At 51.6% G+C, this 57671-nt stretch carries 49 protein-coding genes, 1 pseudogene and 1 riboswitch (2 of these 51 running past the window's edge); of the genes and pseudogenes, 15 read left to right on the forward strand and 35 right to left on the reverse strand.

What is annotated here, in order from left to right; translation table 11 throughout:
• Positions 1 to 692: the 3' portion of a glycosyltransferase gene (locus tag BMW93_RS25600; protein ID WP_090383304.1), read on the forward strand. It extends 460 nt beyond the left edge of the window; the window shows 692 of its 1152 coding nt (coding positions 461-1152); the start codon falls outside the window, past its left edge; the stop codon is at positions 690 to 692.
• 120 nt (positions 693 to 812) lie between these two features.
• On the opposite strand, the gene BMW93_RS25605 is transcribed toward BMW93_RS25600, so the two are convergent.
• Both BMW93_RS25605 and BMW93_RS25610 read right to left on the reverse strand, forming a co-directional pair.
• The gene (locus BMW93_RS25605; RefSeq protein WP_090383090.1) at positions 813 to 2894 is read right to left on the reverse strand and encodes a choice-of-anchor A family protein; all 2082 of its coding nucleotides are present in this window, start codon (positions 2892 to 2894) and stop codon (positions 813 to 815) included.
• Between the two features lie 414 nt (positions 2895 to 3308).
• Entirely contained in the window at positions 3309 to 4130 is an 822-nt protein-coding gene (locus BMW93_RS25610) for a helix-turn-helix domain-containing protein (protein ID WP_090383092.1), read from the reverse strand.
• A gap of 129 nt (positions 4131 to 4259) precedes the next feature.
• Here BMW93_RS25610 and BMW93_RS25615 point away from each other — a divergent pair, with 129 nt between their 5' ends.
• From BMW93_RS25615 to BMW93_RS25640, 6 genes are read left to right on the forward strand one after another with little or no spacing between them, the layout of a single operon-like run.
• Positions 4260 to 5159, forward strand: coding sequence for a MerR family transcriptional regulator (locus BMW93_RS25615; RefSeq protein ID WP_090383095.1), 900 nt, complete (start codon positions 4260 to 4262; stop codon positions 5157 to 5159).
• Positions 5137 to 6645 carry an NAD(P)/FAD-dependent oxidoreductase gene (locus BMW93_RS25620; protein ID WP_090383097.1) on the forward strand — a complete coding sequence of 503 codons (1509 nt, stop codon included), beginning with the start codon at positions 5137 to 5139 and terminating at the stop codon, positions 6643 to 6645. Before BMW93_RS25615 ends, BMW93_RS25620 begins: the two co-directional genes overlap by 23 nt.
• The gene (locus BMW93_RS25625; RefSeq protein ID WP_090383099.1) at positions 6642 to 7478 is read left to right on the forward strand and encodes a phytoene/squalene synthase family protein; all 837 of its coding nucleotides are present in this window, start codon (positions 6642 to 6644) and stop codon (positions 7476 to 7478) included. Before BMW93_RS25620 ends, BMW93_RS25625 begins: the two co-directional genes overlap by 4 nt.
• A 59-nt stretch (positions 7479 to 7537) precedes the next feature.
• Positions 7538 to 8053, forward strand: a complete 516-nt coding sequence (idi, locus tag BMW93_RS25630) for an isopentenyl-diphosphate Delta-isomerase (protein ID WP_090383102.1) — start codon at positions 7538 to 7540, stop codon at positions 8051 to 8053.
• A gap of 26 nt (positions 8054 to 8079) precedes the next feature.
• Positions 8080 to 8553, forward strand: a complete 474-nt coding sequence (locus BMW93_RS25635) for a sterol desaturase family protein (RefSeq protein WP_090383104.1) — start codon at positions 8080 to 8082, stop codon at positions 8551 to 8553.
• Positions 8550 to 9269 (forward strand): lycopene cyclase domain-containing protein, encoded by a 720-nt coding sequence (locus tag BMW93_RS25640; RefSeq protein WP_090383106.1) that lies wholly within the window; start codon positions 8550 to 8552, stop codon positions 9267 to 9269. Before BMW93_RS25635 ends, BMW93_RS25640 begins: the two co-directional genes overlap by 4 nt.
• On the opposite strand, the gene BMW93_RS25645 is transcribed toward BMW93_RS25640, so the two are convergent.
• From BMW93_RS25645 to BMW93_RS25670, 6 genes are read right to left on the reverse strand one after another with little or no spacing between them, the layout of a single operon-like run.
• On the reverse strand, positions 9247 to 10386 hold the full coding sequence (locus BMW93_RS25645) for an NAD(P)/FAD-dependent oxidoreductase (RefSeq protein WP_090383109.1): 1140 nt from the start codon (positions 10384 to 10386) through the stop codon (positions 9247 to 9249). The two genes, BMW93_RS25640 and BMW93_RS25645, sit on opposite strands and share 23 nt — an antisense overlap.
• Entirely contained in the window at positions 10370 to 11065 is a 696-nt protein-coding gene (locus tag BMW93_RS25650) for a methyltransferase domain-containing protein (RefSeq protein WP_090383111.1), read from the reverse strand. The genes BMW93_RS25645 and BMW93_RS25650 overlap by 17 nt, the downstream gene beginning before the upstream one ends.
• Positions 11052 to 13016: a UbiA family prenyltransferase gene (locus BMW93_RS25655; RefSeq protein ID WP_090383113.1), complete on the reverse strand. Its 1965-nt coding sequence runs from the start codon at positions 13014 to 13016 to the stop codon at positions 11052 to 11054. The genes BMW93_RS25650 and BMW93_RS25655 overlap by 14 nt, the downstream gene beginning before the upstream one ends.
• Before the next feature lie 56 nt (positions 13017 to 13072).
• Entirely contained in the window at positions 13073 to 13873 is an 801-nt protein-coding gene (locus BMW93_RS25660; RefSeq protein WP_090383116.1) for a serine O-acetyltransferase, read from the reverse strand.
• A gap of 5 nt (positions 13874 to 13878) precedes the next feature.
• Positions 13879 to 15831 carry a family 2A encapsulin nanocompartment cargo protein cysteine desulfurase gene (locus BMW93_RS25665; protein ID WP_090383118.1) on the reverse strand — a complete coding sequence of 651 codons (1953 nt, stop codon included), beginning with the start codon at positions 15829 to 15831 and terminating at the stop codon, positions 13879 to 13881.
• A complete protein-coding gene (locus tag BMW93_RS25670) occupies positions 15815 to 16735 on the reverse strand; it encodes a family 2A encapsulin nanocompartment shell protein (protein WP_090383120.1) in 921 nt (306 codons plus the stop codon). The genes BMW93_RS25665 and BMW93_RS25670 overlap by 17 nt, the downstream gene beginning before the upstream one ends.
• Before the next feature lie 401 nt (positions 16736 to 17136).
• Here BMW93_RS25670 and BMW93_RS36345 point away from each other — a divergent pair.
• A pseudogene (locus BMW93_RS36345) lies at positions 17137 to 17350 on the forward strand (transposase); the annotation flags it as partial.
• Between the two features lie 240 nt (positions 17351 to 17590).
• Here the strand turns inward: BMW93_RS36345 and BMW93_RS25680 are convergent.
• The 3 genes from BMW93_RS25680 to BMW93_RS25690 all read right to left on the reverse strand — a co-directional run bounded on the left by BMW93_RS25680 (position 17591) and on the right by BMW93_RS25690 (position 19819).
• Positions 17591 to 18001 carry a hypothetical protein gene (locus BMW93_RS25680; RefSeq protein ID WP_143061725.1) on the reverse strand — a complete coding sequence of 137 codons (411 nt, stop codon included), beginning with the start codon at positions 17999 to 18001 and terminating at the stop codon, positions 17591 to 17593.
• A gap of 151 nt (positions 18002 to 18152) precedes the next feature.
• Positions 18153 to 18605 carry a hypothetical protein gene (locus BMW93_RS25685; protein ID WP_090383129.1) on the reverse strand — a complete coding sequence of 151 codons (453 nt, stop codon included), beginning with the start codon at positions 18603 to 18605 and terminating at the stop codon, positions 18153 to 18155.
• Between the two features lie 104 nt (positions 18606 to 18709).
• Positions 18710 to 19819: a glycoside hydrolase family 26 protein gene (locus tag BMW93_RS25690; RefSeq protein ID WP_409013117.1), complete on the reverse strand. Its 1110-nt coding sequence runs from the start codon at positions 19817 to 19819 to the stop codon at positions 18710 to 18712.
• Between the two features lie 214 nt (positions 19820 to 20033).
• On the opposite strand from BMW93_RS25690, the gene BMW93_RS25695 reads away from it, so the two are divergent.
• The 4 genes from BMW93_RS25695 (at position 20034) to BMW93_RS25710 (ending at position 22984) form a co-directional block, all read left to right on the forward strand.
• Positions 20034 to 20510: an Lrp/AsnC family transcriptional regulator gene (locus BMW93_RS25695; protein WP_090383134.1), complete on the forward strand. Its 477-nt coding sequence runs from the start codon at positions 20034 to 20036 to the stop codon at positions 20508 to 20510.
• 7 nt (positions 20511 to 20517) lie between these two features.
• Positions 20518 to 21465, forward strand: a complete 948-nt coding sequence (locus BMW93_RS25700; protein WP_090383136.1) for an EamA family transporter — start codon at positions 20518 to 20520, stop codon at positions 21463 to 21465.
• 1 nt (position 21466) lies between these two features.
• On the forward strand, positions 21467 to 22330 hold the full coding sequence (locus BMW93_RS25705; protein ID WP_090383139.1) for a chromate resistance protein ChrB domain-containing protein: 864 nt from the start codon (positions 21467 to 21469) through the stop codon (positions 22328 to 22330).
• A 78-nt stretch (positions 22331 to 22408) separates the two neighbouring features.
• A complete protein-coding gene (locus BMW93_RS25710; RefSeq protein ID WP_090383306.1) occupies positions 22409 to 22984 on the forward strand; it encodes a hypothetical protein in 576 nt (191 codons plus the stop codon).
• A gap of 6 nt (positions 22985 to 22990) precedes the next feature.
• Here BMW93_RS25710 and BMW93_RS25715 read toward each other — a convergent pair whose 3' ends face one another.
• The 4 genes from BMW93_RS25715 to BMW93_RS25730 form a co-directional block, all read right to left on the reverse strand.
• Complete coding sequence (locus BMW93_RS25715; RefSeq protein WP_090383141.1) at positions 22991 to 23245, reverse strand: hypothetical protein; 255 nt, start codon at positions 23243 to 23245, stop codon at positions 22991 to 22993.
• Positions 23246 to 23450: 205 nt separating this feature from the next.
• The gene (locus BMW93_RS25720) at positions 23451 to 24893 is read right to left on the reverse strand and encodes a SusD/RagB family nutrient-binding outer membrane lipoprotein (protein ID WP_218147737.1); all 1443 of its coding nucleotides are present in this window, start codon (positions 24891 to 24893) and stop codon (positions 23451 to 23453) included.
• A 14-nt stretch (positions 24894 to 24907) separates the two neighbouring features.
• Entirely contained in the window at positions 24908 to 28102 is a 3195-nt protein-coding gene (locus BMW93_RS25725) for a SusC/RagA family TonB-linked outer membrane protein (protein ID WP_090383143.1), read from the reverse strand.
• A gap of 131 nt (positions 28103 to 28233) precedes the next feature.
• The gene (locus tag BMW93_RS25730; protein WP_090383145.1) at positions 28234 to 29412 is read right to left on the reverse strand and encodes a cysteine desulfurase family protein; all 1179 of its coding nucleotides are present in this window, start codon (positions 29410 to 29412) and stop codon (positions 28234 to 28236) included.
• A gap of 114 nt (positions 29413 to 29526) precedes the next feature.
• Positions 29527 to 29620, reverse strand: a riboswitch (SAM riboswitch).
• A 133-nt stretch (positions 29621 to 29753) separates the two neighbouring features.
• Here BMW93_RS25730 and BMW93_RS36350 point away from each other — a divergent pair.
• The 3 genes from BMW93_RS36350 (at position 29754) to BMW93_RS25740 (ending at position 30762) form a co-directional block, all read left to right on the forward strand.
• On the forward strand, positions 29754 to 29873 hold the full coding sequence (locus tag BMW93_RS36350; protein ID WP_409013118.1) for a hypothetical protein: 120 nt from the start codon (positions 29754 to 29756) through the stop codon (positions 29871 to 29873).
• Between the two features lie 128 nt (positions 29874 to 30001).
• Positions 30002 to 30421, forward strand: a complete 420-nt coding sequence (locus BMW93_RS25735; protein WP_143061726.1) for a DNA-binding protein — start codon at positions 30002 to 30004, stop codon at positions 30419 to 30421.
• Complete coding sequence (locus tag BMW93_RS25740; RefSeq protein ID WP_090383150.1) at positions 30400 to 30762, forward strand: hypothetical protein; 363 nt, start codon at positions 30400 to 30402, stop codon at positions 30760 to 30762. The genes BMW93_RS25735 and BMW93_RS25740 overlap by 22 nt, the downstream gene beginning before the upstream one ends.
• Before the next feature lie 73 nt (positions 30763 to 30835).
• On the opposite strand, the gene BMW93_RS25745 is transcribed toward BMW93_RS25740, so the two are convergent.
• The 20 genes from BMW93_RS25745 to BMW93_RS25840 form a co-directional block, all read right to left on the reverse strand.
• On the reverse strand, positions 30836 to 32209 hold the full coding sequence (locus BMW93_RS25745) for a sulfatase (RefSeq protein ID WP_090383153.1): 1374 nt from the start codon (positions 32207 to 32209) through the stop codon (positions 30836 to 30838).
• Position 32210: 1 nt separating this feature from the next.
• Positions 32211 to 33677 (reverse strand): sulfatase, encoded by a 1467-nt coding sequence (locus BMW93_RS25750; RefSeq protein WP_229240807.1) that lies wholly within the window; start codon positions 33675 to 33677, stop codon positions 32211 to 32213.
• The gene (locus tag BMW93_RS25755; RefSeq protein ID WP_229240810.1) at positions 33674 to 35104 is read right to left on the reverse strand and encodes a sulfatase; all 1431 of its coding nucleotides are present in this window, start codon (positions 35102 to 35104) and stop codon (positions 33674 to 33676) included. The genes BMW93_RS25750 and BMW93_RS25755 overlap by 4 nt, the downstream gene beginning before the upstream one ends.
• Positions 35105 to 35119: 15 nt before the next feature.
• Positions 35120 to 36511 (reverse strand): sulfatase, encoded by a 1392-nt coding sequence (locus tag BMW93_RS25760; RefSeq protein ID WP_090383155.1) that lies wholly within the window; start codon positions 36509 to 36511, stop codon positions 35120 to 35122.
• A gap of 18 nt (positions 36512 to 36529) precedes the next feature.
• Positions 36530 to 37894, reverse strand: a complete 1365-nt coding sequence (locus tag BMW93_RS25765) for a sulfatase-like hydrolase/transferase (protein WP_090383158.1) — start codon at positions 37892 to 37894, stop codon at positions 36530 to 36532.
• A gap of 53 nt (positions 37895 to 37947) precedes the next feature.
• Positions 37948 to 39576: an arylsulfatase gene (locus BMW93_RS25770; protein WP_090383316.1), complete on the reverse strand. Its 1629-nt coding sequence runs from the start codon at positions 39574 to 39576 to the stop codon at positions 37948 to 37950.
• A 25-nt stretch (positions 39577 to 39601) separates the two neighbouring features.
• Complete coding sequence (locus BMW93_RS25775) at positions 39602 to 41941, reverse strand: arylsulfatase (protein WP_090383160.1); 2340 nt, start codon at positions 41939 to 41941, stop codon at positions 39602 to 39604.
• A 25-nt stretch (positions 41942 to 41966) separates the two neighbouring features.
• Positions 41967 to 43433 carry a sulfatase gene (locus BMW93_RS25780; protein ID WP_090383319.1) on the reverse strand — a complete coding sequence of 489 codons (1467 nt, stop codon included), beginning with the start codon at positions 43431 to 43433 and terminating at the stop codon, positions 41967 to 41969.
• 44 nt (positions 43434 to 43477) lie between these two features.
• Complete coding sequence (locus BMW93_RS25785; protein ID WP_090383162.1) at positions 43478 to 44905, reverse strand: RagB/SusD family nutrient uptake outer membrane protein; 1428 nt, start codon at positions 44903 to 44905, stop codon at positions 43478 to 43480.
• A 263-nt stretch (positions 44906 to 45168) separates the two neighbouring features.
• The gene (locus tag BMW93_RS25790; protein ID WP_090383164.1) at positions 45169 to 48198 is read right to left on the reverse strand and encodes a TonB-dependent receptor; all 3030 of its coding nucleotides are present in this window, start codon (positions 48196 to 48198) and stop codon (positions 45169 to 45171) included.
• 322 nt (positions 48199 to 48520) lie between these two features.
• Entirely contained in the window at positions 48521 to 49201 is a 681-nt protein-coding gene (locus BMW93_RS25795) for a hypothetical protein (RefSeq protein WP_090383167.1), read from the reverse strand.
• Between the two features lie 58 nt (positions 49202 to 49259).
• Entirely contained in the window at positions 49260 to 50639 is a 1380-nt protein-coding gene (locus tag BMW93_RS25800) for a sulfatase (protein ID WP_090383170.1), read from the reverse strand.
• Between the two features lie 18 nt (positions 50640 to 50657).
• Positions 50658 to 52979, reverse strand: a complete 2322-nt coding sequence (locus BMW93_RS25805; RefSeq protein ID WP_218147738.1) for an arylsulfatase — start codon at positions 52977 to 52979, stop codon at positions 50658 to 50660.
• 69 nt (positions 52980 to 53048) lie between these two features.
• Positions 53049 to 53981: a hypothetical protein gene (locus BMW93_RS25810; protein ID WP_090383172.1), complete on the reverse strand. Its 933-nt coding sequence runs from the start codon at positions 53979 to 53981 to the stop codon at positions 53049 to 53051.
• A 353-nt stretch (positions 53982 to 54334) separates the two neighbouring features.
• Positions 54335 to 54733, reverse strand: a complete 399-nt coding sequence (locus BMW93_RS25815) for a type II toxin-antitoxin system VapC family toxin (protein WP_090383175.1) — start codon at positions 54731 to 54733, stop codon at positions 54335 to 54337.
• The gene (locus BMW93_RS25820; RefSeq protein WP_090383177.1) at positions 54730 to 54972 is read right to left on the reverse strand and encodes a type II toxin-antitoxin system Phd/YefM family antitoxin; all 243 of its coding nucleotides are present in this window, start codon (positions 54970 to 54972) and stop codon (positions 54730 to 54732) included. The genes BMW93_RS25815 and BMW93_RS25820 overlap by 4 nt, the downstream gene beginning before the upstream one ends.
• A 68-nt stretch (positions 54973 to 55040) precedes the next feature.
• The gene (locus BMW93_RS25825) at positions 55041 to 55832 is read right to left on the reverse strand and encodes a hypothetical protein (RefSeq protein ID WP_090383180.1); all 792 of its coding nucleotides are present in this window, start codon (positions 55830 to 55832) and stop codon (positions 55041 to 55043) included.
• Between the two features lie 131 nt (positions 55833 to 55963).
• Positions 55964 to 56872 (reverse strand): ThuA domain-containing protein, encoded by a 909-nt coding sequence (locus BMW93_RS25830; RefSeq protein ID WP_090383182.1) that lies wholly within the window; start codon positions 56870 to 56872, stop codon positions 55964 to 55966.
• A gap of 76 nt (positions 56873 to 56948) precedes the next feature.
• Positions 56949 to 57611, reverse strand: coding sequence for a response regulator transcription factor (locus tag BMW93_RS25835; RefSeq protein ID WP_090383184.1), 663 nt, complete (start codon positions 57609 to 57611; stop codon positions 56949 to 56951).
• A 28-nt stretch (positions 57612 to 57639) separates the two neighbouring features.
• Positions 57640 to 57671 carry the end of an ATP-binding protein gene (locus tag BMW93_RS25840; protein WP_090383187.1) on the reverse strand. Its footprint extends 1396 nt past the window's final position, so 32 of the gene's 1428 nt are visible here — the last part of the coding sequence; the start codon falls outside the window, past its right edge; it ends in the stop codon at positions 57640 to 57642.

Consider the following 57671-nt stretch of genomic DNA (forward strand, 5'->3'; position numbering starts at 1 on the left):
TCGCATCGTGCTACATGTATACGCACGCGAAACTCATCAGTTCCCCGGTCACATTTACCGACGAAACCAGCCTCACCGACCATTTACAAACCGTCGAATTCGCGAGCCTGATCGGCAGCGGGGCGGCTTCGATGTCGGCAGGTTACCCGTCTATGTGCAACGGTGCAAATCTGGCTTATGAAAAAGAGGCTTTCCTGGAAGTGAATGGCTACGACGGGGTCCGGCATATTGCTTCGGGCGACGACGAATTCCTCATGCACAAGATCGCTGCGCGGTATCCGGGCTCGGTACATTTCCTCCGCCACCGGGAGGCGATCATCCGCACCGCGCCGCACCGGAACTGGGCCAGCTTTTACAGGCAGCGCAAGCGTTGGGCCAGCAAATGGAAGCACTATCAAAGCAAAACACCCCTGGTACTGGCCGTTTACATATTTGCGAGCAACTTTTCGGTACTGCTTGCGGCGGGATTTGCATTGACGGGAGCCATTTCCGCACCTGTATTTTGGGGAATGCTCGCGTTAAAATGCGTTCCCGAATGGTTTTTCCTGGGTTCCGTGCTCCGTTTTTTACAAAAAAGAAGTTCGCTCGCGTTCATCCCGGTCACCCAACTGTTCTACCCGCTATACGTTTGCTTCTTCGGATTGGCCGCGCAGAATGGTCAGTACGAATGGAAAGGTCGGAAACTTTCGTGAAACAGACTGGGCGCGGCCAGGCGCGGCCGGCTAGGCGTCCCCGGCTGGCATATAAAAAAGCTGCCAGCAAAATGCCGGCAGCTTTAAGTTTCACATAACGCTATATAAGATCAATTCATTCTACTTTTTAAGCACTTTCGAAGAATACTTTCCTTCCGCATTTACCACGTTCACAATATACATTCCCTGCGCCAAAGCCTGAACATTAACTTTGATTTCTGTTTGACCGGTTACCGGCATTGCCTGGTAAACCTGCTTTCCTCCTAGTGTGAAAATTTCGATTTTTTTAACCGGCGAAAAACTTCTGACATTCATTTCGTCCTGGGTCGGGTTCGGGAAAAAATCCACGGCCAACCGGGCGTCGCAGGTTCCGGCTTGTACGTTACGGACCGCGCTGTATTCGAATGTCTCGTCGGTATCTACCTGTTTCAGACGATAATAATAGCTCTTTACAGGTACAGATTCTGATGAAAAAGGTGTGTCGTTGAAACTATATGTGGCCTTGGTGGCGTCGTAATCGATCCTGGCAACCACATTGTAAGTCTTGGCGTCTGACGAGCGCTCGACTTCAAAATGGGAGAAATTTTTGGCTTCGGTTACCTTCCATTTCAGTTCCGCATTGCAATTTACATTTTGTGCGTTAAAATATGCTAATGTTACCGGTAAAGCTATTGAAGGGGGCGGTGTTGTGTAGCAAGTTGAGGTCGATGCCGGGAAGGTAATGTTCACCACCGTCGACGGGTTTACGGTCACCCGGATCGTCGCACCGTCCTCACGCAGAGAGCCGTAACGGTCGCTCAGATCTTCCACCCATTTGTTATTTTCCTGCTTGTATCCCGGCCATGCAATGCCATTTCCATTGATATCCACAGCAGCGCCGGGGAACAGCAGGCTACCTGTCAGCGGCAGACCGCTGTCTTCCTGGATCACTTTTCCTTCCGAATTGATCCATTCGATTTTTGCAGTCTGGCCGGCCGCATTGTAATTAGGCGTCACCGTGTAATCGAGCCAGGGCGCATTTTTCACGCATTTCGAAGAAGCGGTCGCGTCGATTTTCGGATCAACCGGCTCGGTGACCGACGGCAGGAATGGCCAAAAGTGAACCTCGTCGCTTTTGTGTACAAAACTTTTGGCAATGATCTGCCCGTTGATATTTCCGTTGTTTTCCTTCACTACGTCGGCCTGCGGGGCAAAAATGGTACCGCTGATCTGTGCATTGCCGCCCAATGTAATGCCCTTGGTTGCATCCGGGAAATTGTAGATCACATAACTTCCCTGGGAGTCGGATAAGCCGCCGAAACCGGGGAAATTAATTTTGTTGGCCCCTGTCTGCCCGCAGAATGTGGGGAAATCCACGATGTTGATAATCAGACCAAACGCGGTGTTAGGCGATGTTTGTCCTAATTGAGGCCCTTGCGGAATGCCTTCGATATTGGAGTTTCCGATTTTGTTCCAAACGGCCGCGGAGACAGTCAGAACGTTGATTTTATTGGGATTGACAATGATTTTCGGGTTATTACCGATCGCGTTGGGGTCAAGGTAGGGTCCTATCTTGGCCGACTCCACGATATTCCCGTTCTGGTCGCGGATAGGCAGATTATCCGCCATATCTCTCAACTGATTAGACCGTTTAATAAATGTTGTAAAGGCACCGTCGATGTCGATCTGGTTAGCACCGGTCCCAAATACATTTTCACATACGGGGTTAACCGATTCGCTCACGCTGGGTGACCAGGTATTGATATTCGCATTGAGCGTGATATTCGGCGTATCCCAGTAATTGGCGCCTTTCCCGGTAATGCGAATCGTGGATGCAGCATTGTTATTATCCCTGTACCAAACTTCCAGTTTCGTGCCTGAGGCATCGGAAGGGCTGCAATTACCGATTTTTACATAATTATCGCCATTCACCGTCAAGCTTCCGCTATTGAGCTTCACCGCCCCGCGAACCGCCAGACCGATCGACGCATTATTGACAAAAAATGCACCGTGTTGCTTGTTAAAACTGATCTGGTATTGATTGGTCGTTACATTCCCACCGACTGCAACAGGGCCTTCGGTTTCGTTGGATTGGAGGGTTGCGTCACCTTTGACGAATATATTGAACCGCTGGGCAGCAGCCGTAGGGCTCTGGGCGAATGCGTGATCTACGTTTATCGAGAGAAGCGCTAAGAGACTTAGAAGGAGAGGTTTGGCGGACATGTTGTTGAGTCGTTTTATTTTCTTGCTGAACGAAATTAGACCGCCTCTTTCGATCCGTAATTCTTTTTGTGACCAGTTCGGGGGAGTTTGGGGTGACTTCTACGTTTTTGGGGGTGACAACTTTTCGAAAAATTGCACTAATCGAAGATAGTATACATATAAATACAAAGTAGTATTAGCTCAAATGAGATGTATTTCTCTTGAATAGTTAAACATTTATTCTACACAAATACCTTAAAAATGCTTAGTATTTCTAGAATTCCGTATCCAAGCGATCGTAAAATGTTCGATTACCGCGCTTTAACCCCATTTTAATAACTATAACATTTCCAAGACACCTTTCCGGCGCCATAACGCAAAAAGCCGGGCACCAGCCCGGCTTGTCCAATTATTTGTAGGGATCTACGACCGCCCTTACTTATAGCTCGACCGCTTCTTCAATTCCTTTAATTCGTTTTGCATTTCCTGCAACATCCGCATGAGTTGCTGCATGTCGGTCTGCGGCTCGGGGAGCGCCTTACTGTGGAAGCTGTAATATTCCCACAGCTCGATTACCTCGCCTACCGGGACCGTATAGGCAAAATACTGCTTGTTGAACGACTGCAACAGCATGGTACCAGCTTCCTGGTTGATCGTCACCTGCTTGAATACAAAATCCTGGTCACCTTTCAGAATAACAATACAAGGCGTTTCCGGCTTGACGGTCGTCCAGTCCTGAACGTACCTGGTAATAATATCCGCGCCTTCGGGCACCGGCAGCATCGAGTCGCCCACGGTGGGGAACATCCGGAACGTCCCGTTCTTCGGCACGGTAGGCAGGTTGAAACGCGGTAACGTGGCGAGAAACTCCGGATCGGCGTACCCGGAACGGTACCCCGCGCGCGCCTGCACGGGTACGTATTCGATATTCTCCTTGTCTTCCTTATCAACCGTAATGGCCAGCACGCGGATCTGATTGCCTTTCATGAACAGCTCGCTTCCCTCTTCCAGGTCTTTCAGTTTCTGGTCGGAGAGCTTGTTCAGCTCCATTTTCAGAAGACTATCAATGCTCATCCGGAAATACTCGGAGAAATTGATCAGGTCATCGACCGTCGGATTGGCCGTGCGGCCGCTTTCGATCGCATTGAGCTTCACCCTGCTGATCCCGAGCTTTTCCGCCAGCGCTTCCTGGCTCAATTTCTGACGCAAACGGAGGAACTTGACATTAACCGACCAGAATATATCCTGCGCACCCATGAGTTGATATTTTTAAAATCAGACATAAGATATTATCAATACCAAAAGTAGCAGCAATTTTTATTTTTCCTACAAAAAAGTAAACAATTTATTTTGTTTAACTATTTTTGAAAAACATTAAACAAAAAAATGTCCATCTATTCGATCCGGGACCTCGAACGCATTACCAGCACCAGGGCGCACACGATCCGCATCTGGGAGCAGCGCTACGGCCTGCTCGAACCGGAACGTACGGGCACCAATATCCGCTTTTACAACGACGACCACGTCAAGAAACTCCTCAACGTGTGCACGTTACTGAACCGGGGTATGAAAATCTCGCATATCAGCCAGCTCAGTAATGCCCAAATTCGCGAGGAGATCGATCGCATTATCGCCGGGTCGTTGCAAGCCGATGAGCAGGTAGAGGCGTGGATCAACGAGGCGGTAAGCGCCATCGCCGCTTACGACGCTCCGAGGTTTCATAAACTGTTCGCCGATGCCCTCGACCGGCTGGGGATGGTCGCTACTTATGAGAAGATACTTTACCCGCTGCTCGTGCGGACGGGCCTGATGTGGACGAAAGACGCATTGCTACCCGCCCAGGAGCATTTTCTATCGAACCTGATCCGTCAAAAGCTATTCACCGCCATTGACGCATTACCCCTACCGGAAACCAGTGCCCAGAAATGGCTGCTGTTCCTGCACGAAGGCGAGGAACATGAAATCGGGCTGCTTTTTGCGCATTACCTGCTCACACGTGCGGGCCAGCGCGCGGTGTACCTGGGCGCACGCGTACCTTACGCCGATCTGCAAGCCGCAGTCAGCAACATTGCGCCCACGCACATTTACACCTTTTTTGTAAGTAACCAGCCCGATAACCTGGCACCGGAGCTGCTCGGCCAGCTCGCGCAGGATTTTCCTGAATGCCGGATCTGCTTTTCAGGCGGCACCGACGGCCCGGAAAACGAACCGCGCATGATCCATATCGGGTCCATTGACGAACTGCTTGACACCATTGGAACTGATGCCACACACACCAACCCGTAACGGAAAGAGCAAAAAAATCGGTGTGATCGGCGCCGGTTTTGCGGGCATGGCTGCCGGTGCTATCCTTGCGAAGGAGGGCCACGAGGTTACCGTTTTGGAAAAAAATGACACCATAGGCGGCCGGGCGCGCACTTTTTCGGAAAAGGGCTTCACCTTCGATATGGGGCCCAGCTGGTACTGGATGCCCGATGTGTACGAGCGCTTTTTCGAACGGTTCAGTCGGAGCGTTGCCGATTTGTACCTGCTCAAACAGCTCGACCCGGGCTTTGCAGTAGTGTTTGCAGACAACGAAACAGTTGACATCCCGGCCGATTTCGACGAGCTGTGCCAAATTTTTGAACAGATAGAAACCGGCGCCGCGGACAAACTACGCCGTTTCATTGCCGACGGGGAATTCAAATATCGCGTTGGAATGGATGAGATGGTTTACAAACCCGGCCACTCCATTACCGAGTTCATCAGCTTGCGGCTTTTTGGCCAGGCACTGCAATTACAGCTTTTCAGTTCGTTCAGCAAGCACGCGCGGCGGTTTTTCAAAGACCCGAGGCTACTTGCATTGATCGAATTTCCCGTGCTGTTCCTGGGTGCGATGCCCAGGGATACACCCGCATTGTACAGCCTGATGAACTACTCGGGGCTAAAACAAGGCACATTTTACCCGATGGGCGGATTCGGGAAAGTGGCCGATACGTTTCAGGATATTGCGCGGCAGGCGGGGGTGGAGTTTCATACCTCCGAGACGGTCGAGAAGCTGGAAACTACGAATGGGCGCGTGCGGCACATTCATACTACGAGCCACTCGTTGCAGGCGGATGTCGTTATCGGCAGCGCCGATTACCGGCATATCGAGCATGCATTGCTGGACGCAAAGGACCGGCATTATCGGGAAAGCTATTGGGAAGAGCGAACATTTGCCCCCTCCTGCCTGCTGTTTTACCTGGGCATCGACAAGCGCATTTCCAGGTTACGGCATCATAACCTGTTTTTCGATCAGGATTTCGCATTGCATGCCGAAGAGATTTATAAGGAAAAGAAATGGCCCACGGCGCCGCTGTTTTATGTCTGCTGCCCGTCGGTCACCGACCCGTCGGTAGCGCCCGAAGGTCACGAAAACCTCTTTATGCTTATGCCCATAGCCACCGGCCTGCCCGACCCCGAGCCGATCCGCGAACATTATTACCAGCTACTAATGGATCGCCTCGAAAAATTCGCCGGCGAAACGATCCGCGACCGGGTGGTTTTCAAGAAAAGTTACTGTGTTTCCGATTTCAAGAGCGATTACAATGCCTACCAGGGCAATGCGTATGGATTGGCCAATACACTTCGCCAGACGGCGATTTTTAAACCCAAACTCAAAAGTCCGAAAGTAAGTAACCTGTTTTTCGCCGGCCAGCTCACCGTTCCGGGGCCCGGCGTGCCCCCCGCGATCATTTCCGGCACCATTGCCGCTCATGAAGTTCTCAAATACCTAAACAGTTCGTTATGAAGAGCCTTTTCGATGAATTATCGGCGTCGTGCAGCAAGAAAACCACGCAGTTGTACAGCACCTCGTTTTCACTGGGTATTTATTTCCTGAAACCCGCATTGCACCGGGCTATTTACGGGATTTACGGGTTTGTACGCCTCGCCGACGAGATCGTGGACAGCTTCCATGGATACGACCAGGAAGTGATGATGGCGCGCATCCGCAAGGAAACGCAGGAGGCCATCCGCGAGCGCATCAGCATTAACCCGATTTTGAACAGCTTCCAGCACGTGGTGCACGCCTACCAGATCGAATGGGAGCTTATCGACACGTTTTTGAAGAGCATGGAAATGGATTTACTCCAAAAAGAACACACGCAGGACTCCTATCAGGAATATGTGCTGGGATCGGCTGAGGTGGTGGGCCTGATGTGCCTGCGTGTTTTTTCGGAAAACGATACCGCATTATACGAGTCGTTGAAGCCCTATGCCATGAAACTCGGGGCGGCATTTCAGAAAGTAAACTTCCTGCGTGACTTAAAAGCCGATTACCAGACGCTAGGGCGCACTTATTTTCCGGGTGTGAACTTCAACCACTTTTCCTACGCCGACAAGGCACAGATCCAGGAGGAGATCGAAGCCGATTTCGAGGAGGCGCTCACGGGTATCCGCCGCCTGCCCGCGAGCTCGCGCAGAGGCGTTTACCTCGCTTATTATTATTACAAAAAGCTGTTTCTGAGGATCAAGGAAACGCCGCCGGAAAAAGTGATGAATGCAAGGATACGGATTCCGGATATCGACAAGTTCGGACTGATGTTTCGGTCGCTACTGAGGCACCAGTTTGATCTTTTATGACGTTTTTGTGTTGTAAAGGGAGGATATCCCACAATACAAAACCTGAAACCCACCATCCTATGAATGACCAAGTTGTGCTGGTAACGGAAAACGACGAAGCCATTGGCCTGATGCCCAAGCTGGAAGCCCACGAAAAAGGCGTATTGCACCGTGCATTCTCGGTATTTATTTTTAATTCGAAAAACGAAATGCTGCTGCAAAGGCGGGCGTTCGGAAAATACCACTCGGAAGGGCTGTGGTCGAACACCTGTTGCAGCCACCCCCTACCGGGCGAGCCCGTGCACGAGGGCGCCGCGCGTCGCCTGCGGGAGGAAATGGGCATAGAAGCCGATCTGAAATTCCTTTATTCTTTCCAATACCGCGCCGAGCTGGAAAACGGCCTGACAGAGAATGAGCTGGACCACGTTTTTTACGGCGTTTCGGATGCCGTCCCAGCCATCGACCCGGCGGAAGCGAGCGATTACAAATACCTGACCGTACCCGAAATAGAAGCTGATATCGAGCAAAATCCGCAGGCCTACACCGAATGGTTCAAGATATGCATGCCGGTGATCGGCCCCAGGATCAGTAGTTGAGTTAATTAAACCTTAAAACCAGCCTTATGCCACACTGGACAATCAACGTTCTCATCACCCTCGTCGCATTTGTGGCGATGGAATGTGTGGCCTGGCTGGCACATAAATACCTGATGCACGGGCTATTGTGGTCGCTGCACCACGATCACCACCAGCGCGACGACGGAGATTTCTTTGAAAAAAACGACTACTTCTTCATCATCTTCGCCACACCCGGCATTACCTGCCTCTGGCTGGGCCTCGACGCGGGTTTTAACTATCTGTTCTGGGTGGGGCTGGGTATCACCATTTACGGGTTTGCCTACTTTGTGGTGCACGATGTATTTATTCACCAGCGGTTCCGGGTTTTCAGGAATACCGACTCCAACTATTTAAAGGCGATTCGCCGGGCGCACAAAATGCACCACAAGCACCTCGGCAAGCACGGCGGTGAATGCTTCGGGATGCTCTGGGTACCGCTGAAATATTTCCGCGAGGCCCAAAAAGCTACCGCGAAATGAAACTGCTCTACCTACTGGTCGACCTGGGCGCGATTTCCGTGCCGCTGGTGGCCTCATTTCACCCCAAAATCCGGCTCGACAAGCATTGGAAGGCATTATGGTCGGCGATATTGATTTCGGCGGTGCCGTTTATCATCTGGGACAGCTATTTTACCAAAATAGGCGTGTGGGGTTTTGCACCGGAGTACCTTACCGGCGCGGGGCTATTCGGGCTGCCTATCGAGGAAATACTGTTCTTCATCTGCATTCCCTATGCCTGCATGTTCACCTATTTCTGTTTCCGGCTTTGGAAAGGGCAAATGCATTTAAAAGCGGAGCAGATCGTCACGTGGATTTTCATCGGCCTTTGCCTTGTGCTCGGACTGGCTGGCGCGGGGCGTTACTATACCTCGTCGGCCATGAGCTGGCTGGCTATTTTCCTTATCTATTTAAAATGGCAGGTCAAACCGACATGGCTGGGGTTGTTCTACTACTCGCACCAGTTCCTGCTCATTCCATTCTTCATCGTGAATGGCATTCTCACTGGTACCGGTCCTGAAAAGCCGGTCGTCTGGTATAATAATGCGGAAAATCTCGGTGTGCGCATCCTTACCATTCCGATCGAGGATGTTTTTTATGGAATGCTGTTGTTACTGTTGAATGCGTTTCTCTTTGAATATTTCCTGCAAAAAGCGGAGAAAAAGAAAGCAATCGCTAAAACACCTCGCCGTGCGTAAGCGATACCAACTTTGAAGTAAGCCAGGGTGATTTATCCAGAAGTTTTAATGCCAAATCGGTGGTACGGCTCTTGCCAAACAGCTTTTGCAAATGGTAACCCGCCCTGATCCGCGTCCCGAATGCCGCATTCCAGTCGCGACGATAGTTCTGCGAAGCCTGAATAGGCGTTTGTTTCCCGTTAAAAAGAAGGAATAGCTGCTCCGCAAGCAATTTGGAAGCGCGCATGCCCATACTCATGCCATTACCACAAAGCGGTGTAATGGAGCCCGCCGCATCGCCAAGCAGGAAAATGCCGTTTGAGTCGGTCTGCTTTTTTTTGAATTGTACATTACTGATCACTAACGGCTGGGCATTTACAAATTCGGAATGTGTAAAGTAGTTTTTCAAAAGCGGATTTTGATACAATACCCTTTCTTCCATTTGCTTCACATCCTTTCCGTTTTCCAAAAGATTCCGTGCGGTAGTGAGGTAGCAAAGGCAATACCAACCGCGATCCACTTTGGAAATACCACAATAGCCGTCGCTGAAATTGTGTAATTCTATCCGGTGGGCAGGAAAATCGGTTTTGATATGGTATTTAACGCCAATATAATTCTGGTTATCAGCATTAAATGCATTGGTTTCTGGAAGTTGAATAAATTGCGGTGTGTATTTCCCGTAGCTTCCACACACGACTTTGGAAGTAAAATTTCCGGCCGAAGTTCTGATTTGAAAACCGTCGCCGGCATTCCCTTGCACATCCGTCACGCGGCATTCCTGCATGATGCGTACGCCCTTGCGCGAGGCTATTTCAAAAAGACAATGATCCAAACTATATCGACTGATCCCAAAACCACCCATTCCGAGCGGATGGTTCAGCATAAACCCGTGATCGGAACTAATGCCTAAGCTATTGATTTCTGGCAATGCAAGGTCAGCAAGCGGCAACCCCAAACTTTCCAGAAAAGGCCAGCTTTCCATCGAAATGTACTCCCCGCAAACCTTGTGAAAAGGGTATTTGCTTTTTTCAAAAACGACAACTGAAATATCCCTGCCGGCCAATTGAACAGCCAGACAAAGCCCTGCCAGCCCGCCGCCGATGATCGCGCATTCGAAATGTTCAGTCCGCGTTTCCATAAACAATCACTTCATGACGGAATGCCCATTTGTTGCGCACCGTAAATTGAGTGGCGCCCGATTGCTGCAATATCCCCAGCCATTCTTTTTTCTTAAAACCCCTTAAAACAGAAAGCGGCGCGTCGTTTTTGACAAGGTATGATTTTGAAAAAAGCTGCGTCAACCATTTGATCGAATAATGCGCCATCGGGTTTCTTTCCAGATCGTTGATCACCAAGATCGCACGGTTGCTCAATGCAAATTGCACGAGTTCTATGAGATCGTCATTCGTAAGGTGGTGACAGAACAGGCAGGCGTGGATGACATCGACTTGTGGTAAATGTCGGTAGGTGTTACGGTAATCGTCGCAAATGAGCGTTACACCACTGTTTTGGAGGTTTTTACCGGCATAGGCAATGCAGTCGGGTTTTAGGTCTATGCCGTAAAGGTCGAGCGCGAAGCCTGCCTTCCGGTTCCATTGGGCGATGCGTTTCAGTGTGTCGCCACCGCCGCAGCCAATATCGACGAGCGTAGAGCGCCTGCCTTTTTGCAGCACGCGTTTTAATGCATTAAATGAAATGTCATAACCGCCGAGCCAGTGGTTGATAAAATCCAGCTCCCGGAGATTTTGAAAAAGGTCGGCGGATGGAATGTCTTCCGCATCCAGCAATTCCTTTTGCAAGCTCCTATGCCTCAACATAACGCAGCTGCATGGTTTCAATGCTCAGTCCCGGACCGAACGCGGCGGCAAACAGGCGATTACCCAAATGCTCAGGCTTTGCTTTTTCCAACACTTCCTTCAAGACAAATAGCACGGTTGGCGACGACATATTTCCGTAGTTTTTGAGGACATTATAGGTAGGCCCGAGCAGACATTTGTCTAACTCCAACGCCCCCGCAAAATCGTCCACAATACGCTTACCCCCCGGATGGACTGCCCAATGCCGGTAATCTTCCGGTTTGAGCCCCACCGCTCTCAGCATCGGCCCTATATTCTCGCGGATCAGATCGGGTACATAGGAAGACAAATTCATGATAAAACCCGTCTCTGAAAGCTGCCACGCCATATCGGAATAGCCGTTATGCAGTACCATCGAATTGAAACCGTCGATTTTTACAGGATGCAAATAGCAGTCGTCAGGCTGCGAGGTCACCAGCAATGCAGCCGCGCCATCGCCGAAGATCATATTGGAAAGCAGGTAATCGTCATTGTACCGCTTTTGAAAATGGATGGTACAAAGCTCGGTACACACCACCAGCACTTTTGCATTCGCGTTGCTTTTACAAATGGCATCGGCATTCTTCAACGCCAGGATAGCAGCATTGCAACCCATGAAATTGACGCTGCTGCGCTGGATGGCAGGATTCAATTTCAGCTCGCGCATGAGCTCCACATCCAGCCCGGGTGCAAATAGCCCGGTGCACGTGACAGTTATCAAATGGGTGATACGCTTTCTGATATCCTCAAAACCTGGAATTTGTTCAATAGCTTTTCTCGACAGCGCGGTCGCATGCTTTTGATAAAGTTGCATTCGCTCGGAAAGTGTCGGCTCGGGCATTAATGTGGCATTCCGGTTGAAAAACTCGAATTCGTCGGGACTTTTATCGAAGTCGGAGATGACGGAATAGCGTTTTTCGATGCCTGTTTTGCCGGCGACGATCTTGATTTTCCGGCGTGTATTCAGGTCGTCGGTCGATCGCAGGTAGAAATCCGCGAGCGTTTCCTGTGCATAACCATATTCGGGAACGGCTGTTTCAATAGAGGATAGATAACTCAATGGAATTCTGTTGATAATAATTAAAACGATGAAACAACTATTCATGCAAATCGCCGCTACCCAGTTCATTCGCATGGTATTGCGAAAGTTGGCCTGCCGCCGGTCTTTCCAAACCAGGGTAAACCAGATCCCGAACCAGATCACAATGGGGATGAAGAACACCTGGACAATGTAAAAAATCATTCCAAGCTCCCTGGTCGTAAAATACAAATAATAAAACACATTGCAGAGCGCAAACATGGCCGCCGTAAAGGCAAAAGTGCCGATATAACCCAGTTTGTAGCTCAATGTGACTACGCCGTCGCGCAGGTCCTGCTCGTGCTGGTACACCTGCGTAAGCGGATATGCGCCCGCGATCTGGAAAGAGCACCCCAACAGCACGAAGATATTGGCCGTATCGAGCCGCAACGCGGTACCCGAAATGCCGGCGATCGACATGTAGTAGGTAAATGCCCCCTGAAAAATCACCACGGTCAGAAAGCCGATGAACGGATACTTTTTCAGCCTGATCTGCCGCGAACTATACGCCCTCGATGCCCCGATGTACAACACGAGACAGAATGCGAACAACGTATTTACGAAAACGAGCGCCAGAACGGTTGCGGCGACATCCAAAAAAATAGTGAGGTAAAAGAGGTCTTTGGTGGGAAGTGGCGGCTTTTCCAGTCCGCCAATGCTATCTTCATCGCGATCGACGTAGCTGTTGTAGCCATTACTGGCAGGGTATACAAGGAAATGGATGATCAGAAAGCTCCACAGCGCCTGCCTGTGCACCACCTCCTCGGCCTGGCTGTATGCAAACAGAAACAGCGGCGCGAGGAAAAACGAGAACGGGATTCTCAGGAGCTTGACGGTGTTGCGGTCGATGGGCATGGGGTCAATTTAGGCAAAAAAGCGATATAACCGTCAGCGGTCAAAATCGCGAAACCTCACCCCTCCACCTTGGTTGTAATCCTCAGCTGATGCGTGTTAAACACCTGTGAATTAGCCGCGACGCTTTTGGTAAGGAAAACACTGCCACCTATGACGCTGTTTTCGCCGATGACAGTGTCGCCTCCCAGGATGGTTGTCCGCGCGTAAATGATGACGTTATCGCCTACCGTTGGGTGGCGTTTGGTATTATAAAGCTCTTTCGCAACCTGCAATGCACCCAGGGTAACCCCCTGATAAATGCTCACATTCTTACCGATCACCGAGGTCGCGCCGATTACAATGCCGGTACCGTGGTCGATCATGAACGGCACGCCGATAGTGGCTTCGGGATGAATATCGACGCCCGTTTTGCCGTGCGCATATTCGGTAAGAATGCGCGGAAGCACCGGAATTTCCAGAATACTCAGCTTGTTGGCAAACCGATATACCGCGATCGCGTAAAAACCGGGGTAGGAAACGATCACTTCGTTGACGCTCGTCGCGGCGGGATCGTATTCGTAGATTTTGCTGGCGTCGAGACGCAGGTTCTTGTAAATCGCTTCCAGCTCATCGTAAAAAGACGCCACTTTTTGTTCGATAGCGACCTTTTTCGGATCGAGGTAGCTGAGCAGGATATTTTCAAGATCGATCTGATTTTTCTTCAAAATACCTTCATAGGAGGTCTTTTTGGGCAAATTATTGCTTGGAAAGAGAAAATGGATCAGGTCGTCGAGCCAGGCTGTGGCATCATGCCAGGAGGGAGTCGCCTCCCACTCTGCATGATGTGTTTTTTTAAGAAGATCGATGAGTGATGACATGTGTTTTACTTCTTCTGCGCGCTCAATCGATGCAGCGTTGCCACCAGCACGTCAATCTCCTCACAGGTATTATAAAATGCGAGCGAAGGGCGAACGGTGGTTTCGAGGCCGAATCTTCGCAGAATGGGTTGTGCACAGTGGTGGCCGGAGCGCACGGCGATGCCTTCCTGGTTGAGCGCCGCCCCTACTTCCTCGGTTTTATAACCATCCAGGACAAATGACAGTACCGATGCTTTCTCCTTCGCTGTACCGATCAGGCTCAACCCGGGCACATTTTTCATGAAACCGGTTGCATATTCAAGCAGAAAATGTTCGTACTGATGGATATTTTCGATACCGAGCTGGTTCACATAATCCAACGCCGCTCCCAGCCCCACCGCGTCCGCGATATTACCGGTGCCCGCTTCGAAGCGCGAGGGGGCTTTGTGGTATTGAATATGCTCGAAAGTCACATCCACAATCATATTGCCCCCTCCCTGCCACGGTTGCGTCGCATTCAGGATTTCTTCTTTTCCATACAATGCACCAATGCCGGTCGGACCGAAAACTTTGTGGCCGGAGAAGACAAACCAGTCGCAATTCAGTGCAGTTACGTCCGTGCGCAGGTGCGAGACGGATTGTGCACCGTCGAGGAGCACTTTCGCCCCGGCCGAATGGGCCATTTCAATGATCTGCTTCGCGGGCGTTACCGTTCCCAATGCATTCGAAACCTGTGTGAAGGAAACGAGCTTGGTTTTCGGGTTCAATAATCCGGCATAGGCATCCAGCAAAATCTGCCCGTCGTCGTCGACCGGGATAACGCGCAGGACGAGGCCCTTTTTATCCGCCAGTTGCTTCCACGGTACGATATTGGCGTGGTGTTCAAGGTGGCTTACGATGATTTCATCGCCTGCATTGAGGTTCTGATCACCCCAGGTTTTGGCTACCAGGTTAATGGCTTCTGTGGTACCGCGCACAAAAACGATCTCATTCACGGAACCTGCATTCACAAATGCCCTTACCTTCTCCCGTGCGCCCTCGTAGGCATCCGTAGCGCGGGCGGCGAGCTCATGCGCTGCGCGATGGATGTTGGAATTTTCGTGTTCGTAGAAATAGCTGATCCGCTCGATCACCTGCTTGGGCTTCTGGGTAGTTGCCGCATTATCGAACCAGATCAGCGGCTTACCGTTCACACGCTCCTTAAAAACCGGAAAATCGCTGCGGACGCGGTTTACATCGAACGGTATCTTGCCGACAGGGCTTTGAACCGCACGTCCGAGCTGGTCGCGGTCATTGCCAACATGGATATTGCTGAGCGAAAACGGCGAAAAGCTATGAGGCAAAAAGTTGGATGCACCCGGAATATGCGGCTTTTCTGTCAAATTTTCATTCAGAAAATAGTACGACGGCAACGACGGCGACGTACCGGAATAAGGCATGCGCGCAGAACTGCCGAAGTGAGGAATACTACTGAAAATGTCCGTCAGATCGTGCTGGTTATCCAATGCGTACGGGGATGACGCGTTCACCTGGCCGGCGGTATTCTGACCACCCGGGGCGTACCCCGCTGGCTTCCGGCCGCCCGGCGCTTGCCCGACTGCCGGTACATTCCCGGGCGACACACCTACCCCGGCCGCCGAAGGCGGCACGTGACCGTCCGTAAAATGCGGATCGGGCAGGCTCGTTTGCGGCTCGTCCAGGTCGAAATCCTGATGCGAGGGGGAATGCGGGTTCAATGGCGGTTGTCCCTGACCCAACTCCTGTTGAATAATCCCCAGCATTTTCTGCGCCCTCGGATGATCTTCGAGGTTTGGCGAGAATACGGGCGATGGCATTTCACCCGGCAATGCCTTGAAAAGCTCGTTAGCGAGCCGCTCCAAAGCACCGGCGTCGGGCAAATTACCCGAAGAACCGCCTGGGAAACCGTCTGGAAAGCCATCTGGCAGACCGTCCGGCAATCCGTCAATATTTGTACTCATGGTAGTTACCGATTTCTACATCCTCCAAAACCGCAATCGCGTCGTCGACCAGCACGGCCAGCGAGCAGTATAGCGACACCAGGTACGAGGCGATCGCCTTGTCGTTGATGCCCATAAAGCGGACAGAAAGCCCCGGCGACTGCTCACCCGGCAAACCCGGTTGGTATAACCCTACCACGCCCTGGCGGCTTTCGCCGGTACGCAGCAGCAGGATTTTTGTCTTACCGTTTTCGATGGGTACTTTATCGGAAGGAATCAGTGGAATGCCCCGCCACGTAATGAATTGAGAACCGAAAAGCGAGATCGTCGGAGGTGGAACACCCTTACGCGTACACTCGCGACCGAATGCGGCGATCGCCTGGGGGTGCAACAGGAAGAAACCGGGTTCTTTCCATACTTTGGTGAGCAAATCGTCCAGATCGTCGGGCGTAGGCGGGCCGAGCCGGGTCGAAATCTTTTGCTTGTCGGCTACGCTGGCCAGCAATCCATATTCGCCATTGTTGATCAGCTCGCTTTCCTGGCGTTCCTTAATGCTTTCGATCGTCAGGCGAAGCTGCTCGCTGATCTGGTTATAAGGTTTGCTATACAGATCGGACACGCGGGTATGTACGTCCAGCACCGTTTGAACCGCTGTCAGGTTGTATTCACGCGGATTTTCAACGTAATCAATAAAGGTATGCGGCAGCTCGCGCTCGTCGCGACGGGAACAATCTACTTCCGCGGTGCTACCTTCCTTTACTTTGTTCAGACGGTAAACGCCGGATTCCACGGGGATCCAGTTCAGCAAATGCGTCAGCCAGCGCGGGGTAATTGCCTCGAACTGAGGCACCGTACGGGTTGCGATCGCCAACTGCCGTGCTGCCACGTCACCGAGCGCAGTTTGATTTTGATTTAACTTGGCCATTCTGTATTTGATTATTATTGAGAAACGAGCTGCATTGCGCCACAAGGTATTGCCAGGACGCGACCGGATTAACGATCACAAACATACGTGAACTATAAATCAGGCATTTAAAGAACCACAGAACCTGCCACCAGCCCTTTACAAGCCCATTTCTCAAACCAGCCGGCACCCGTAGATTGTACCAATATAGTGTTTTCATTTGTCAAATACCAGGAATAAAATTCGTCGATAAAGCGCTCGCGCCGACTAAAATTTGGCATATTTTCCTATCGTTTTAATAGAATTCGTGGATTGATCGATTTGGCAGTGTACCACTAAAAATATTCTATATAAATTCGATAGACTTTATATTATATTGTCTTTTTTCTTAGCTTTGGACTTCTCAATCTATCATTTTCACTATGCAAGCGGGCAATCTGATCGATATTTACAAGAACGAAACCATCGCGACGGAGGCATTCAAGGATTTCAGGTTACGGCGTGGGATCATCTGCAAGAAATGCGGCGGCACCCATCACTACTGGCTCGCGCCGAAGCAGCAGTTTCAATGCAAGCAATGCCGGTTCCGCACCACATTGCAAAGCGGCACCGTGCTCGAAGGCAGCAAACTCCCGATCTCCTACTTCTTTATTGCCGTATATATGATCCTGAAAAAGGGCAACGCATTCACGATCCAGGATTTCCAGGAAGAAACCGGCCATAAATACTACGAACCGCTCTACGACTTCATCAGGAAAGTACGCACCTACCTGAACGCCAACGACCCAAACACCGTGCTGATTGACCTGGTGGAGTTATTTAACTACCATTTGGTTAGCAGGAAGTTTCAGGAGCAGGCTATGCATGAGTGAGGTGTCAGAAAACGACAACGATCGGAACAGCATATTCGACCCGACCATCCTTTAATTTGACATAGGCGCGATAGCCCAAGGCATGTGACCCGACAGGAATCCCAATGTTGACAATCTTATCGTTGCTATATTGCCTGGCAGGCTGGTCAAATGCTACCTTTTGGTTACGCAAGTCCGGATGATTTTCCTGCACATTGTCATCGAATTTGTAGACAATGCCATATTCTTCAATTGGTTCAGGACCAAATTCATCAAATATCACAGTGAAAGTATTGATTACCCCTCCGAGCTTCATGAATACGGCCGGCCCGGTTCGAAAAGCCAGCTCCGGCTTGGGATGCTCGTGCCGTGGTGCGCAGGAAAGTAATGTTGCGCAAAGAAGTAGCAAAGCTGCCAAAAACTTTACATGCGCCATAGATATGCGTGTTATCATCGCCATATGATCTTTTCGGCAATGATAATCAGGCATGCACCCGTTACTGAATTTTAATGTACAAGCTTACCTTATTGGTTAGCAAAAGGCAAAATCAACGATAGCCGGACATTCGTAAACGGGCTAATCATAGCTAGTAAGTCTTATTCATCCGGTTGCTTGCATAACGCACTTCGCCGCCGACCACTTTTGCGTAGGCCCGGTAGGACAATGCATGCATGCCACTGGGAAGAGCGATGTTGAAAGTCTCCGTATTGGCTCCCGTCTTCGGGGCATTCTTGAACTTTGCCGTTGGATAAGAGCCGCCGATAACGAGGTCTACGGCGGTGGTATCGGGCAAAAACGCATATACAATGCCGTATTCCTCGATCGGCACATTGCCCAGGCTCACATAATTGAGGTAGAAGTTTTCGACCGCGTTGCCTTTAAAAGTGGCTATACCCGTCGTCAATTCCGGAAGTAACCGGTCCGGCGCAGGTGTGGGCTCATACTTCGGGGCACAGGAAGCACCCACGAACATCATAACCACGCCGGTCAATAAAAGAAGGTTTTTACGGTTGGCAAGCTTGAAACTAAAAGTCATCATGTTTTTTTACACAATTTTATACAAATCCTGGCGCGGGACACAATGTGACCACGCGATAACAGCTCAACGCGCAAGCTAGCCCGTCTATTTATAAAACGACGCATTTATTTATACACCTCCTTCAAATCCTTTTCAAACAAAGTGTAAGGATCATGGTAAAACTTCACAAAATCGGCTTCGCTGACCTGGCCGGGGAAGGGGGCGTAGTAGTGCGTGGGGCTTTTGGTGTCGTTGCGCCAGACGAGCACGTAGGCGAGCTGCAACTTCTCTGCTTTCAATGTTTTGAGCAATGTTTCCGTCCACCATGCCGGGTTAGGAATGCTTTCGAGGCCGGTTTCGGTGAAGGCAGCCAGCTTGCCGGCTTTCTGAGCATACTCCGAAACGATTTTGAGTTTCTTCGCGCCTGCTTCCAGGTTGTACTTGCCGTCGCGGCCGAAGTCCCCGTAGTTATCCATTCCCACCATATCCACCCATTCGTTGCCGGGGTAGCGTTCGAGGAATTCGTATTCGGAAGTGAATTTATTGTCAGGAGAAAACGCGTAAATGAAGTTGTGCACGCCCAGCTGGTCGCGCAGGTACGAGACCGTGAAGCGCCAGACTGCGATGAAATCCTCCTTCGAAGTATGCCCTTTGCCCCACCAGAACCAGTCGCCGTCAAATTCGTGGAACGGCCGGAAGATCATCGGCGCCAGCGTACCGTCCTTCCCTTTGACCGAATGCGCGAAATCGGCGATGGTTTTCAGGATCAGTTTGTATTGCTCATGATGCGAGCCCCCGGGTTTGATCAGCGCCATTGCTGGTTTTGAAACATCATCTTTCCAATAAAAACCACCTTCCGAAGCCGGATTGGAAAAATGCCAGGCCACAGTGGTAATGCCGCCGCGGTTATAGGTTGCCACCACATTCTTCCGCAATGCTTCGGCTGTTTTTGCAATTTCATCGACGGGTCGGCCCGAAAGCCCCATGAAATCGATACCAATCACCGCCGGATGCGAGCCGGTCACCGATTTTACATCCGACCGTTCGGCGTCGCCCGACCAGCCGTGCCCGTACTCCGTAGCGTGTTGGTGGCCGAAAAGAATGTTTTGTTCCGAAAGTTTTTTGAGGTTACGGTAGAGCGCGGTGGTTTCCGGCGTGGCTTTCGTATCGATTTGCGCTATTGCGGCAGCTGCACAGAGCAGTGCGCTTAACAGGCTCATTAAAAGTCTTTTCATGCGTGTATGGTTCAGGATTCGAGATAATGCAAAGATGGAAAATAATCGCATTCCGCACGATCGCTACTTATTTTGCGATAATTTCGAATAAAATTCTAAAATACCTACCCTATGACGAACTTTTATAAATATTCCAGTGTACTAACTGAACAATATTCAAAATATAAGTCAATTTTTTGAATATCATTCTATTTGAACCCCATCTCACAGCATCATGAACGGAACAGATATTGTTCTCGATAAAACCGACCTCAGCATTCTCCGCCTCATGCAGGAGAACGCGCGCATGACGAACGCCGACCTCGCGCGCGAGCTGGAAATGGCGCCCTCGGCGGTGCTGGAACGGGTCAAGAAGCTTGAACAGAAGCAGGTGATTGTCAAATATACGACGCGCATTAATCCGGTGGCATTGGGGCAGAGTTTACTGGCGTTTATCGCGATGAAATCTTCGGAAGGAATGGGGAGCAATAACACCGCGAAGGAATTGGCCAAAATCCCGGAAGTACAAGAGGTTCATCACATTGCGGGCGAGGATTGTTACATGGTGAAAGTCCGCACGGCCGACTCGGCGTCGCTCATGGACCTGATGCGCAACAAGTTTAGCAAAATACAGAATATCACATCCACACGCACGACGATCGTCCTGGAAACGGTCAAGGAAGAGCAACAATTAGTTATACCAGAAAAATGAAATCGCCATGCAAACATCAACAAAAGCTCCGTCAACCTTAATGGTGGTACTGGCATTCGCCACGGTCTACATCGTTTGGGGATCCACTTATTTCTTCATCCAGCGGGCATTGGAAGGTTTTCCGCCATTTTTCCTGGGTGCATTCCGCTTTATCATCGCCGGCTTGCTGATGCTGGGCTGGAGCGTCATGCAAGGTGAAGAAGTGTTTTCCTGGAAAGTAATGAAACCCGCCATTGTGACGGGTTTATTGTTGCTATTTGTCGGTAACGGCGTGATTATCTGGGTGGAACAATTCCTCCCAAGCGCAATGGTAGCGATTATGGTGTCGTCTGCCCCGCTGTGGTTCGTGCTTTTGGATAAACCTAAATGGTCGGAGAATCTGAGCAACAAATCGACGATCGTCGGCCTCGTGATCGGTTTTGCGGGGGTGATATTGCTGTTTTACGAAAAAATAATGGCCACTATGTCGTCGATGAACAGCAGCCGCGATTTGTTTGCGATGGTACTCGTCGTATTCAGCTCCATGGCCTGGGCGGGTGGTTCTTTGTATTCCAAATATAACTCGGTTTCCAACTCCGCCACCGTCAACTCGACCTGGCAAATGCTGGCCGCGGGTATCGCATTCATCCCCGGCACCCTGATTTCCGGCGAATGGGCCGCCATCGACATTTCAGCGATCCCCGTGAACGCATGGCTCGCCACCACATATCTGATCTTTATTGGTTCCATAGCGGGGTTCAGTGCTTATGTGTGGCTCTTAAAAGTGCAACCGGCTACCAAAGTAAGTACCTACGCCTACGTCAACCCCGTCGTAGCGGTGCTGTTAGGCATCTTCTTCGCACATGAATCGATTACACCATTACAGATTTCCGGGCTGATCGTGATTTTGGGTAGTGTTCTTTTGATTAATTTACACAAATACAGAAAACCCAAACAGGTAGCAGCCACTTGCTGATATGAAATGGATCACCCGTGAGCGTCCGAAGATAGACCGCCTGGCCTGCCCATGGCTTATCCGGCGTTTCATTGATCCCAATGCAGAAATCATTTACGTGCCCGAGCACCAGGTAATGCAGCAAGCCGCATTACTTGGTGCGACGCCGTTCGACATCCCCGGCGTCGAATTCACGCATTATGACGACCAATGCACGTTCGATTACTTTATCAAAAAGTACGAATTGAAGGACGCCGCATTGAGTGTTATGGCGCCCATCGTGCGCGGGGCGGATACCGACGACCACACCCTGGCGCTGCAATCATCGGGATTGTGGGCTATTTCCGCGGGACTGGCTTATAACACCCAGGACGACCAGGAGCTGCTCGAAAGAGGCATGCTCATTTACGACGCACTGTACAGCTGGGCCTCGCATTTACGCAAGGAAAAGCACACCCAAAGCCCCACCGAGCATTTGCTTTTGCAGATTTATAAAACCTATATCAGTAATAAAAGGGAACAGAAAACCAAGGTGCCGGCCTGGACCAAAGAACTTAAAAACCTCATTCAGGACCATATTGATACCAATCTGAACCTCAATCTCAAAATCGCATCCGAAGAACTGGACGTAAACCCTGCTTACCTGTCGAGGGAGTTTTCGAGGTATTTCGATAACCTTTCCTTCGGTGAGTACATCCGGAAGATGCGGATCGAGAAGGCCATTCAGTTGCTCGAATCTTCGGGAGATACCCTGGCCGAGATCGCTTACCTCACCGGCTTTTCGGACCAGAGCCATTTCAACCGGGTTTTCAAGGCCCATACCGGGCAGACGCCCTCGGAATACAGAAAATCTTTCCGAAAAGGTAAAGGAAATCCAAAACGTTAAATCCGTTCTATCCTGCCCGCGCATTGGTTTTTAGAATTGCATGACGGTTTACCCGTTTTCATTCTAACCAACCTGTTTATGCTCCGTTCTTTTACCGGAAAACTCCTTATTACGCTCAGTATCATCATTTCGCTTGCATTGGGCACCGCCTGCGCGCAACAGCAGGCGCAACCCGTGTCCGCGCAAGCGAGCGCCGCCACACCTGCTCCTACCCCCGCGCCCGTGTACCCGCGTGTGGCAGGTTACGTCGGCATTCTGCACCCGATTGTGACGTTCAGCAACGAAGGTACTACCACCAATTTCGATAGCTATTACGTGGTGGGATTACCTACCGGCATTAATATCTGGAAAAGTCCTAAAATAGGTTTCTCGGCGGAGTTTGTACCGCTGATAAGGGCTGAGAAAGGTACTAGCAAGATGGCGAATTTCCTTTTTCACCCGGGTATTCTCGTGACATTAGCACCCGGGCTTACCTTCGCCGGCCGTGCCGCGTTCGAAACGGCCGGGAGGTATGGCTTTACGCCGGTTTTGAATAAAATCGTGAAGAAAAATAAGCACAGCGGCTATTTTGTGGCGGTGCCGGTGCCATTTCGCTTCGGGAACGGGCACCCGGCTTCCGTCACGGTAGGATTTCAATTTGGAATCACATTCTGATCACGATCAACAACAAAGTGAGCTATCCATAATCCGTTCAACTTCTGAAATGTCGCGGTTGCGGCGGATCAGCGTCATGACTTTTTCAAAATCGATCAGCTGGGATGCTTCGAACGCGATCACGCCCACGAAACTTTTGCCTTTGCTGATAAAATTCAGATGCTTGATCTTCGCCCCGTTTACAGATTCCACACTGGAAGTAATTTTGTGCAGATTCCCGGCATTCCGGTAAATGATCCGGAGAAAAAAGGTTTTGCTCATTGTTGTTGTTATTTATGTGGTTTGTTGAGAATATTCTTTTTTTGACCATGGACCGCCGACCTTGGGCCCTATTTGCTATCAGAACTTTATAACAAGCATGGTCTGTGATCGATCGTCCATGGTCAGCGCCGCGAACGGCGCCTTACTATCATTACGCCCCCCAGCCCCGTTAAGTGCCAGTACGCCACATTAAATTTTGTTAAAATTAGAATGCGTCGAACCAAAGCCGGGTCGTCAGGCGGTCTTCGCCCTGGGCGGCTACGGCGGCTTTGTAGTTGGCTGCATTGAGGGCTTGCTCGCCGGTCGGATATGTGAGGCGAAGCGGTAATTTACCATTCAAAACGCCCGCATAGGCCGGTTTTAGCTGCGGATAATCGAGGCGGCGCCATTCCGCGAATGCTTCCAGGCCCTGGCTGAACAACGCCAGCCATTTCTGCTCCCCGATCGATTTTTTGTAGTTCGCAGCATTGAAAGTTACGGACGGCTGAGCGAGGTAAGCCGCAATATCCGCATTGGATACTTTAAACTGCTGCAACGAGGCCGTCACCGCCGCTTTGTACAAATCAGACGCATTCTCAGTAATAAAACCGCGCTGTGCCGCCTCCGCAAAATTGAACAAAACCTCCGCATAGCTTACAAAAACCGCCGGTGAAGCTGCCGCCGTGAAGTAATCGCCCAGTTTAGAGGTTTTGGTAAAGCCCAGTTTCGCCGCCGAATCGGCAGGAAGGCCGTTCGTTACCCCAATGTAGCCGATAGGCGTTGCATCGACGGTTTTGTTGGCAAAAACAGCGAGTCGCGGGTCTTTCAGTTCCTGCAACTTATCGATGATCGATTTACTCACGCGGTAATCGTCGCGCGTCTCGCGGTCGCGGGAAACAGGGTTCTGGTTCGGCGATGCGAGGTAAATCAGTTGTGCGATCTCGTCGTTCGATGCAATGAGGGCATTTTTGTCTTTGGCTAGGTCGGCTACCACGGCTTTCGCGGTTTCGGGCTCCTTGTCCGCAATGCGCAATGCAATGCGCAGGCGCAGGGAGTTCGCGAACTTCTTCCATTTCGTCAGGTTTCCATTGTAAACGAGGTCGCCGCTAATGGGAGAACCGTTTGTATCGATCAGCTCGGTTGCCTTTTTCAGGTCATTTAAAAGACCGAGGTAAACGTCCTTTTGCGAATCATATTTCGGCGTGAGCGTTTCGTTCAGTTTCAATGCCTGGCTGTACGGAATGTCGCCGTACAAATCGGTCAGCAGCTGGAACGACCACGATTTCAGGATCAGACCTACCGCCTGGTAATTGGTGTTGCCGCTCTCCTCCCCGAGCTTAATAATCGTTGCAAAATCGGTCAGCCCCTGTGAATAGAGGTTCGTCCAGACGTTTTGCACGTTGGTAATGCTCACGGTATACTTGTCCGGGTCGGTATATTGAATTTTAGCCCAATGCTGGATAAACAGCGTGGTAGTTTCCATCGAAGCATCCGAGCCGAGCGTCAGGTCCGCATTGGACTTGATCGCATTGGCCAGCAAATATTCCGGCTGTGCCTTGATCGCCTCGTTCGGGTTGGTATTTGTTTCTTCAAGCTGATCCTGGCAGGCCGTAAAGAGCAGGCCGGCGGCAGCGATCACAAATCCTTTGGTCATGTTATTGGTACGCATCGATATGGGTCAATTTAAAAGCCTATTGAAATGTTGAAACCGTAAGAAGCGGTTGTCGGCAGCTGCAACGATTCAAGCCCCTGGCCCGTGTTGCCGGTGTTGAAAGCCGTTTCAGGATCGATATTGTCCGCTTTCTTTTGCAGGAACGCCAGGTTGCGTCCGTACAGCGAGAGGATCAGGCTTTGCAATTTGAATTTGGAAATGAATGTCTGCGGAACGGTGTAGCCGAGTTTTACTTCGCGCAGCTTGATGAACGATGCGTCGAATACGCTCGCTTCGTTGATACCCGCGCTGTTGCTGTAAACACCTTTGTAATAGCGCTCCGCCGGAACGATCACCGTGTTCGGTTTACCGTCGGTGGTTACTCCTTTGGCAATGATACCATCGTCGTACACGACCGCGCCCGAGGGGGCAGCGGCGGCATTGGCAATCTGTACCGCTACACCAGCCTTGTTGTTACCGGGGTAATAGTAGGTCAAACCGCCGTGATCGGCATCACGACCTTGCAAAGTCGATTTCAGCACGCCTGTATAGCGGCCCGTCGCATTGGTAGCCGAGTAAATAGAGCCTCCTTGCTTTGTATCAATCAGCACGCTCAGATTAAATCCTTTGAAAGAGAATGAGTTATTAATTCCGCCCATCCATTTCGGCGTGTAATGTCCCAGTACTTGCAGACTCGGGTCCCTGGTAGGTAATCCATTGCTACCGATGATCTGCTCGCCGTTTTCGCTGCGCGCAAATGCGGACCCGAAGATCGCACCGTAACCCAGGCCCTTGCTCGCGTAAACTGTGACGCCATTGGTACCGAGCTTATAATCATTCAGGAAGCCCTCGTCATCCAATTCCACCACTTTGCTACGGTTTCTGGAAAAGTTGATGCCGATATCCCATCTGAAACCCGATTCTGTTTCGATCGGCTTCACATTCAGCATGGCTTCGATACCGCGGTTGTTGATGTGGCCGGCGTTCAATAGCTTTTGCTTGTAACCCGTCGCCGGGCTCACGTCCGCACGCAGGATCTGGTTATAGCTATCTGTATTATAATAACTTACATCCAGCCTAACCCGGTTACGGAACAGTGCCACATCCGCACCGATCTCGGTCGATTGGGTGATTTCGGGCTTCAAATCCTCGCTCAGGAACACATCCGAAACCGTCAGCAAAGGCGCCGCACCGAACGGCTGGTTGAACGGAAAGGTATTCACCAGCTGGTAAGGATCGGTATCCTTGCCCACCTCCGCCCAGCCGCCGCGGAGTTTGGCGTAGGTGAGTACATTGGATTTGATATTGAATGCGTCGGTCAGCACCAAACTCGCATTCACGGATGGGTAGAAGTACGAATTGTTGCCGGTAGGCAATGTAGACGACCAGTCGTTACGGGCCGTGAGGTTCAAAAACGCGTAATTGCGGAAGCCCAGCTGTGCGGAACTGAATGCGCTGTAAACCTTTTGTTTACGCAGCACATTGTAAGAAACCAGCGGGTCGCGCGAGTTATTCAGCGTGTACAGGTCGGCTACGGCCAGGCGTGGCGCCTGCTGGTAGTTCTGCTCGTTGAAATTGCTTCGGAGGTTCCCGCCCACAAGCCAGTCGAGCTCGAAATCGGTACTTACGTTTTTGTGAAAATTGAAATTGAAGTCGGTATTGTTCTCATTCACGACGTAGCTGTCCTCGGTATAGGAGCCATATGGCGTTCCATTGGTCCCGTACGCGACTTTGAACTTGCGCTTGTCGTTATAGTAGTCGTTACCCGTACGCACATTGGCTGTGAGCCAATCGGTAATTTTGTAGTTCAAATTTACATTCCCAAAAAATCGGTCACGGCGCTGCTGGGCGGTGTTTTCGTATTGCAGCAAGTAAGGGTTGCTGTAATAGCTGTGATTCCAGTTGTAATCGAAACCGCCTTTGTTGTAATCCTTCAACAACTCGGTATCCACCTGACGTCCGAACCACAGGAATTGCAACATCACGCTGCTCCCCCGGCCCGACGTTCCGGGCAGGTTATCCGAGCTATTCCGTGCAAAATTGGCGCTGGTCGAAAGTGTCAGCTTGTTGTTCAATCGGTAAGTCGTATTTACCCCGAATGAATTCTTGGAAATATCCGTATTTGGGATCACGCCGGTTTGCTTGCTGTTGTTGAATGAGAAGCGGTAATCGACCTTATCGTTCGAGCCCGCCACGGACACCCCCGTCGTGCGCGTGTGGCCCGTTACGAAGAAGTTTTTGACATTATCGGGATGCGCCACGAATGGTACCGCCTCGCCGTTCGAGAAGAATTGCGGGATCAGCCGGCCGTCCATTCTCGGGCCCCAGCTTTCGTCCGTCGCGTCGTTGATACCGCCGCCTTTTCCATTCACATAAGAGAATGCACCACCCGTTCCCTGACCGAAAACATTCTGATATTCAGGCAATACCAGTAATTTTTCAGATGAATACCCAAAATTCACATTCACGCCCAGGCCACGTTGCGTGCCTTTACCGCTTTTGGTTTTAATCAAAATCACCCCGTTGGAAGCGCGTGAACCGTACAATGCAGCCGCATTCGGCCCTTTCAGCACACTGATCGACTCGATATCGTTCGGGTTGATGTCCGCGATCGCATTCGCGAAGTCGCGCGAGCCATTGGCACCGGCGCCCAGCTGCGAGTTATCGACCGGGATACCGTCCACCACGAAAAGCGGCTGGTTGTTGCCCGCAATCGACGTTTCGCCCCGGATCACGATCCGCGACGAGCCCATCCCGCCCTGGCTATTGGTAATGTTCACACCCGCGATCTTGCCCGAAAGTGCATTCACCAGGTTCCCCTCCCGCGCTTCGGCCACGTCTTTGGTCTGCAACTCCTGCACCGCATAACCGAGCGATTTCTTCTCTTTGGCAATGCCAAGCGCCGTCACGACCACTTCCTGCAGGATCGTCTCGTCGCTTTCGAGCTGCACGTCGAGCTTGCCGTCGCGCGGGACGGCTAATTCAATGGATTTTAAACCGATAAACGAAAATTTCAATATAGAACCGGCGTCAGCCTCGATCGCGTAGCTGCCGTCGCTGTTGGTCGTTGCGCCTTTGGAGGTGCCTTTGATGAGGACCGTAACGCCGGGAAGCGTTTCACCGGTGGTGGAGGTCACCTTGCCGGTGACCGGGATCGTCTGCGCCCGCGCCGGTTGCAGCCAGGCGACACTGAACAGGAGGAAAATCAACACTAAATTTCTTCTCATGATGTGGATTGGAAGTTAGGGACAGCTTAAATGGTTGTGAATCAATTATTACTCTACTTATTTTATAGATTTAATATACAAATGTAATATAATCGGTGGAAATGCAACATCCGGGCGCCACTTTCAGGTCGTCAGGCCCAGCTTGCGATCCTTTTCCAGGCTTTGCCGGTTGCAATGGCCGGGTCGGATTCGTAGATCCGCACAATGGCATCCACCACGTGATCCAGCTCCTCAAACGTGTTGAACTTGCTGAACGAGAACCGTACATTCTCCTTATCGGCCTCGCACGCCAGTGCCTGTATCACATGCGACGCGCCCCCGCCCTGGCAAGCGCTCCCGCCCGAAACCTGAATACCCAACTGGTCCAGCTTTGTAACGACACTTCCCGTACTCAAACAGGGAAACGAGACATTCAATACATTAGCCACACTATTTTCGATGGATTTACTCTCGCCATTGTAACAAATCCCCTCGATCCCGCTGATCGCCAGCTTCGATACCAGGTACTGTTTTAATTTACAGATTTTGGTCTGGCTCGTTTCCAGGTTGCGGTACGCTACTTCCAAAGCCTTCGCCAGCCCCACAATCCCGACGACATTTTCGGTACCACCACGCTGGCCACGCTCCTGGCCTCCGCCGTAAATCAGCGGTTTCAGCTCGTGTTTTTGGTTGATATAAACAAAACCTACCCCTTTCGGACCGTGGAACTTATGTGCAGAACCCACCAGAAAATCAATATCGGCGCCCTGCAAATCGAAACGCGCCTTACCCATGGTCTGCGTGGTATCGGTAAAAAACACGGCATTATACCGCCGCGCCAGCACGCCGATCGCGTGGATGTCGGTCAGGTTCCCGATCTCATTGTTCCCGTGCATGAGCGCGATGAGCGTGCGGGGGTTTGCCCGCAGGAGATTTTCGAGGTGGTAGAGATCCACATTGCCACGCTCGTCGAGCTTCACATAACTCGTTTCGATGTCACCCTCTTTCTCGTGGCGCTTCAATGTTTGCAAAACCGCCTTATGCTCGATACGGCTTGTGATAACGTGGTTCAGCTCGTAAGCCTGAATCGCACCGGATAGCGCAAGGTTTATGCCCTCGGTCGCGCCGGCGGTGAAGTATATCTCTTCCGGCGAAGCATTCAGCAAATGCGCTACCGTGCGGCGAGCATTATCCACCGCCTCTTTTACCCTTCTTCCGGCACCGTGTGCCGACGAAGGATTGGCATAATGTGTGGTCAAAAATGGCAGGATCGCTTCTATCACTTCCGGGTCCGGCGCGGTCGTAGCTGCATTGTCCAGATAAATTTCCATGTGCCTCTGGTTTGTTGTTGATCAAAGTTTGTTGTCGGCAAAGCACAGATCACCCGTGGCCAGACAGCCTGATTTACTGCACGATACCAGTTTACTAACGTGGTTGGATTTTCAGATTTATCAATAGAATTAGGTTGGGGCACCTTGACGAGTCACAGGTTGCCAGAAGATCACAGAGCCTAACCTCTCCCTTCGTTCTCAATAAATCTACAAATTCGATAGACAAAGATTGATAAAAGATTTTAAGAATGCAAAAAAACGAGGGCGTTTTTTACCGTTGAAATTTGAACGAGGGCGTTTTTTCAATATTTTTACCTTCGTTCTTAATACGCAGGTAACATATCAAAACCGTCGGAAACTACCTGAAAAGCCTGGAAGAAAAGAATTTCCTGCAAAGTGTAACAGTTGGAAAAGAGAAGCTCTATCTGAACTTCCGGCTTATGAATGTGCTGAAAAGTTAAAGCACCAACCTCAATGCACCCGCTTGCACATCCGTCAAGTGACTTTGCACATTTGATTCTTGATCCAACTGCAACAAATCCTAGTTTGCTTTTAACTTATTCATCTGCAAACTAAAATCCATCAGACCTTGGCAAGTGCTGCTACTTTGAAATTACTGGCGCTCGAACGGCTGCGCGATGCGGAATGCCTCATTGCGAATGGCAATATTGGTGGTGCGTACTACATCGGTGGCTACGCGATTGAGCTGGCTTTGAAAGCGGTGGTTTGCAGAAAGCTGGATATTGAGATGTTTGAGAAAGATGCGGTGCCGAGGCATATCTCGAAATCTTTTATGATTCATGACCTCTCCGACCTCATTACACTGGCAGGGTTATCGCGTGAATTAGAAACCCACTGCCGGTCCGACTCTGCTTTTCAAATAAGCTGGTCACTAGTATCAGACTGGTCAGAACAACGTAGGTATGACCTGGCATGCCAGCCGGAAAAAGCTAAAATTTTCGTATTTTCACTCAAAATTGTCATGCTATGGCTGCAAAAGAGTTGGTAGCAACGCTCACCAAAGTGTTTCAGGAAGCGAAGAATGAAGGGCTAATCGTAAATGCGATCGGACTCGCCCCGGCGCATCATGGCATGGTAAAAAATCGGTTCGTACTGGGTGTGAGCGCTCCATCCCTTTCCGGGGTACATAAATACGATAAGATGGCAATCATCATTACGTTGCTTTGGTCGAAACTTACACTTGACGAGCGTGGAATGATTGAGCGAGTTCGGGTGTTCGACAACGAGGAAATCCTGGATGATCTTAAATACAACGATTTCGAGGATTATCCCTACGAGGGCTACGATGGCATTCAACGAAAACTGCCTCAGCTATATCCTGTGGAGTAATGCACTTCCAAACAAGGGCGTTTTTCTTCATTTTTCGCCCTCGTCCAAAAAACGCAGGTAAAAAACGCCCTCGTTATTTCACCTCTTTTTTCAATTCCCCATACCGCCTCCTTAGCTTCTCCAACCGTAATTTTTCCGAGCTTCGCTTCGCCAAATTCACTGTCTCATGCGGGTCCTTCGCATTGTCATAAAGCTCCTCATACCCATGCTCGGTATAAATCATGTATTTCAAATCCGGGGTCACAACACCTTCCACTTTCGGCAGGCGGGGGCTGCCCAGGTAGGTGTGTTCGTAGAAAAAATCCTTGCGGGCTGGTAACTTCTTTTGCTCGACGGCGAGGAGGTTGTAGCCCTGCACTGCGCGCGGTGCGGCTACGCCCGCGACGGAAAGAATAGTTGGCGCAATATCGATATTCAATGCGAGCTGATTGGAAGACCGACCTTGCAGGCTTTTCGGCAACGCGCCGCCAGAAATGATCAGCGGCACGCGAATGGATTCTTCAAAACCGAACCACTTCCCCTCCAAACCATGCTCCCCAAGCGAAAAGCCATTGTCACCCATGAAGATGATGAGGGTATTCTGGTCGATTTTCAGGTCTTTGAGCTGCGCTACCATATTTCCCACTACTTCGTCGACGCCGGTAATGAGGCGGTAGTAGTCGCGGGTGGTTTGTTGTCGGAGTTCCGGAGTCGATAATAGCGGTTTCCACCGGTCGCGGCCAATGTTTTGCTCGGTGCGAAAGAATGCCGGAAGACTGTCCCAATACTGCGGCGCGGCCGTGAGCGGGTCGGGGATTTTTACGTTTTCGTATAGTGACTTGAAGCGTTCCTGAACGGGATACTGCGGCGGATTGCCGTCGAGTTCATGCGGCGCTTTGAAGCTTACCGAGAGACAGAAAGGGGCTTCCTTACCCGCAAAACGTTCGAGAAATTGCGTAATATCCTTACCGACGCTATCGGTATGGTGGATGACATGACCACTTTGATCGACCAGCTCATAGGGTGGCTGGCCTTCCTTTTTCGCAGCCCAGTAATCGAACAGCGTATCCGGCTGGTTCTTCACCCCGATCCCGAACTTACCTATAAAACCAATCTTGTAACCCGCCTTTCTCAGCAATGCCGGATAGGTATCGGCCAATGCGGCCGGTTTGAAATCAGTATTAAAATCATTGATCCCGTGCCGCGACATGTATTGTCCGCTCAGCAAACTGGCTCGACTCACCATGCATATGGCCGTGGTAACGTGGGCATTCCGAAACAAAATGCCCCGTTTTGCCAGCGCATCGAGATGCGGGGTCCGGATGACCTTGTTACCCATCGCACCCAGCGCGTCCCAGCGGTGGTCGTCGGTAAGAAGGAAAATGATATTGGGCTTTTTTGCCTGTTGCGCGAGCGCCGTACACGTATACGCGAGTGCCAGCGCGATGATCATTAGTGTCTTTTGCATATTACAAACCACTCACACGAAGACTGTCCTTGCCGTCGTACCGGTAATTCCATTGCCGCATGTATTCATCGGCGGTGAGGAACCGGTCTTTGGCTTCCGCGAGTTTCGTCGTGAGCGCTTTTTCGAGTTTTGCCTGCACCGGCGCGTACGCCGGTGAGCCTATGAGATTTTTCAGTTGATAAGGATCTTTTGCATTATCGTACAAAAGCCACGGACCTTTTAAATCTCTCACATAAGTATATTGTTTCGTGCGAATGCCGCGGTACTCCTTTCCGCCATTCAGGAAATTGTTTTCATGAAACGGCACCGGTACTTGTATTAATGCCGACTCGTCGCCGGTTGCTTTCTGTTTACCACTTAACAGCGTGGCATAATTGGTACCTTCCACGCCCTGAGGAATCTTGATATTACTGATACCCAATAAAGTAGGCAGGATATCAACATTCGAAAAAGGCAATGCAAGTTCTCGCTTCGCATTGCCCAGCCCCGCCGGGTAATGCACGAGCAACGGCACCAATATCGATTCGTCCCAGGGTTTCTGTTTCCTGACTTTGCCCTGAGAATAAAGCATATCCCCATGATCGGAGGTAAAAAGCAGGATCGTATTTTCTTCAATACCAGCCCTTTTTAATGCCTCAAGAAGGTCACCGGCCGATTTATCGAGCGCGGTGCAATGTGCATAATAGCCCGCCAGGTCCTTCCGGGCTTTTGCTTGCAGCGAATCGGGTACATTTGGCCGGAGTTTCAACTTCGCGGGGTCGTATATTTTGCGGTAGGCTTCCGGCGCGGTCTGGTAGGGATCATGCGGCGGTCCCCACGAGAGTACCAGCAGGAACGGGTTATTTTTATTTCTGTCAATAAAGCTGATAGCACTATCGGTCTGCGGAAACGCGTCGTAGCCGCTCCACTCGTGGCGCACATCGTTTTCATCGAAATAGAACGAGCTATTGTAATCGTGCGTTACTTCGCGGGCCTTCCAATAATCGAAGCCCTGGCGGCGGTCGGCCGGAACGGCGCGGTTGCGGGCGGCGAATTGCTTCTCGTTGTTGGCCTGCCCGTTGATATGCCATTTGCCGATGTAGCCGGTTGCATAACCCTCTTGTTTGTAAATCTCGGCCATTGTAAGCGCCTCATTCCGCAAAGGCCTGTCATTGTAAAACACCCCATGCGTGAGCGGGTACTGGCCCGTGAGCAGGCTCGCCCGCGCGGGGCTGCATACGGGCATCACGGAAACGGCGGTCGTAAAAACCACACTCCGTTGCGCCAGTTTGTCGAGATTGGGCGTTTTCACATCCGCATTACCCGCATATCCGAGCGACTGCGCATTCCACTGATCGGCAAGTACTATCACGATATTAGGCTTGCGCGGCGCTGGCTTCCGGTCGGTTTTCAATGCAAAACCGGTTGCCATCGCCAGCACAAGGCCCGCGATCGACAACCGGATCACATTTCGGTATTGTAAAATCATTTCCCTGCCGCTTGCTCCGCTTCCGGATATCCTTTTTTCAACAACACGGCCAGCTCATTGACGGTAATGACGAAATTATTATCCTTCGCCAGGTTGGTAAACTCGCCCGGGTCTTTCTGGTGATCGTAGAGTTCCACACCTGCCCTGCCGCCGTCCCATTCGGTATAGCGGAAACGTTCCGTACGTATGCTGCGGCCGAAAATCTGGCCTCTCTTAACCTGGGTGTAAGCAGGCTTATTCCACGGAGCAGCCGGGTTTTTCAGCAATGGCGTGAGGCTTTTGCCCTGCAAATTCTGCTTCGGATCGAGGCCGCAGAGTTCTGCCAGGGTCGGGTAAATATCAACCAACTCCACGGTGCGGGCGGATGCTTTGCCTTTCGTCCCGCCCGGAACCGAAATGATCAGCGGCACGCGTGCGGAGTTTTCGAAGAGGCTTTGCTTCATCCATTGTCCGTGCTGGCCCACATTGTAGCCGTGGTCGCTCCAAAGCACGATAATGGTTTTCTCGGCGAGTTTCAGTTTGTCAACGGCATCGATGAGTTTCCCTACCTGTGCATCCATAAAACTGATGGTTGCATAATACCCGCGTAACGCTTCACGACGTTTCGCTTCGTCCAGGCCCCAGTGGGGCGGTTTGGTAAACAATGCAGCTTCGGGAACATCGTCGAGGTCGTTCGGGATCTCTTTGGGAAGCGGTACCTGGTCTACCGGGTACATATCGAAATATTTCTGAGGCGCCACATAAGGGGTATGGGGCCTGAAAAAGCCCACAGCCAGGAAAAACGGCTCGTTCTTTTTCTCGGTCATGATCTTGATGGCCTCGCTGGCGATCATCCCGTCGGTTTGTTCCTCGTCCGTCCCTTCCGTCGCACGCCAGGCCAGTGCGCTTCCCAGCCCACGGTCCGGCGTGAGGTTTTTGATCAATGGCTCCTCGGTTTTATCACGACCTTTGGGGTTCACCCGGTGGTTCCACGAATCGGGGTCGTCCAGGCCGTCGGTGCCGATTTGCCCCGGCACGCCGTAATGGTAAATCTTGCCTACCCGTGCACTGTAATAATCATTGTTTTTAAAAAGCTGGGGTAACGTGACAACGTCCGGCAGATTTTTGCGGAAATGCGTCTGCAACTCATAAATCTTCGTCACATCGGGCCGCTGGCCCGTAAGCAGCGAAGAGCGACTGGGGCTGCAAAGCGGAAACTGCGTATATGCCTTATCGAACCGCACGCCCCGCCGGGCCAGCCGGTCGATATTCGGGGATTTCACGAATGTGTTCCCGTAAGTACCCAGGTCGTTGTTAAGGTCATCGACCGCGATGAACAGGACATTGTATTTCGGCTTAGCCTTCTCGTCTCCGTCCGGGGCTGCCGATACCGCAAAAGGAGTGAGTGAAAGCGCTGCCAGCGCCAGCAATGCGTATTTTTTCATCATAACTTATGGTTTGATTTATTCTTTGCCCTCTTTCACTGTCGGGGCGTCCTTCGCGTCGGTTTTCGGCAAAGACTTTGCCAGTTCCGCCTTCACCGACGCATATTTCGCATCCTTTGCCAGGTTCTTCCATTCCTGCGGGTCTGCGTCGTGGTCGTAAAGCTCCTCCGAGCCGTCGTTGTAGCGGATATACCGGTATTTTTCGGACCGTACCGCGTGATTGCCAAATCCGTGAGTTGTAACCGAGACATGGCTCCACGCAGCTGCCGGATTTTTCAGCAACGGCACGATGCTGTTTCCTTCCACGCCTTTTTTGGCAGGTAATTTACACAATTCGGTGAGGGTAGGGTAAATATCCATCAGGTTCACGGTGCGTTCCGAAACGCCGCTCGCTTTCGACAAGCCCGGCGCATAAACGATAAACGGAACCCGCGAAGCCTCTTCCCACAGTGCGAATTTCCGCCAATGTTCCTTCTCACCCAGGTGCCAGCCATGATCGCCGAAGAAAACGATGACCGTGTTTTTGGCATACGCACTTTTTTCCAATGCATCCAGCAAACGACCGATCTGCCCGTCCGCGAACGTAATGCTCGCCAGATACCCCTGCACGGCCTTTGCCCATTGCTTATGCTCTACAATAAACTTGTGATCGCCCTTCGGCTTCGCGATTTTCACCCCCGCATCCGGCACATCCTGCAAGTCGTTGGCAATGGTTTTGGGTAGTTTAATGGAGGACAAGGGATACTGGTCAAAATACTTCTGCGGCACATACCAAGGCAAATGCGGCCTCGTGAAACCAACAGCCAGGAAGAACGGCTTTTCATGTTTATCCTTTAAAAAACCAATCCCTTCATTCACAACCTTATAATCACCCATATCCTCATCCTGCACATTCACGGGGCTCCAATCGAAATGCGCGAAGCCGTTTACCGGTGCCTTCGGAGGCTCCGGCGATTTGGGAATACCGAAATAGGAAGGCCACGAAGCATTGTCGTTGAATGCATTATGAAAAATCTTGCCTGCTCCTTTTACTTCGTACCCATTGGCCGTGAAGTATTGCGGAATAGTCACAGCGTCCTTCAAAACCGGCCGCCACGGCTGATTGTTATGGTAAACCCCTGAGCTCGACGGCCTCACGCCCGTGAGCAGGCTCGCGCGCGACGGGTTACACGCAGGCGCGGAGCAATAGGCCCTTTTGAAAATCACCCCCTTTTTCGCCAGCTTGTCGATATTCGGGGTTTTAATGCCGGGATACCCTTCAAACGGCCCGATCCAGTCGTTCATATCGTCGACCGCGATGAAGAGGACGTTGTATTGGTTGTCCTGCGCTTTGGCGTTTTGGGCAAATGTGTCCAGCCCCGGCAGTATCGCGAACGCCAGTAATACGCCACGTTGAAATTTTCTGATCATAGTATTTATTTTAATGCATTAATCCGCCTTATCCGCAAACGCCGGGTCGGGTTCCAAGCCGGGCAATATCACTTTCGCGACGCCCGGGTCGCCGAATTTCCAGGCCGGGAGCTTATCCATTTCCGCCTGAAAAACCTTTCTGATCTTCTCTCCTTCGACGCCTGCCTTGCCCGATGCAATAGGGTTCTTTTCTTCAATATCCTTTTGCAAATCATAAAAACGGCCGTCGGAATAGAGCTTGTAATGCCGGTCCCTGAAAAAGCGGGCCGATTGCTTGTTGGCCGCTTCCGAGTGAATGGGCTGGTAATGCGAGAAAATCCATTTCCGCGGCGTGCCTTTTTCGCCTTTGATCTGCGGCAGAATGCTGGTACCGTCGGTATTCCAGCCGGCAGGCACTTTTACATTTGCGGCCTGCGCGATGGTGGGGAGTATATCCGTGAAATCGACGAGATCATTGGTTTCGTGGGTTTTGTAACGCCCGGAGCCCCAGTTGACGATCAAGGGCACGTGATGCCCGCGGTCGATAGTGAGCCCTTTGCCGCCTTGCAGCTTGCTGCCGTCTTTCAGCTGCGTCACGATCGGCCTGCCGGTGCCGTTGTCGCCGGTGAAAATGATGATGGTATTTTCATACAGTCCCAGCGCTTTCAGTTTTTGCACGATCTTGCCTACATTTTTATCCAAATAGGAAACCATATCCCTGAAATTCGCCGTATCCTTCTTAAAACGCCCTTCCACGTCCGGTTTCCAGCTTTTGCTGTCGGGCGTCGGCAGGAAAGGGTCATGCACGAGCGCCATCGGGAAATAGGCCAGGAACTTGCGGTCCTTATTCTTTTCAATGAAATCGAGCATATAATCGGTGAAAATATCCGGCCCGTAATCGTCGGCATCCGTTTTCAGGATTTCGCCGTCGCGATCGATGAGCGGTTTGGCGTAGCGTTCCCCCTCGCGGCGTGGTTTACTGAGCTGCCAGAGGCAATACTGGTCAAAACCGAAGTGTTTCGGCAGTCTCTGATTGGCGCCGAGTTGCCATTTGCCGGCAATGGCGGTAGTGTAACCCGCCTCTTTCGCCAGGTGCGCGAAAGTCTTCTGGTCCTGGTTCAAAAAGCCGAATTCGGAGTAGTTCTTATAGTTATACTTCCCGGTCATGATCTGCACGCGGGAAGGCGTGCAAAGCGGTTGCGAAAAGCCATAGTTGAATTTCAATCCTTCTTTGGCGAGTTGGTCGATATTCGGGGTCTGGTAGGTGCTTCCGTAGGTACCAATGCATTCTTTGCCCATATCGTCGGCCAGGATCAGGACGATGTTCGGCGTTTGCTTCTGCGCCAGCGCCGGGGCGAGTGCCAGGAGCGTCAGGAGCAGGGTCAGGTGTTGTTTTAGGGTCATGGGTTGTCGGGTATGGTCAGACATTGTCAAGTGTTGTCGGGTATGGTCAAATATTATTTCCCGTTTCCGGCACGGGCTTCCTGTTTGGCTTTATCATAATCGTAAAACCACTTGAAAGTCTTGTCATAATCCTCGGCGCCTACGCGTTTGTACCATTCCTCATATTTGGCCACTAGCTTTTTAGCGATTTCAGGCTGCTTGTCGAACTGGTCGTTCAGCTCCGTGCGGTCCTTCTCCACATCATACAACTGCCATTTTTCGGTCTTTTCCGCCACGAGTTTCCATTTGCCGTCGCGGATTGCGCGGTTGCCTTCGTGTTCCCAGAAAATAGGGTTCTTGCGGTTGATGGGTTTCCCGGTGAATGCCGGTTTCAAGCTCGCACCTTCCAGAGGCTGGATGGTGTTACCGGCATAAGTTGACGGATAGTTAGCATTACCCAAATCCACGAGCGTGGCCATAATGTCGATAATATGCGCGGGCTGGCGTTCGAACTTGCCGTTGCGCGACGCCGGGATGCCCGCGGGCCACGAGATAATGCCCGGCGACGAAATGCCGCCTTCGTGCGTATGGTGCTTGTAAGCCCAGAACGGCGTACAAGCCGCTTCCGCCCAGCCCTGGCCCAGGAAAACGGTCGATTTGGCCGTACCGGGCTGGTCGCCTTCATAGCGGCCTTCGATGCCTGGTTCAGCATTACCGCCATTGTCCGACACAAACAAAATGACAGTATCGTCAAAAACGCCCCGCTTTTTCAGGCCCGCCACCAGGTCGCCGATGCTTTTGTCGAGCCGGTAGATCACCGCCGCGTAAATCGCCATCATATCGTCATAACGCTTCTTCTCCGCGTCGCTCAGGCTGTCCCATTTCTTCACATTCGGGTTAATCGGCGGCAGTTTCCACGACGGGTCCACAAGACCTAATTTGATCTGTTTCTCGTACCGTTCCTGGCGCAACTTTTCCCAGCCTTTGAGATACTTACCGCGAAATTTGGCAATATCTTCTTCGGGCGCCTGCAATGGGAAATGCGGCGCATTATGCGCGAGGTAAAGCATAAACGGCTTTTTCTCGGCCACCGCTTCGTCGATGAACCGCAGGCCGTAATCGGTCCACAAGTCGGTCGAGTACCAATCCTTCGGCAGCTTATCCGAGTCGTTCGGAATTTCCTGACCATTCAGAAACAGCTTGGCATTGTTGCCATTGGCATAATAAAAACCTCCCGCAGGCGCATGCAGCGAGCGGTCGAAGCCGCGGTTTGACGGGTACACGCCGTGCTGGTGACCGACGTGCCATTTACCGGTCATAGCCGTAAAATAGCCCGCGCTTTTCATTACCTCGGCGATAGTGACGCTGTTATGGTTCAACTGACCCCGGTAGGCCGGGTGATCGGTGCCCTTATCGTCCATCATATGCCCGATACCCGCCTGATGGCTGTAAACACCCGTGAGCAGGGCCGCGCGCGTGGGGCAGCAGCGGGCCGTGTTGTAAAAATTGGTCAGTCTTACGCCGTTTTGCGCCAGTTTATCCAGGTTAGGCGTCGGGATTTCGCTGCCGTAACAACCTAGATCGGCGTAGCCGAGGTCGTCGGCGAGGATCACGATTACGTTGGGCTTCTTCTGGGCGAATGCGGCCTGTGCTGCAAATGCAAGCACAAGCAACAGCAGCCGGCTGAATTGTTTTTTATACATATTCATTGATTGATAATTTTAATAACTATTGATACCGGATCGTCACCTTCTTCAACTTGCCGGTGAATGCAAACGGCGACTGGTACTGGTCCGAAACGGCGAATTTCTGGTCGCGGCCCACATCCGTACCGTCGATCTGTCGCGGGCCTTGCACCTGCGCCTGAGTAGCCGCGAAATTGCGCTCGCCTACCTTTTCCTCATTGATATATACCGTCTCCTTCCCTACCGACTTGCTGCCCTCCGACGGCCCGGTGAACTCATACACCAGTTTGAAATGCACCCTACCGGTCGGAACAGCATTGGTTGAAGCCAGATGGTACGAATCCCGAGCGGTGTTATGCGCATAATGCAGCTTCCCATCCTTCAAAAACAGGCTGATGCCGCTCTTTTCCCCTCCTACTGCAAAAAGCACGCCCTCTTCTTTTCCGGTCGCAATATCCGCTTCGGCATCCACCGTGAAAGAACGTCCGTCATAAAGCGGGCTGCTCACGCCAACGAGGTTATCTACGCCCGGAAATAGGATAATCTCGGGTATTTTGCCGTACACCGTCCTGCCCGCGGGCATATCGTGCGCGGTGAAATCTTTGAGCGGGTACACATTATACTTCTTCGCCTCCTGGTCGAAAACGGCCTGCAACTCTTTCAGCTTTTCCGGGTTTTTAGCGGCCAGGTTAATGCGCTCGTTGAAATCCTCGTTCAGGTTATACAATTCCCACACATCCTTGCTGAAATCCACCGACTTCCCCGTCGGATCGGCCTTGCTGCCCGCATCGAAACCTTCCCAAACCGAATGTCCTTTCGAAGCCTTCCAGCCGTCTTTGTAAATCGATAATGCGCCCGCGATCTCGTAATACTGCACCGTATGTCGCGAAGTCGCATTCTTCTGATCTACCGAATAGGCCAGGCTCGTGCCCTCGAAAGGCTCTTGCTTGTAGCCGTTGATCACCTTCGGCGCCTCGGCTTTCGCCAGTTCCAATGTTGTAGGCAAAATGTCGTTCACATGCCCGTACTGGTTGCGGATACCACCCTTCTCCTTAATGCCTTTGGGATAATGCAAAATCATCGGATTGCGCGTGCCGCCTTCGGTATTCGCATCGCCTTTCCAGTAGCGGAACGGCGTATTGGCTGCCGCCGCCCAGCCGATCGGATAATCGGTGCTCGACTCGTCGGTACCGATCAGGTCGCGGGCATTCAGAATGGCATCGATCCGCGCCTCGCCTTGCAACCGGTTGATCTGCGGACTGATGGTACCATGCTCGGTACCGCCTTTGCTAGCGCCATTATCACCCAAAATCACCGCTATGACTGTATTATCTAGCTGGTCGATCTGTTCGAGGTAGTTTACAATGCGGCCGATCTCATAATCGGTGTAAGTATAAAATGCGGCATACACTTCCATGAAATGCGCATAGGCTTTCTTCTCCTTCTCCGAAAGCGTCGCCCATTCCTTCACACCCGGGTTGCGCTCGGGGAGCACGGCGTTTTGGGGGATAATGCCCAGCTTCTTCTGTTTTTCGATCACGATCTCGCGATACTTGTCCCAACCCATGTCAAACTTGCCCTTGTACTGGTCGATCCACTCCTTCGCCACCTGGTGCGGTGAATGCGTGGCGCCGGTGGCGAGGTACAGGAAGAATGGCCGCTCGGCATCCACCGACTTCTGGTTCGCGATGTATTTGATGGCCTTATCGGCCAGCAGTTCGTTCAAATGTTTGGTATTAGGCTCAATATCCAGCTTCGTCACATCCTCCCAAAGCTCGGGATGCCACTGGTCGGTGGCGCCGGGAAGGAAGCCGTAATAATGGTCGAAACCGCGCCCGGTCGGCCAGCGGTTGAATGGCCCGGCCTGGGAGTTTTCGGTCACGGGTGTAAGGTGCCATTTACCCAATGCATAAGTAGCGTAACCGTTTTCCCGCAACACCTCGGCCGCCGTACCTTTCTCGAAAGGAATGTAGGTATCATACCCCGGAAAATCAACCGCAGCCGGCGTTAGCAAACCGACATGTGCCGAATGGTGATTCCTGCCCGTGAGCAGGGCCGCGCGCGTAGGCGAACAGATCGCCGTCGTATGGAAGTTGGTAAAACGCAAACCATTGTTGGCCAGCTTCTCGATGTTCGGGGTTTCCACCAACCCGCCGAATGCGGTCGTAGCCCCGAAACCCGCGTCGTCGATCAATATCCAAACTACATTCGGCGCGCCTTTCGCGGCTCTTTTGTTGTATTGAATGTGAAACGGCGTCGATTCCTGCAAGGTCTTGCCCGCCTTGCCATTCCACGGCTGCTGTGGGCTATGCTGCGCCATTAGTGGCTGAATGGACAGACCACCAGCCAGCATTACGGCACTGATTTTGAATAAGTTCTTCATTTTATTTTGGTATAATAAAAAATCGCTATTCCTCGGTTGTTACCGCCCGTGCTCTACTTGACTTTGGCTGTGTGCCCGGCGCATATTCCGGATTCAGCTGCGTCGGGACCGGTGCATGCGTCTTTTGTTTCCAGGCTTCGAGTTTATCTTTCAACTCTTTCGTTTTGGCACGATTCGATTTCGCCAGATCTTTCGTCTCGCCGATGTCCGCGCGGATATTGTACAGCTCTACGCGTCCATCCTCGTAAAACTGGTGCAGTTTGAAATCACCCGAGCGAATGGTGCTGACCGGCCTCGTCCGGAATGCGTCCTTATTGCGCTGGTCGCCCTTGTAGGCTTCGAGGTACGCAGGAAAATGCCAGAAAATGTCGCGCTGCGCCGCCGGTTTGCCTGAAAGCAGCGGCAGGAAGCTCTGCCCGTCCACTTCCGCATTCAACGGTTTTTGAATGCTGGCCACTTCCAGCAACGTCGGGTAAAAATCGACGCCTATCACGGGCGAATCGGTTTGCGAACCGGCCTTCGTTTTACCCGGCCATTTCACGATCAGCGGCACGCGCACACCTCCTTCGTAAAGCATTCCCTTTGAGCCGCGCAACGGGTGCTGGGCCGTTACTGCGCCCATTCCGCCATTGTCGGAGAAAAACACCACGAGGGTATTTTCGGTCAGGTTCAATGCGTCGAGCTGCTTCAAAACGCGGCCAATGCCCTCGTCGGCGCTCTGGATCATCGCCGCGTACACGGGATTATGGTGATAAGCGTCGCCTTTTTTGGATTTGTATTTGGTAATAATGTCCGCCTTGGCTTCAATGGGCGTATGCACGGCGAAGTACGACAGGTACAGAAAAAACGGCTGCTGCTTGTGGGTGTCGAGGAACTTCAACGCCTCGTCGGTCAGCCGGTCGGTGAGGTATTCGCCTTCCTGGCCGGTGGTAATGCCCTCGTGGGGCGATGTTTTTCCATCTTTATTATAAGGATAGAAATAGGCGCTCGTGCCGCCCGTACCGCCAATTACGTGCTCAAACCCCTGCGCATGGGCGTCCGCGCCCTTGCCTTTCCCGCCCAACTGCCATTTACCGATCAGGCCGGTGCTGTAACCTGCATTTTTCAGTTCTTCCGCAATGGTCACGAAAGCGGGGTTTAAAACAGTATTATTCTCGATCGGGATCAGCTTGCGATCTACCGAGTTGCCCCGATCGGCATTACCTACCGTGTAAATGCCATGGCGCGGCGTGTATTTGCCCGTCATGAGCGAAGCGCGGCTCGGCGCGCAGTTCGGGCCAACGGAATAGGCCTGCGAAAACCACATCCCCTCCTTCCTCAGGCGGTCGATGTTGGGCGTTTCGTAGTATTTGCTACCCGCCGACCTCAGGTCGGTCCAGCCCCAGTCATCGACGAGGATGAAGAGGATATTCGGCTTTTCCTGCGTCTGCGCGAAGGCTTGCGTTGCGACGGCAGCCAGCAAAAGCAATGCTTTTGAAAGGTATTTTTTCATATAGAAGGTCATAAGGCATTATCCATCAGCTGATCAAAAAATCCTTACTCCCACCCCGGATTCTGCACCAGTTTCGGGTTCAAATCCATTTCGCGTTGCGGGATCGGGTGCAGGTAATGCTTCTCGGCGGCGTTGGTTTTACCGGCGGCGTGTAATGCGGTGATCATCCGTTTGGTACGCACAAGGTCGAACCAGCGCTGGAATTCAAACATCAGTTCCAGCCGACGTTCCGAATAGATCGCCTCGCGGAACTGGTCTTTACTCAATCCACTCAATACGTCCAGCCCCGCGCGCTTGCGGACGCGGTTCACGGCCGCGAAGGCATCGGTCGTCGGGCCGCCGGCTTCGTTCACCGCTTCGGCATAAATCAGCAATATTTCGGCAAACCGGATCACCGGGATATTCTTGGCCGATTCGGTCGGGTTCACGATCTGGGCCAGATCAAAATATTTGAAAAAACGTGGCGGGAAAGTGATTTCCTTACCGGTAGTAGGGCTCACGAGGGATGTAAAAAACGTAACGTCGCGGCGTTTATCCTTCTCACTGAACAGCTTATACACATCGGCATGCGGCTCGTCGGTACCCGCCGAAGCCACGCCCGGTATCCCTACCGGCGTCGCCGACGATGCCAGGCGGTTGCCCTGTCCATTGACATTCGATTTACATTGAACCGAGAAAATATGCTCTTTCCCGTTCTTGGTAGCCACATTGAAAACATCGGCGAAATTCTCGAACAAATCATAGCCATAAGGCCCGTTGATCACTTCCTGGCTTTTTGCGGCGGCCTTGTCCCACTCCTGGCGCGTGAGGTACACTTTGGCCAGAATGGATTTCGCAGCTCCACCGGTTGCCCGGCCAGCATCGGCCCCGGTAAATACGTTGGGCAATGCCTCGGCGTCGGTCAGGTCCTGGATGATCTGTTTGTAAACATCCTCCTTAGGCGTCCGCGTGACCTGGATAGCTTCGTTACCCAGCGAACCGTTTTCTTCCAATATCAGCGGCACATCGCCCCAGAGCCGCACGATATTGAAATAGGTTAGCGCACGCAGGAACTTCGCTTCATTCACAAGCCGCGTGCGTAAAGTGGCGTCCATTTCGATACCCGGAATGCGGGCAATGGCGATATTCGCACGGTTAATGGCCACATAACTTTCCCTCCACAGCTCGTCCACACGGTCGTTGGTAGTGGAATGCGCCAGTACGGAAATCGTACGTACATCCGCATTCGTCACGCGCAGGCCCGCGATGGCGTCGTCGGACATGATTTCGAATGCGAGGTGGAAAAGCCGGTTGTACATCGTAAGCCCCCCGTTGTTCAATGCGGCATTGTATACGGCGGTCACCGCGGCCAGCGCGTCGCTTTCGGTTTTGTAAAATTGTTCGGTCGTAATGAGGGAAGCGGGATCTTCATTCAGGTCCGTGCAGGCCGTGAAGCTGAAAATGCCCAATATCAGTAATAGTATCTTTTTCATATGTTGTCAGTTATGGTCGGTATTGTCATTGGTTCTCAGGAATTGTCACGGGTGGTCAGGTATTGTCGTTAGTTGTCAAGTATTGTCAGGGGTGGTCAGGTATTGTCGTTGGTTGTCAAGAATTGTTTTTCAATGACTATTCCTGACCGCGCTTGACAATACCTGACAATACCTGACAATACCTGACTACTCATGACAATACCTGACCACATTTGACAATACCTGACTACTCATGACAATACCTGACTCTTTACAAAGGGCACCTAAAACGAAATACTTAGACCGCCGAGAAACGACTTGCTACCGGGATACACGCTGTAATCGATGCCTTGTGCGAGCGTGCTTTGCTCGTTGCGGCTTACTTCGGGATCGAAGCCGGTGTATTTCGTCCAGGTCAGCAGGTTGGCGGCCGAAACGTACACCTTGATCTGGCTCGCGTGGATTTTGGAAGCGATGGACTTGGGCAGGTTGTAGCCCAGCGTCACGTTTTTCAGGCGCAGGAACGAGGCGTCCTCCACGTACCGGCTCGTATTTACCGGCGCCGGGTCTTCGAACGCGCGCTGGATTACATTGGTCGGGTTTGTGGGCGTCCAGCGCTCCAATGCGGTTACCGAGGCATTCTGCTGGCCGGTCAGGAGTTCGAGCTGCTGTTTGTTCTGGTTGAAAAGTTTGTTGCCGTAAGTTCCCTGGAAGAAGAAGCTCAGGTCGAAATTCAGGTAGGATAATGTGTTGGTAATCCCGCCCTGAAATTTCGGCTGGGCATTGCCAATGAGCGTCCGGTCGTCGGCTTGCGTAATCTTGCCGTCGCCATTGATATCGACATAGCGACGGTCGCCGGGCTTGGTTGTGGCCGGGTTAATGGTCGGCAGGTTGGCGATATCGTCGCCGGTCTGGAAGAGGCCATTGGTTTGATAACCATAAAAAGAACCTAATGGCTGGCCTACCTTGGCAATGTTAGCACCGGAAATAATGTAATCGGCGCCGTCACCGAGGGTTAGTACCTTATTTCGGTTGATAGAGAACACAAAATTGGTATTCCACGTAAATGCACCGGCGAAGTTTTCGGTGTTAATCCCCAATTCGATCCCCTTGTTCTCCACCGAACCATAGTTCTGCAATGCGGTCGACTGCCCGGTAGTATAGGGAATCGGCACGTTCAGGAGCAGGTTGGTCGTCTTTTTGTAATAGGCATCAAATACAAAATTGATGCGGTTTTTGTAAAGCGAAAGATCGATACCGGCGTCGTATTGCGCGGTGGTTTCCCAACCGAGATCCGGGTTGGCGATGCGGTTCGGGGCGAAACCGATGTAGGTCTGGCCGCCGAAGAAATAGGTAGTGGAATTCAGCGTCGCCAGCGACAGGTACTGGCCGATCTCCTGGTTACCCGTCACCCCGGCGCTCAGGCGGAGTTTCAGGTTGCTGATGGATTTGTAATTTGAAAGAAAATCCTCCCTCGAAATATTCCATGCAAATGCCGCGGAAGGAAAATAGCCCCACTTTTTGTCCTTACCAAAACGGGAAGAGCCATCGGCGCGGCCGCTCACCGTGAAAATGTATTTCTGGTCGATCGAATAGTTGATGCGCCCCAGCCAGGAGTTCAGCGCCCAGGCCGCCGAGCCCGACGACGGCTGGCTGTACACCGAGCCGCTTCCGAGGTCGTTGTATTCCAACTGGTCGGTCACGAACGCTTCGGACGCAGCAATGGCACTTTCGGTTTCAAATGCCTGCTGCGTGTACCCGACTACAACGTTGAGTGAATGCGTTTGGTTAACTGTTTTGGAATAACTTAAAGTATTCTCGTTCAGCCAGGTAGACGAAAATTTGGTACCGACCGAAGCCTTGCCCGTCGGGTTGGAGTTGGCGCCCTGGTAAATATCCGAAGGCACATATCGGTTTTGCTTGTTGTTGATCACATCCGCACCGAACGACACCTTGCCGACCAAGCCTTCCAGAAAAGTATATTCCCCATACACATTACCGAGCACCCGGTAGGTCTTAGTTTGGTTAACCTCTTTTTCCAAAGTGGCGATCGGGTTACCCAGCGGCGTCTCGAATTCGCTTTGATAAGTGTATTTGCCATTGGCATCGTACACATTTACGGTCGGCGGCATGGCGAGTAATGCATTCACGACGCCGTTGTTAGCCACCTGCGCCGTGATTTTGCTGGCCGTGAGGTTCACGCCTACCTTAAATTTGGAAGAAAAATCGCGGTCGAGGTTAATGCGCCCCGAATACCGCTCGAAATCGGTATTGCGCAGCACGCCGTCCTGCTTGAAATAGTTGCCCGAAATCGAATAGCGCGTACGGTCGTCCCCGCCGGTGAGCGACAGCTGGTGATTCTGGATCGGGGCCGAGCGGAATGCTTCGTTTTGCCAGTCGGTACCTTCGCCCAATGCGTCGATCTGCGCCTGGGTGTAATAGGGTGCTTTTCCGGAATTCACGCGCGCATCGTTTTTGAGCAATGCCCAATCCTTTGCGTTGGTAAGCACATCTACTTTTTTCAGGACTTTCTGGGTGCCGTAATAGGCGTCATAGGTCAAAGTATTCTGGCCGGCCTTCCCTTTTTTAGTTGTAATAATCACCACGCCGTTAGCACCCCGCGAGCCGTAAATGGCTGTCGCGGAGGCGTCTTTCAATACCTCGATGGACTCGATATCGCTCGGGTTCAGGCTGGAAAGCGCGTTAATGCTGGGCCCGGCCGTTACGCCCGCGCTGGCATCGGCATTGCTGTTGTAAACCGGAAAACCATCGATCACGTACAGCGGCTCGTTGCCGCCGGTAATGGAGTTGCCCCCGCGTATACGTATGCTCACGGCCGCGCCTGGCTGCCCCGACGTTTGCGTTACCTGCACGCCCGCCGCCGCGCCTTGCAATGCGCGGTCGAAGGAGCTGATAGGTTGTTTCAAAGCCAGTTGCGGCACCGAAGCGACGGAACCGGTGATATCGCCCTTTTTCTGCGTCCCATAACCGATCACAACCACCTCGTCGAGCACATTGGCGGTTTTCAGGACGATCTCGGCCGGCTCGCCGGTAAGTTCATAAATGTCGATTTCCTGCTGCTGGTAGCCGGTCAGGTTCACTTGCAATGTGAAGGGAAAATCGTCGGGTGCCGGGATGGAAAATTTGCCTTCGAGGTCGGTGGAGGCATAGCGCGAGGTGCCTTTGAGGACGACCGTCGCCCCGGGGACCGTCTGCCCGGTACCGTCCTTCACCACACCGGTGACGGTTTCCTGCGCGTAGGAATAACTTAAAAAGCCTGTCAGGAACAGGACCACGTAAAGGTACTTTCTCATTATTAGTATTAAGCGGGTTTATTAAATAATGCAACGGTTAACCGGGGAATCATCGAGTCGATGGTCCCCTGGCAGGAAAACATAACGCTAACTCGTATACGCAGTCCAGCATATACGCGAAATCCTGACCCTGTGTTTAAAGCATTACAGGCATTTGTAGATGTACCGTCTGGAAATGGTGGTTATTTCCGGTCGACAGGATTTCAATAAAATACTTACTCTATAAATTCGGTGGGCAAAGTAAATTTAAGTATCCCAATAATGCAAGGATAGCCTTGTATTATTGGGATATTTTAAGCCGTGAGCCTGGAATGAGATACAATTAATCGACTTTGGTTACTTTCAGGTCGGTGAAATGGCCGAGGCTGCCCGGCCCGATCCACAAGCCCACACTTCCGCGATGGTCTTTTCCCTGTTTAAGGTCGTTGACAATCAATGTAGGCTGCGCAGCGCCATTGACATACAACTTGGCGGTTTCGTCCTTCACCTCTATTTTTACCTTCGTCCATTCGGCCGGTACCATGTCGGCGTAGGCTTCGTATTTCTCCGGGGTTTCTTTGCGTAGTTTTTCCCACGGGAAACCGGGCATGGAAACGTATTGCGTCGAGTGGTTCCGGCGCACCTGGTCGTTGGCGCGGCCGTTGGTCGGGCGGATGTACAAAAGCTCCATTTTGGAAGTATCCGCAGCTACCCGGAATGCAATCCCGACAAACCCGCGGGCGCCTTCGCCAGAATTCGCCATCGGCTGTCCCGAAATGGTCGCTTCGATGGTACCGTTATGAAAATCAATATCTTTCAGCACGGCCAATGTCTTTTCGTTGACGGGCGCTTTGGGCATTTGCAGCGCAATGGCCTGTTTCCCCTTGTAATCCGTGGCGGTAACCGCCACCTGATAAGGCGTCAGCGAAGCAGGTTTGAGGTCGACCTGCTGTGCTCCGGCATTGCTGAAACAAAACGACAAGGCAAGCGACAGCCCCAGGGCGGTGGTTGTGATTTTTTTCATGGCTCGTTTTAAAGTAAAAATGGAATGGTTATCAAACACGTAACCATTCCAAAACTACTTACTTACCGGTATTTTTCCCAGCGGCGCGCTCTGCTCTTTTTTTGATGTGGCTGTCGTCGGAAGGCATCCGCTGCACGAGCGGCGGCGGGGTATCGCCGATCTTCTTTTTGTAGGCTTCCAGCGAGGTCAGCAGTTCCTTCGCTTTCGCCGGATTGGAATGCAAAAGGTTATTCTGCTCTCCGATGTCCGTTTTTAGGTTAAAAAGTAATGTATCTGCGGCGGGAACGATCGTCGCGTTGCCGATTTTCACGTCTTTCTGCGGCAGCCTGATCTTCCAGTCGCCCTTGCGGTAGGCTTCGATAATGCCATTGGAATAATAGGCAAACTCATCGCCCTTCCGCTTGCCGGTACCGAAAAGCACGGGGCTGATATCCTCCCCGTCGAGCGGCTTTTTGGTTTGTGTTTTCTGACTGCCTGTGAGGCTGATAATAGTCGGGTAAAGATCGAGATGCGTCGCCAGATCGTCATAAACCGTACCCGGCTTGATCTTGCCCGGCCAGTAAGCCACCGTCGGTACGCGCTGCCCGCCTTCGAATGTGGTGCCTTTGCCCTGCCGCAACGGCCCGGCCGAGCCACCTTCGACATCGAAGATCAGCCAGGGGCCATTGTCGCTCGTGAACACCACCAGCGTATTTTCTTCCAGACCATTCTTTTTCAATGCCTTTACCACCTCTCCCACGCTCCAATCGAGCTCTTCGATCACATCGCCGTACAGCCCTCTTTTGGATTTGCCCTCAAATTTCGGCGAAGCGTAAATCGGTACGTGCGGCATATTGTGGGTAATGTAGAGGAAAAACGGCTTGTTCTTGTTCTGGTCGATGAAGCGAACGGCCTCTTTGGTGTACGTCTGCGTAATGTATTTCTGGTTGACCTTAATGCTGTCAACATCGTTGCCGCGCAGGTACGCGACGCCCATCATGTCATTCGAATAGGGAATGCCGTAGTATTCGTCAAAACCATTTTGCAAAGGCAAAAACTGCCTGTGATGCCCCAAGTGCCATTTCCCGAAGATGGCAGTGCGGTAGCCGTTGCCTTTCAATGCTTCGGCGATGGTTACTTCTTCGGCGGGAATGCCCGTAAAACTCTCCGGGAAAAATACATGATCGATCCCCAGCCTGCGCGGGTAGCGCCCGGTAATGAGCGCCGCGCGAGTGGGACTGCACACGGGAGACGACGAATAAAATGAGGTCAGTTTGATACCGTTCGCGGCCAGCCCGTCGATATTCGGTGTCCGGATGTCCGTCGCGCCGAATGTGCCAATGTCGCCATACCCCAGGTCGTCAGCGAGGATAACAACGATATTGGGCCTCCGCTGGGTTTGCGCCTCGGCTGTCAGCGCAGCCAGGATCACCGCCGCGCCCATTAGTAGTCTTCTCATGGAAGGATATTTAAAATGTTACTTCTCCTTTTGTATTAAACCTACTTTCTCCTGATTCTCCTCTTGCTGATCGATTACCAGCTGCTTCACCTTCCCATTAAAGGCAAAAGTGCCGGGGTAATCTTTGGTAACCGGCGAGTTGAGGTCTTTCCCGACACTGAAACCGTCGGAAGAAGCCGATGCCAGGTATTTGGTACCGATACCAGCCTGCTCAGCCGCTTTTACGCCATTCAAAAGCAAAGTCACTTTTTTATCGGAAGAAAATTCAATACGAACGGTGTTCCGGCCTTCTTTCAAGGGTTTGGAAGCTGTTAGTACGACGGGTTTAACACCGTCGTTGAGCAGGTAATGCAATTGGTTTTGTTTTACATAAAGACTGCTTCCCCCGAGCAAACCGCCATTCGCAAAAATCACCCCCTCGGCATTCTTACCCACCTCGACCTCTGCCGTAATATCCACAGGCCCTTTTCCGATGTAAACCCGTGTTTTAATGGTTGTACCTTCATAAATCACCGTTTTCGGGCGGATGGGCGGCAGTGCGAGCCCTGCGCGGAAGTTTTTGAGCGGGTATACCTGGTATTTCTCCGCTTCCTCGTCGAACAGCTTTTTCAGCGCTTCCAGCTTTTCGGGATGTTTGGCGGCGAGGTCGTTGATCTCGTTCCAGTCTTCATTGATATTGTAAAGCTCCCATTTGTCGCGCTTGAAATCGGCTATGAAGTTAATGTCGGTCGTTTGCTCGCCGAATGTGTTCCTCGGGTGATACACACTTGCTTTCCAGCCATCCTTGTAAATAGCCCGGCCGCCGTGCAGTTCATAATACTGCTGCGTATGCCGCGCCGCCGCCTGCGCGTCGTTGAGCGAATAGGCCAGCGATGTGCCGTGGAATGGCCATTGCTTGTAGCCGTTGATCGCCGTCGGCACTTTCACGCCGGTCAGTTCGATGGTCGTCGGCAGGATGTCGGTCACGTGCGTGTATTGCGCGCGAAGGCCGCCCTTGTCGGTAATTCCTTTGGGATAATGCACGATGAGCGTGGTATGCGACGCGCCTTCCGCATTCACATCGCTTTTCCAATAGCGGAATGGCGTGTTCGTAGCCTGCGACCAGCCTAGCGGGTAGTTGGGATAGCTGTATTCGGTGCCCAGTTTGTCGTATTGGGATAACAGGAATTGGATATCGTCGCCGGATGACTTCTCCGCCGTACCTGCCGTGCCGGTGTAAGTACCTTCCTTGCTGCCGCCGTTGTCGCCTACCACGAGGAAAATCAGCGTATTATCCAACTGGCCGATCTGTTGCAGGTAATCCACCACCCGGCCCACTTCGTAATCGGTATAAGAAAGAAAACCCGCGTATACTTCCATAAAACGGGCATAAATCTTCTTCTCGTCGGCTGAAAGCGCGTTCCAGGGCTTGATACCGGTCTGCCGCGGCGGTAGTTGCGTGCCTTTGGGTGCCAGTCCGCCTGCTAATTGTCGCCGGAAAACTTTGTCGCGGTATTCGTCCCAGCCGCCGTCGAACTTGCCTTTGTACTTGTCGCTCCATTCACGCGCCACGTGATGCGGCGCATGTGCGGCACCGGTTGCGAGATAAAGGAAGAATGGCTTCTCCGCGTCGGCCGATTTCTGGTTAGCAATGTAGGAAATGGCTTTGTCGGACAAAAGCTGGTTCAAATGTTTGGTATTCGGCTCGATATCGATCGGTGAAGTTTCCTCGACCAGTTGCGGGTGCCATTGGTCGGTGGCGCCGCCCAGGAAACCGTAAAAATGCTCGAAGCCCCGGCCGGTCGGATAGCGGTTGTACGGCCCGGCGATGGTGAGGTCGCGCGGCTGGTTACCGTGCCATTTACCTAATGCAAATGTGTTATAGCCGTTTTCTTTGAAAATCTCCGCCACCGTTCCTGCCTCGAACGGGATATTGCCGTTGTAACCGGGCGCGCCGATGCCTAACTCGGCGTGATGCCCCATAGCCACGCTGTGCGGGTTCCTGCCTGTGAGCAGGGATGCGCGTGTAGGGCTGCAAATGCCGGTTGTGTGGAAATTCGTATAGCGCAGGCCGCCGTTGGCTAACTTTTCAAAATTAGGCGTATCGATGAGTCCGCCGAATGCCGACGTTGCACCGAAACCCACATCGTCTAGCAAGATCCACACGACGTTCGGCGCGCCTTTCGGAGCTTTGGGTTGTTCCTGCCACCATTGTTCCGTTTCTTCGATTGTCTTGCCCACCTTTCCACGGAACGGCTGAACGGGATCGTGCTGCGCCGAGACGCGGCTGAAAACGGTGGCGCCGAGCAACAGCATACCCAGCCGCTGCCTGGTGAGGGCGGATCGTAAATGTTTTGTCATAAAATTTTTGGAATGAATGGAAAACAAAAGCGGGCACAACCTGATGTCGTGCCCGCGGGCTTGCAAACCTTATTTTACAGCCTGAAATCTTTCCAGTTTCTCTTTCTCGTCGGCCAGGCGTTTGGCATCGGCTTTCAGATAACCGAATTGGTGAAGGTCTTTATCGGCATTCGCTGCCACCCAAAGCAGGAATTTCTTGGCTTCGGGGTTTGAATTATTTTTAGCGATTGAAAAATGAATATCCTCAACCGGCACATTTTTGACTTTTCCAGCTTCCAGCGTTGTAATGACCTGGTCCAGGTTTTCCAATGCCTTTTCTTCTTTCGAAACACGGCCATTGCCATCCAGGTCGACAGGGATGATCGTCAGCCCTTCCACCGGCTTGCGGCTTTGCAGGTCATACGCGAGGCCGGGCGTGGTGTACGTAATGCCAGTATCATCTTTCAAAAGCGCTTTGATCAAATGCTCGTCCGCACCGGCAATGGCCTTTCCTTTGATGTTCTGCTGCTCATAACCGAAGTATTTAGCGAAAGTCAGCGGCGCGCCGGCTTTTTGCAGGCGGGTATAGATCGTGTATTGCGTCGTCAGCGACTTGTCTTTTTCTGCATAAATATCGTGGAAGAAAATCTGCTTGTACGTTTTCTCGTTCAAACCTTTATCCGCATATTCTTTCGCAAACGTTGATTTTGCATTAGCCACCGGCAACAATGCATAACGACCGATCGAAATATACTCGCGGGTGTCCTTTACTTCCTTTTCCTGGTCATAGGCCTCGATCAGCAGATCATATTTCGCAGGATCGGTAATCGTACGCGTTTCGATGACGATTTGTGCCTTTGGGTTAGCGGCGGTGTATTCCTTGATCCATTTATCTACCAGAGGATAAGCGAAACGCACACCAGTTATGATTACCTTATTGTCGGTGGACTCCTGTGCAAATGCATTGGGAAAAGCAGTCAGTGCCAGGCCTGCTGCCAGAAAGATGCTCTTAAAATTTTTCATGATGTAAAAAGTGGTTGGAAGCGTGGGCCGATCAACCCACTGCATGATGAATGATATGTAACAGGACGAAAATCAGATTACAGCGAAACATACCGCCGTTAGCGCGAGCTCAACAACAGCAACAGGATACGGCAGCGAAGGAATAACCGGAAGGGCCCACCATAGGCACAATACTACTGCGCGAAGAATAACGATCCATCGATTTCATGTTTTGAAAAAGATTGTGGTACTGATCTCGTCTGCTGGTGGTTAACAGATAAAATCTACTAATTTGATAGACAAAGTAAGTTTAAAGAAATTGAAAACGCAAGGGGCGCATTGAAATTCGCTAAAAATTGGGAAAATTGAAGCGATTACCAGACGACTTGCAGGCCTTCGCTGGTGTATTTGCGGATGTTCTTGTCGATAGTAATAAGTGAACACTTCTGGCGAAGAGCCTGCCAGATTAACATCCGGTCGAATGGGTCTTTATGGTGGGTGGCTGAGAGTTTGTGGAAGGAGGAGCAGAGTTCATATGAGAGCGGCAATATGTTAAAGTCTGATTTAAGTGCAGCCAATACAAAATCTTCGGGATCAGCTCCGTTCAGATCCAGCTTTTGTATTGAACGTTTAATTGACATTTCCCAAAAACTTAATGCACTGACGACAATTGCATTGCTCTTATTTTCCAAAATCTGTTGAACATTGATAGGCAACTTTTCAAAATCTGTAAGTGCCCATATTAATGTGTGTGTATCCAAAAGGTAGGTCATAAGCCGAGAAATTCTTCTTCCGTCATGGAAAAGTCGTCTGCAAAAGTGACCGTCACTTTGCCTTTGAGCGCCCCCAATTTTCTAGGTTCGCTGTCTCTTGGAAGCAAATGTCCGGGAACAAGATACGCCTGAACCGCCTTCTGATCACCAAAAGTTACTCCTACCCTTTCTCCCTTTCTGAGCTCATCGAGTACCTGGGAAGAATTTGCCTCGATTTGATCCGCGCTGACAGTTATCATAGCATCCTGTGTTTGATTGATGATTCAAATTACTACATCTCAGGCAGTAATGTCAATAAAAAAAGCCGCTAATGTCCCAACGGTACCATTGCATTATCAACCGCCGGAGACTTGTGCTTCTTCCTGTTCCATTTCCTGAAATCCTTCCAGATGGCTTCGGGGTAAAGGTTTATTCCGTAACTATAATAGAACCCGCTGAACCGCTCGCGGAATTCGCCGGAAGAGAGGGCATTACGGTAGCCGATCTGCGAGTTGATGCCCGCCCAGCGCAATGCGCGGTACTCGCCGTACACGCCCACTTGCAGCGGAATGAAGTAGTCCTTGCGCGAGCCGGACGTGATGCCGTCGAACAGGTCGCGGAAGCGGGTGCTTTGGTTACCGATCCCTACTTCCAATGGCGTGGACAGTACCCATCGTTTATTGCGGATTGCTGTGTGCCAGTAGGCAAAGTTGGCGAATCGGACGTCGGTGGCGGTGTAGTAAGAGAGATTCAGCGGATCGGGGAATATATTATGCCAGTTGACTAGCCTCCGTGAGGCATTATAGCCCAGCCAGTAATAACCTGCCGTAAGTCGATTGCGTTTTTCGCCGAAAGTAATCCCCGCATTAACCCCGAAAACATTGATATGCTTGTGCTGGATAAATGTACCCCGCGCATCAAAATTAAAGAATAGCTTGACCTTATTCTGCGAGGTAAGTTTTTGTGAAGCGGCAGTGTCTTGTGCGACAGCTACCTTTTGTATAGCAGCAGTTGAATCCGTTTGCGCGTAAGAATGCCGCAGTCCTGCAAGAAGCAGGGTTAATAGTGTAAAAATAATCTTGTTAGGGCGCTTACGCGGTTGTTGGAAACCGTATTTCATCTCAACTTCAACACAAAACGGCACTGGGCCTGCTTCGTCTTTTGTCTGTCAGGACCACCGGGGTTATTGCAAGGTGTAACGCAAAACCGGCGAAAGAAATTTACGGATTAAAAAAATTTAATCTTCCGAGCTTATTCAACCCGCTTTGTGAGCGCATTCAGTTCATTATCAGTAGGCGTTGCGGAAGGGATTCCTTCGGCAGGAACATCGATCTTTGCGGCCCACGCAATGGCGTTCAGTACGAGTTTACGGAAGTTGTCGTTCTTCCAGTTCTTATGCATATGCCCGCCTGTGAAGCCAAATCCGCGACCGCCATCCGATCGCTCGAATGCCCAGGCCAGGGTTTGCATTTCTTTGCGCGTAATCACCGCCTCGCGCACGGCGGGGTTGTTGGAATGCGTACCATCGGGCTTATCCAGCGTCGATTCCGGTGGTAATGCCTGTAAAATGGGCGTTACACCTTTCATTCCGGGCGTGAAACGCATGTGGTAGTACCATTCGTCGAGAATCGTGAAAGGCTTTACGCCACGGGCGACCGGGTGATCGGGAAAACGCGCGAAACTGGCTTCCCAGACGGGGTTTACCGACCAATTGGTTTCGAAATACCCTCCTATCCATTTCAAAAAGCGTTCTCCGCCAGCCTGCGCGTCAACTTCCAGGGAAAAATGCAGGTTGACAATACCCGTACCGCGTGCCGTTAGTTCTTCCATTTTAGCCGCATGTACAAGCTCTAAATGATCCTTGCCGCCGCCATCCAGGTAGAATACGATCGCTGCCGCATTATCCAGCACCGATTCGTCCTGCGGCCATCCGTTACGCACGATCACAGCTTCGGCCCCTGGCAGGCTGTCGTTCAATGCTTTGGCAAGTATTGTGCAGCCGCCGTTATGTTCGTGCTCGCCTTTGCCATGGCTGTCGGGACCGGCGATGAAGACAATCCTTTTCTTAGCTAAATTCGCATTGGCAGCTGATTTAACCTGCGCATTTGCCGCTGTACACAGCAGCGTCATGCTCAATATGAAGGCGAATATCCTGTCCATTGTTTCCCAGTTTTATTGACGGTTCGTTTTCGAAACCGGTAACCGGGTTTGGAAGGCATAAAAATCAGGCCATAGGTTACTTCATAGCGAGACTGATCAGCTCCGCGGTGTTTTTCACATTGGCCTTTTTCATGATGCTCGCGCGCTGATTGGCAACGGTGTTGGAACTGATATCGAACTTTTCGGCAATGTCCTTGCTGCTCATGCCTTCGGTGAGGCATTTCAGGATTTGTTGTTCGCGCGGGGTAATGATTTTCCAGATCGACTTCTCCTGGACTTCCTCCTGCACAGGACGCGCGTCGCTCACGCGGGAGAGTTGTTTGAGGAGATTTTTGATGATCACCGATGACGCATAAGGCGGAAAGTAGAACTCGCCTTTGGCGATAGCACGGATGGCTTTGAGCATTTCGTCGCGGCTGGTGTCTTTTTCCAGGTATCCCGCAGCACCGTTCAGTGCCGACGAAAGCATGTAGTCTGTGTTGTTGTGCATGCTGAACACGAGGATTTTGGCAGACGGGAATACCGGCACGATCTGTTTGATCACGTCCAGGCCCGGCATCCGGGGCATTGTCAGGTCGAGCAGGATCACATCGGGCTTCACTTTCTCGACCATATCCCATACCTCGTCGCCGTCCGAGGCTTCGCCGGCAATGATCAGGTCTTCTTCATCTTCGAGCAGGGTGATAATGCCCTGCCTCACTACCGAATGGTCGTCTACAACTAGAATCCGAATAGGCATACGTGGTCAGCTAATCAGCAATAAGTCATTATAAATCAACCCGAACGACCAGTCTCGTAC

It is taken from the genome of Dyadobacter sp. SG02 (assembly GCF_900109045.1).
In the GTDB taxonomy this organism is placed as follows: Bacteria; Bacteroidota; Bacteroidia; order Cytophagales; family Spirosomataceae; genus Dyadobacter.

What these genes read in the sequence shown, in the direction of transcription:
- BMW93_RS25620 (WP_090383097.1), top strand. Translation starts at nt 5,137, where the DNA reads ATGCCACACACACCAACCCGTAACGGAAAGAGCAAAAAAATCGGTGTG.
- BMW93_RS25605 (WP_090383090.1), bottom strand. Translation starts at nt 2,894, where the DNA reads ATGTCCGCCAAACCTCTCCTTCTAAGTCTCTTAGCGCTTCTCTCGATA.
- BMW93_RS25775 (WP_090383160.1), bottom strand. Translation starts at nt 41,941, where the DNA reads ATGAAGAACTTATTCAAAATCAGTGCCGTAATGCTGGCTGGTGGTCTG.
- BMW93_RS25625 (WP_090383099.1), top strand. Translation starts at nt 6,642, where the DNA reads ATGAAGAGCCTTTTCGATGAATTATCGGCGTCGTGCAGCAAGAAAACC.
- BMW93_RS25610 (WP_090383092.1), bottom strand. Translation starts at nt 4,130, where the DNA reads ATGGGTGCGCAGGATATATTCTGGTCGGTTAATGTCAAGTTCCTCCGT.
- BMW93_RS25815 (WP_090383175.1), bottom strand. Translation starts at nt 54,733, where the DNA reads ATGACCTACCTTTTGGATACACACACATTAATATGGGCACTTACAGAT.
- BMW93_RS25800 (WP_090383170.1), bottom strand. Translation starts at nt 50,639, where the DNA reads ATGAGAAGACTACTAATGGGCGCGGCGGTGATCCTGGCTGCGCTGACA.
- BMW93_RS25760 (WP_090383155.1), bottom strand. Translation starts at nt 36,511, where the DNA reads ATGATCAGAAAATTTCAACGTGGCGTATTACTGGCGTTCGCGATACTG.
- BMW93_RS25795 (WP_090383167.1), bottom strand. Translation starts at nt 49,201, where the DNA reads ATGAAAAAAATCACAACCACCGCCCTGGGGCTGTCGCTTGCCTTGTCG.
- BMW93_RS25785 (WP_090383162.1), bottom strand. Translation starts at nt 44,905, where the DNA reads ATGAAAAAGATACTATTACTGATATTGGGCATTTTCAGCTTCACGGCC.
- BMW93_RS25830 (WP_090383182.1), bottom strand. Translation starts at nt 56,872, where the DNA reads ATGGACAGGATATTCGCCTTCATATTGAGCATGACGCTGCTGTGTACA.
- BMW93_RS25765 (WP_090383158.1), bottom strand. Translation starts at nt 37,894, where the DNA reads ATGACCCTAAAACAACACCTGACCCTGCTCCTGACGCTCCTGGCACTC.
- idi (WP_090383102.1), top strand. Translation starts at nt 7,538, where the DNA reads ATGAATGACCAAGTTGTGCTGGTAACGGAAAACGACGAAGCCATTGGC.
- BMW93_RS25820 (WP_090383177.1), bottom strand. Translation starts at nt 54,972, where the DNA reads ATGATAACTGTCAGCGCGGATCAAATCGAGGCAAATTCTTCCCAGGTA.
- BMW93_RS25755 (WP_229240810.1), bottom strand. Translation starts at nt 35,104, where the DNA reads ATGATGAAAAAATACGCATTGCTGGCGCTGGCAGCGCTTTCACTCACT.
- BMW93_RS25825 (WP_090383180.1), bottom strand. Translation starts at nt 55,832, where the DNA reads ATGAAATACGGTTTCCAACAACCGCGTAAGCGCCCTAACAAGATTATT.
- BMW93_RS25635 (WP_090383104.1), top strand. Translation starts at nt 8,080, where the DNA reads ATGCCACACTGGACAATCAACGTTCTCATCACCCTCGTCGCATTTGTG.
- BMW93_RS25645 (WP_090383109.1), bottom strand. Translation starts at nt 10,386, where the DNA reads ATGGAAACGCGGACTGAACATTTCGAATGCGCGATCATCGGCGGCGGG.
- BMW93_RS25790 (WP_090383164.1), bottom strand. Translation starts at nt 48,198, where the DNA reads ATGAGAAAGTACCTTTACGTGGTCCTGTTCCTGACAGGCTTTTTAAGT.
- BMW93_RS25700 (WP_090383136.1), top strand. Translation starts at nt 20,518, where the DNA reads ATGCAAACATCAACAAAAGCTCCGTCAACCTTAATGGTGGTACTGGCA.
- BMW93_RS25740 (WP_090383150.1), top strand. Translation starts at nt 30,400, where the DNA reads ATGGCTGCAAAAGAGTTGGTAGCAACGCTCACCAAAGTGTTTCAGGAA.
- BMW93_RS25750 (WP_229240807.1), bottom strand. Translation starts at nt 33,677, where the DNA reads ATGATTTTACAATACCGAAATGTGATCCGGTTGTCGATCGCGGGCCTT.
- BMW93_RS25805 (WP_218147738.1), bottom strand. Translation starts at nt 52,979, where the DNA reads ATGACAAAACATTTACGATCCGCCCTCACCAGGCAGCGGCTGGGTATG.
- BMW93_RS25670 (WP_090383120.1), bottom strand. Translation starts at nt 16,735, where the DNA reads ATGGCCAAGTTAAATCAAAATCAAACTGCGCTCGGTGACGTGGCAGCA.
- BMW93_RS25745 (WP_090383153.1), bottom strand. Translation starts at nt 32,209, where the DNA reads ATGCAAAAGACACTAATGATCATCGCGCTGGCACTCGCGTATACGTGT.
- BMW93_RS25715 (WP_090383141.1), bottom strand. Translation starts at nt 23,245, where the DNA reads ATGAGCAAAACCTTTTTTCTCCGGATCATTTACCGGAATGCCGGGAAT.
- BMW93_RS25720 (WP_218147737.1), bottom strand. Translation starts at nt 24,893, where the DNA reads ATGCGTACCAATAACATGACCAAAGGATTTGTGATCGCTGCCGCCGGC.
- BMW93_RS25730 (WP_090383145.1), bottom strand. Translation starts at nt 29,412, where the DNA reads ATGGAAATTTATCTGGACAATGCAGCTACGACCGCGCCGGACCCGGAA.
- BMW93_RS25665 (WP_090383118.1), bottom strand. Translation starts at nt 15,831, where the DNA reads ATGAGTACAAATATTGACGGATTGCCGGACGGTCTGCCAGATGGCTTT.
- BMW93_RS25660 (WP_090383116.1), bottom strand. Translation starts at nt 13,873, where the DNA reads ATGTCATCACTCATCGATCTTCTTAAAAAAACACATCATGCAGAGTGG.
- BMW93_RS25770 (WP_090383316.1), bottom strand. Translation starts at nt 39,576, where the DNA reads ATGTATAAAAAACAATTCAGCCGGCTGCTGTTGCTTGTGCTTGCATTT.
- BMW93_RS25835 (WP_090383184.1), bottom strand. Translation starts at nt 57,611, where the DNA reads ATGCCTATTCGGATTCTAGTTGTAGACGACCATTCGGTAGTGAGGCAG.
- BMW93_RS25725 (WP_090383143.1), bottom strand. Translation starts at nt 28,102, where the DNA reads ATGAGAAGAAATTTAGTGTTGATTTTCCTCCTGTTCAGTGTCGCCTGG.
- BMW93_RS25615 (WP_090383095.1), top strand. Translation starts at nt 4,260, where the DNA reads ATGTCCATCTATTCGATCCGGGACCTCGAACGCATTACCAGCACCAGG.
- BMW93_RS25695 (WP_090383134.1), top strand. Translation starts at nt 20,034, where the DNA reads ATGAACGGAACAGATATTGTTCTCGATAAAACCGACCTCAGCATTCTC.
- BMW93_RS25810 (WP_090383172.1), bottom strand. Translation starts at nt 53,981, where the DNA reads ATGAAAAATTTTAAGAGCATCTTTCTGGCAGCAGGCCTGGCACTGACT.
- BMW93_RS25640 (WP_090383106.1), top strand. Translation starts at nt 8,550, where the DNA reads ATGAAACTGCTCTACCTACTGGTCGACCTGGGCGCGATTTCCGTGCCG.
- BMW93_RS25680 (WP_143061725.1), bottom strand. Translation starts at nt 18,001, where the DNA reads ATGGCGCATGTAAAGTTTTTGGCAGCTTTGCTACTTCTTTGCGCAACA.
- BMW93_RS25710 (WP_090383306.1), top strand. Translation starts at nt 22,409, where the DNA reads ATGCTCCGTTCTTTTACCGGAAAACTCCTTATTACGCTCAGTATCATC.
- BMW93_RS25650 (WP_090383111.1), bottom strand. Translation starts at nt 11,065, where the DNA reads ATGTTGAGGCATAGGAGCTTGCAAAAGGAATTGCTGGATGCGGAAGAC.
- BMW93_RS25685 (WP_090383129.1), bottom strand. Translation starts at nt 18,605, where the DNA reads ATGATGACTTTTAGTTTCAAGCTTGCCAACCGTAAAAACCTTCTTTTA.
- BMW93_RS25655 (WP_090383113.1), bottom strand. Translation starts at nt 13,016, where the DNA reads ATGCCCATCGACCGCAACACCGTCAAGCTCCTGAGAATCCCGTTCTCG.
- BMW93_RS25705 (WP_090383139.1), top strand. Translation starts at nt 21,467, where the DNA reads ATGAAATGGATCACCCGTGAGCGTCCGAAGATAGACCGCCTGGCCTGC.
- BMW93_RS25690 (WP_409013117.1), bottom strand. Translation starts at nt 19,819, where the DNA reads ATGAAAAGACTTTTAATGAGCCTGTTAAGCGCACTGCTCTGTGCAGCT.
- BMW93_RS25780 (WP_090383319.1), bottom strand. Translation starts at nt 43,433, where the DNA reads ATGAAAAAATACCTTTCAAAAGCATTGCTTTTGCTGGCTGCCGTCGCA.